This window comes from Pseudooceanicola profundus (genome assembly GCF_054919315.1).
Window position 1 is genome coordinate 1,864,649 of the sequence record NZ_CM142898.1, and the last position, 55,270, is coordinate 1,919,918.

General features: G+C 65.6%; 53 protein-coding genes (2 of these 53 cut by a window edge). 31 read left to right on the forward strand and 22 right to left on the reverse strand.

The window, feature by feature from the left end:
- The 6 genes in view from ACX9MO_RS08520 to ACX9MO_RS08545 are tightly spaced (each overlapping or abutting the next) and all read left to right on the forward strand, a layout consistent with a single transcriptional unit that may run on beyond the window.
- Nucleotides 1-195, forward strand: the end of a protein-coding gene (locus ACX9MO_RS08520) for a Na+/H+ antiporter subunit C (protein ID WP_222490730.1). Its footprint begins 210 nt before the window's first position; the window shows 195 of its 405 coding nt (coding positions 211-405); the start codon falls outside the window, past its left edge; it ends in the stop codon at nucleotides 193-195.
- Nucleotides 192-1,862, forward strand: coding sequence for a monovalent cation/H+ antiporter subunit D (locus ACX9MO_RS08525; protein WP_462214214.1), 1,671 nt, complete (start codon nucleotides 192-194; stop codon nucleotides 1,860-1,862). Before ACX9MO_RS08520 ends, ACX9MO_RS08525 begins: the two co-directional genes overlap by 4 nt.
- Nucleotides 1,862-2,365, forward strand: coding sequence for a Na+/H+ antiporter subunit E (locus tag ACX9MO_RS08530; protein WP_222490728.1), 504 nt, complete (start codon nucleotides 1,862-1,864; stop codon nucleotides 2,363-2,365). The genes ACX9MO_RS08525 and ACX9MO_RS08530 overlap by 1 nt, the downstream gene beginning before the upstream one ends.
- Entirely contained in the window at nucleotides 2,362-2,640 is a 279-nt protein-coding gene (locus tag ACX9MO_RS08535; protein WP_222490727.1) for a K+/H+ antiporter subunit F, read from the forward strand. Before ACX9MO_RS08530 ends, ACX9MO_RS08535 begins: the two co-directional genes overlap by 4 nt.
- Nucleotides 2,637-3,047 (forward strand): Na+/H+ antiporter subunit G, encoded by a 411-nt coding sequence (locus tag ACX9MO_RS08540; protein WP_462214215.1) that lies wholly within the window; start codon nucleotides 2,637-2,639, stop codon nucleotides 3,045-3,047. Before ACX9MO_RS08535 ends, ACX9MO_RS08540 begins: the two co-directional genes overlap by 4 nt.
- Nucleotides 3,044-3,490: a GNAT family N-acetyltransferase gene (locus ACX9MO_RS08545; RefSeq protein WP_462214216.1), complete on the forward strand. Its 447-nt coding sequence runs from the start codon at nucleotides 3,044-3,046 to the stop codon at nucleotides 3,488-3,490. Before ACX9MO_RS08540 ends, ACX9MO_RS08545 begins: the two co-directional genes overlap by 4 nt.
- A gap of 119 nt (nucleotides 3,491-3,609) precedes the next feature.
- Here ACX9MO_RS08545 and ACX9MO_RS08550 read toward each other — a convergent pair whose 3' ends face one another.
- Nucleotides 3,610-4,260 (reverse strand): OmpA family protein, encoded by a 651-nt coding sequence (locus ACX9MO_RS08550; protein WP_222490725.1) that lies wholly within the window; start codon nucleotides 4,258-4,260, stop codon nucleotides 3,610-3,612.
- A gap of 148 nt (nucleotides 4,261-4,408) precedes the next feature.
- Nucleotides 4,409-5,260: a methylated-DNA--[protein]-cysteine S-methyltransferase gene (locus ACX9MO_RS08555; RefSeq protein ID WP_462214217.1), complete on the reverse strand. Its 852-nt coding sequence runs from the start codon at nucleotides 5,258-5,260 to the stop codon at nucleotides 4,409-4,411.
- 239 nt (nucleotides 5,261-5,499) lie between these two features.
- Here ACX9MO_RS08555 and ACX9MO_RS08560 point away from each other — a divergent pair, with 239 nt between their 5' ends.
- The gene (locus ACX9MO_RS08560; protein WP_222490723.1) at nucleotides 5,500-6,441 is read left to right on the forward strand and encodes a class 1 fructose-bisphosphatase; all 942 of its coding nucleotides are present in this window, start codon (nucleotides 5,500-5,502) and stop codon (nucleotides 6,439-6,441) included.
- A 94-nt stretch (nucleotides 6,442-6,535) separates the two neighbouring features.
- Entirely contained in the window at nucleotides 6,536-7,225 is a 690-nt protein-coding gene (rpe, locus tag ACX9MO_RS08565; RefSeq protein ID WP_462214218.1) for a ribulose-phosphate 3-epimerase, read from the forward strand.
- A 43-nt stretch (nucleotides 7,226-7,268) separates the two neighbouring features.
- On the opposite strand, the gene ACX9MO_RS08570 is transcribed toward rpe, so the two are convergent.
- Together ACX9MO_RS08570 and ACX9MO_RS08575 are read right to left on the reverse strand one after the other, a co-directional pair.
- The gene (locus ACX9MO_RS08570) at nucleotides 7,269-8,381 is read right to left on the reverse strand and encodes a histidine kinase dimerization/phosphoacceptor domain -containing protein (protein ID WP_462214219.1); all 1,113 of its coding nucleotides are present in this window, start codon (nucleotides 8,379-8,381) and stop codon (nucleotides 7,269-7,271) included.
- A gap of 184 nt (nucleotides 8,382-8,565) precedes the next feature.
- Nucleotides 8,566-9,114: a helix-turn-helix transcriptional regulator gene (locus tag ACX9MO_RS08575; protein WP_462214220.1), complete on the reverse strand. Its 549-nt coding sequence runs from the start codon at nucleotides 9,112-9,114 to the stop codon at nucleotides 8,566-8,568.
- A gap of 404 nt (nucleotides 9,115-9,518) precedes the next feature.
- On the opposite strand from ACX9MO_RS08575, the gene ACX9MO_RS08580 reads away from it, so the two are divergent.
- From ACX9MO_RS08580 to ACX9MO_RS08645, 14 genes are all read left to right on the forward strand, one after another.
- On the forward strand, nucleotides 9,519-11,003 hold the full coding sequence (locus ACX9MO_RS08580) for an ABC transporter substrate-binding protein (RefSeq protein ID WP_462214221.1): 1,485 nt from the start codon (nucleotides 9,519-9,521) through the stop codon (nucleotides 11,001-11,003).
- Nucleotides 11,004-11,238: 235 nt separating this feature from the next.
- A complete protein-coding gene (locus ACX9MO_RS08585; RefSeq protein WP_462214222.1) occupies nucleotides 11,239-12,186 on the forward strand; it encodes an ABC transporter permease in 948 nt (315 codons plus the stop codon).
- Nucleotides 12,183-13,040: an ABC transporter permease gene (locus tag ACX9MO_RS08590; RefSeq protein WP_462214223.1), complete on the forward strand. Its 858-nt coding sequence runs from the start codon at nucleotides 12,183-12,185 to the stop codon at nucleotides 13,038-13,040. The genes ACX9MO_RS08585 and ACX9MO_RS08590 overlap by 4 nt, the downstream gene beginning before the upstream one ends.
- Nucleotides 13,040-14,626: an ABC transporter ATP-binding protein gene (locus tag ACX9MO_RS08595; RefSeq protein ID WP_462214224.1), complete on the forward strand. Its 1,587-nt coding sequence runs from the start codon at nucleotides 13,040-13,042 to the stop codon at nucleotides 14,624-14,626. Before ACX9MO_RS08590 ends, ACX9MO_RS08595 begins: the two co-directional genes overlap by 1 nt.
- Nucleotides 14,627-14,645: 19 nt before the next feature.
- On the forward strand, nucleotides 14,646-16,091 hold the full coding sequence (locus ACX9MO_RS08600) for an aldehyde dehydrogenase family protein (RefSeq protein WP_462214225.1): 1,446 nt from the start codon (nucleotides 14,646-14,648) through the stop codon (nucleotides 16,089-16,091).
- A gap of 12 nt (nucleotides 16,092-16,103) precedes the next feature.
- Nucleotides 16,104-16,844, forward strand: a complete 741-nt coding sequence (locus tag ACX9MO_RS08605) for an SDR family oxidoreductase (protein WP_462214226.1) — start codon at nucleotides 16,104-16,106, stop codon at nucleotides 16,842-16,844.
- Between the two features lie 206 nt (nucleotides 16,845-17,050).
- Nucleotides 17,051-18,223 carry a substrate-binding domain-containing protein gene (locus ACX9MO_RS08610; RefSeq protein ID WP_462214227.1) on the forward strand — a complete coding sequence of 391 codons (1,173 nt, stop codon included), beginning with the start codon at nucleotides 17,051-17,053 and terminating at the stop codon, nucleotides 18,221-18,223.
- Nucleotides 18,224-18,301: 78 nt separating this feature from the next.
- Complete coding sequence (locus ACX9MO_RS08615) at nucleotides 18,302-19,072, forward strand: ABC transporter ATP-binding protein (protein ID WP_462214228.1); 771 nt, start codon at nucleotides 18,302-18,304, stop codon at nucleotides 19,070-19,072.
- The gene (locus tag ACX9MO_RS08620) at nucleotides 19,069-19,794 is read left to right on the forward strand and encodes an ABC transporter ATP-binding protein (protein ID WP_462214229.1); all 726 of its coding nucleotides are present in this window, start codon (nucleotides 19,069-19,071) and stop codon (nucleotides 19,792-19,794) included. The genes ACX9MO_RS08615 and ACX9MO_RS08620 overlap by 4 nt, the downstream gene beginning before the upstream one ends.
- A 94-nt stretch (nucleotides 19,795-19,888) precedes the next feature.
- Nucleotides 19,889-20,920: a branched-chain amino acid ABC transporter permease gene (locus ACX9MO_RS08625; RefSeq protein WP_462214230.1), complete on the forward strand. Its 1,032-nt coding sequence runs from the start codon at nucleotides 19,889-19,891 to the stop codon at nucleotides 20,918-20,920.
- Nucleotides 20,917-21,975, forward strand: coding sequence for a branched-chain amino acid ABC transporter permease (locus tag ACX9MO_RS08630; RefSeq protein WP_462214231.1), 1,059 nt, complete (start codon nucleotides 20,917-20,919; stop codon nucleotides 21,973-21,975). The genes ACX9MO_RS08625 and ACX9MO_RS08630 overlap by 4 nt, the downstream gene beginning before the upstream one ends.
- Nucleotides 21,976-22,023: 48 nt before the next feature.
- A complete protein-coding gene (locus tag ACX9MO_RS08635; RefSeq protein WP_462214232.1) occupies nucleotides 22,024-23,193 on the forward strand; it encodes an MFS transporter in 1,170 nt (389 codons plus the stop codon).
- A gap of 204 nt (nucleotides 23,194-23,397) precedes the next feature.
- Complete coding sequence (locus tag ACX9MO_RS08640; protein ID WP_222490709.1) at nucleotides 23,398-24,420, forward strand: aspartate-semialdehyde dehydrogenase; 1,023 nt, start codon at nucleotides 23,398-23,400, stop codon at nucleotides 24,418-24,420.
- Nucleotides 24,421-24,735: 315 nt separating this feature from the next.
- Nucleotides 24,736-26,340: a DUF4139 domain-containing protein gene (locus ACX9MO_RS08645; protein ID WP_462214233.1), complete on the forward strand. Its 1,605-nt coding sequence runs from the start codon at nucleotides 24,736-24,738 to the stop codon at nucleotides 26,338-26,340.
- A 162-nt stretch (nucleotides 26,341-26,502) separates the two neighbouring features.
- Here the strand turns inward: ACX9MO_RS08645 and ACX9MO_RS08650 are convergent, their stop codons facing one another.
- Entirely contained in the window at nucleotides 26,503-27,153 is a 651-nt protein-coding gene (locus ACX9MO_RS08650; RefSeq protein ID WP_222490707.1) for a carbonic anhydrase, read from the reverse strand.
- A gap of 181 nt (nucleotides 27,154-27,334) precedes the next feature.
- On the opposite strand from ACX9MO_RS08650, the gene ACX9MO_RS08655 reads away from it, so the two are divergent.
- Entirely contained in the window at nucleotides 27,335-27,718 is a 384-nt protein-coding gene (locus tag ACX9MO_RS08655) for a hypothetical protein (RefSeq protein ID WP_462214234.1), read from the forward strand.
- Nucleotides 27,719-27,895: 177 nt separating this feature from the next.
- Here the strand turns inward: ACX9MO_RS08655 and ACX9MO_RS08660 are convergent, their stop codons facing one another.
- The 4 genes from ACX9MO_RS08660 to ACX9MO_RS08675 form a co-directional block, all read right to left on the reverse strand.
- Complete coding sequence (locus tag ACX9MO_RS08660; RefSeq protein WP_222490705.1) at nucleotides 27,896-28,222, reverse strand: DUF3775 domain-containing protein; 327 nt, start codon at nucleotides 28,220-28,222, stop codon at nucleotides 27,896-27,898.
- Between the two features lie 224 nt (nucleotides 28,223-28,446).
- Nucleotides 28,447-29,190: an SDR family NAD(P)-dependent oxidoreductase gene (locus ACX9MO_RS08665; RefSeq protein ID WP_462214235.1), complete on the reverse strand. Its 744-nt coding sequence runs from the start codon at nucleotides 29,188-29,190 to the stop codon at nucleotides 28,447-28,449.
- 60 nt (nucleotides 29,191-29,250) lie between these two features.
- Nucleotides 29,251-30,006 carry a DUF1365 domain-containing protein gene (locus tag ACX9MO_RS08670; RefSeq protein ID WP_462214236.1) on the reverse strand — a complete coding sequence of 252 codons (756 nt, stop codon included), beginning with the start codon at nucleotides 30,004-30,006 and terminating at the stop codon, nucleotides 29,251-29,253.
- 8 nt (nucleotides 30,007-30,014) lie between these two features.
- Nucleotides 30,015-31,316 (reverse strand): NAD(P)/FAD-dependent oxidoreductase, encoded by a 1,302-nt coding sequence (locus tag ACX9MO_RS08675; RefSeq protein WP_462214237.1) that lies wholly within the window; start codon nucleotides 31,314-31,316, stop codon nucleotides 30,015-30,017.
- Between the two features lie 271 nt (nucleotides 31,317-31,587).
- Between ACX9MO_RS08675 and mutL the strand changes: the two genes are divergently transcribed.
- Both mutL and ACX9MO_RS08685 read left to right on the forward strand, forming a co-directional pair.
- On the forward strand, nucleotides 31,588-33,516 hold the full coding sequence (gene mutL / locus ACX9MO_RS08680) for a DNA mismatch repair endonuclease MutL (protein ID WP_462214238.1): 1,929 nt from the start codon (nucleotides 31,588-31,590) through the stop codon (nucleotides 33,514-33,516).
- A complete protein-coding gene (locus ACX9MO_RS08685) occupies nucleotides 33,513-34,745 on the forward strand; it encodes a DNA recombination protein RmuC (RefSeq protein ID WP_222490700.1) in 1,233 nt (410 codons plus the stop codon). Before mutL ends, ACX9MO_RS08685 begins: the two co-directional genes overlap by 4 nt.
- 137 nt (nucleotides 34,746-34,882) lie before the next feature.
- Here ACX9MO_RS08685 and ACX9MO_RS08690 read toward each other — a convergent pair whose 3' ends face one another.
- The 3 genes from ACX9MO_RS08690 to ACX9MO_RS08700 all read right to left on the reverse strand — a co-directional run bounded on the left by ACX9MO_RS08690 (nucleotide 34,883) and on the right by ACX9MO_RS08700 (nucleotide 37,522).
- On the reverse strand, nucleotides 34,883-35,536 hold the full coding sequence (locus ACX9MO_RS08690; protein ID WP_462214239.1) for a ChrR family anti-sigma-E factor: 654 nt from the start codon (nucleotides 35,534-35,536) through the stop codon (nucleotides 34,883-34,885).
- A 9-nt stretch (nucleotides 35,537-35,545) separates the two neighbouring features.
- A complete protein-coding gene (locus ACX9MO_RS08695; RefSeq protein WP_222490698.1) occupies nucleotides 35,546-36,112 on the reverse strand; it encodes a sigma-70 family RNA polymerase sigma factor in 567 nt (188 codons plus the stop codon).
- A 189-nt stretch (nucleotides 36,113-36,301) separates the two neighbouring features.
- A complete protein-coding gene (locus tag ACX9MO_RS08700; RefSeq protein ID WP_462214240.1) occupies nucleotides 36,302-37,522 on the reverse strand; it encodes a urate hydroxylase PuuD in 1,221 nt (406 codons plus the stop codon).
- Nucleotides 37,523-37,722: 200 nt separating this feature from the next.
- On the opposite strand from ACX9MO_RS08700, the gene ACX9MO_RS08705 reads away from it, so the two are divergent.
- Nucleotides 37,723-38,616, forward strand: a complete 894-nt coding sequence (locus ACX9MO_RS08705) for an MBL fold metallo-hydrolase (protein ID WP_462214241.1) — start codon at nucleotides 37,723-37,725, stop codon at nucleotides 38,614-38,616.
- A gap of 26 nt (nucleotides 38,617-38,642) precedes the next feature.
- Nucleotides 38,643-39,023, forward strand: coding sequence for a rhodanese-like domain-containing protein (locus ACX9MO_RS08710; RefSeq protein ID WP_462214242.1), 381 nt, complete (start codon nucleotides 38,643-38,645; stop codon nucleotides 39,021-39,023).
- 383 nt (nucleotides 39,024-39,406) lie between these two features.
- On the opposite strand, the gene ACX9MO_RS08715 is transcribed toward ACX9MO_RS08710, so the two are convergent.
- Nucleotides 39,407-40,744, reverse strand: a complete 1,338-nt coding sequence (locus tag ACX9MO_RS08715) for an ammonium transporter (RefSeq protein ID WP_462214243.1) — start codon at nucleotides 40,742-40,744, stop codon at nucleotides 39,407-39,409.
- 30 nt (nucleotides 40,745-40,774) lie between these two features.
- Nucleotides 40,775-41,113 (reverse strand): P-II family nitrogen regulator, encoded by a 339-nt coding sequence (locus tag ACX9MO_RS08720; protein WP_222490693.1) that lies wholly within the window; start codon nucleotides 41,111-41,113, stop codon nucleotides 40,775-40,777.
- 263 nt (nucleotides 41,114-41,376) lie between these two features.
- Here ACX9MO_RS08720 and ACX9MO_RS08725 point away from each other — a divergent pair, with 263 nt between their 5' ends.
- The gene (locus ACX9MO_RS08725) at nucleotides 41,377-43,641 is read left to right on the forward strand and encodes a transglycosylase domain-containing protein (RefSeq protein WP_462214244.1); all 2,265 of its coding nucleotides are present in this window, start codon (nucleotides 41,377-41,379) and stop codon (nucleotides 43,639-43,641) included.
- Between the two features lie 247 nt (nucleotides 43,642-43,888).
- The gene (locus ACX9MO_RS08730) at nucleotides 43,889-44,758 is read left to right on the forward strand and encodes a LysR family transcriptional regulator (RefSeq protein ID WP_462214245.1); all 870 of its coding nucleotides are present in this window, start codon (nucleotides 43,889-43,891) and stop codon (nucleotides 44,756-44,758) included.
- Nucleotides 44,759-45,181: 423 nt separating this feature from the next.
- Here the strand turns inward: ACX9MO_RS08730 and ACX9MO_RS08735 are convergent, their stop codons facing one another.
- From ACX9MO_RS08735 to ACX9MO_RS08755, 5 genes are all read right to left on the reverse strand, one after another.
- Complete coding sequence (locus ACX9MO_RS08735; protein ID WP_462214246.1) at nucleotides 45,182-46,993, reverse strand: TniQ family protein; 1,812 nt, start codon at nucleotides 46,991-46,993, stop codon at nucleotides 45,182-45,184.
- The gene (locus tag ACX9MO_RS08740) at nucleotides 46,990-47,943 is read right to left on the reverse strand and encodes an ATP-binding protein (protein ID WP_462214247.1); all 954 of its coding nucleotides are present in this window, start codon (nucleotides 47,941-47,943) and stop codon (nucleotides 46,990-46,992) included. Before ACX9MO_RS08740 ends, ACX9MO_RS08735 begins: the two co-directional genes overlap by 4 nt.
- A complete protein-coding gene (locus ACX9MO_RS08745; protein WP_462214248.1) occupies nucleotides 47,933-50,077 on the reverse strand; it encodes a hypothetical protein in 2,145 nt (714 codons plus the stop codon). The genes ACX9MO_RS08740 and ACX9MO_RS08745 overlap by 11 nt, the downstream gene beginning before the upstream one ends.
- Nucleotides 50,074-50,574: a Tn7 transposase TnsA N-terminal domain-containing protein gene (locus ACX9MO_RS08750; RefSeq protein WP_462214249.1), complete on the reverse strand. Its 501-nt coding sequence runs from the start codon at nucleotides 50,572-50,574 to the stop codon at nucleotides 50,074-50,076. Before ACX9MO_RS08750 ends, ACX9MO_RS08745 begins: the two co-directional genes overlap by 4 nt.
- A gap of 209 nt (nucleotides 50,575-50,783) precedes the next feature.
- Complete coding sequence (locus ACX9MO_RS08755) at nucleotides 50,784-51,110, reverse strand: helix-turn-helix domain-containing protein (RefSeq protein ID WP_462214250.1); 327 nt, start codon at nucleotides 51,108-51,110, stop codon at nucleotides 50,784-50,786.
- A gap of 143 nt (nucleotides 51,111-51,253) precedes the next feature.
- Between ACX9MO_RS08755 and ACX9MO_RS08760 the strand changes: the two genes are divergently transcribed.
- Together ACX9MO_RS08760 and ACX9MO_RS08765 are read left to right on the forward strand one after the other, a co-directional pair.
- Nucleotides 51,254-51,904: a hypothetical protein gene (locus tag ACX9MO_RS08760; protein ID WP_462214251.1), complete on the forward strand. Its 651-nt coding sequence runs from the start codon at nucleotides 51,254-51,256 to the stop codon at nucleotides 51,902-51,904.
- A gap of 47 nt (nucleotides 51,905-51,951) precedes the next feature.
- On the forward strand, nucleotides 51,952-52,146 hold the full coding sequence (locus tag ACX9MO_RS08765) for a hypothetical protein (RefSeq protein ID WP_462214252.1): 195 nt from the start codon (nucleotides 51,952-51,954) through the stop codon (nucleotides 52,144-52,146).
- Between the two features lie 430 nt (nucleotides 52,147-52,576).
- On the opposite strand, the gene ACX9MO_RS08770 is transcribed toward ACX9MO_RS08765, so the two are convergent.
- The 3 genes in view from ACX9MO_RS08770 to ACX9MO_RS08780 are tightly spaced (each overlapping or abutting the next) and all read right to left on the reverse strand, a layout consistent with a single transcriptional unit that may run on beyond the window.
- Nucleotides 52,577-53,524: a plasmid partitioning protein RepB C-terminal domain-containing protein gene (locus ACX9MO_RS08770; RefSeq protein ID WP_222475092.1), complete on the reverse strand. Its 948-nt coding sequence runs from the start codon at nucleotides 53,522-53,524 to the stop codon at nucleotides 52,577-52,579.
- A complete protein-coding gene (locus ACX9MO_RS08775) occupies nucleotides 53,517-54,416 on the reverse strand; it encodes a plasmid partitioning protein RepB C-terminal domain-containing protein (protein WP_222475094.1) in 900 nt (299 codons plus the stop codon). Before ACX9MO_RS08775 ends, ACX9MO_RS08770 begins: the two co-directional genes overlap by 8 nt.
- Nucleotides 54,416-55,270 carry the 3' portion of a recombinase family protein gene (locus ACX9MO_RS08780; RefSeq protein ID WP_462214253.1) on the reverse strand. 639 nt of this gene lie beyond the right edge of the window, so the window shows 855 of its 1,494 coding nt (coding positions 640-1,494); the start codon falls outside the window, past its right edge; its stop codon occupies nucleotides 54,416-54,418. Before ACX9MO_RS08780 ends, ACX9MO_RS08775 begins: the two co-directional genes overlap by 1 nt.

Sequence of the window (55,270 nt, forward strand, 5' to 3'; positions counted from 1 at the left end):
GCGCTGGTCCTGACCGCCATCGTGATCTCCTTCGGGATGACCGCCGTGGTGGTGATGATCGCGCTCGGCTCCTACCTCTCGGCCAATGACGACCACGTCAATCAGCGCGAGGAAGGCCAGCCCGACAGCGGCCGCGTGGATGAACCTGACGCCCCCCGTCCCGGTGACGGCGCAACCCGGGAGGCGCTGCAATGACCCATTGGCTGATCACCCCGATCGTCATTCCCGCCGTTCTGGCCGCGCTGATCGTGCTGGCCGCGCGGTTCCACCTGCGGCTGCAGCGGGTCTTCTCGCTGACCGGCTCGCTGCTGGTGCTGGCGATTGCCGCGGGGCTCTTCTGGCAGGCCTCCGACGGCACGATCCTGCTCTACCAGCTGGGCGACTGGCAGGCCCCCTTCGGCATCGTGCTGGTGGGCGACCGCCTGTCGACGCTGATGATCCTGCTGGCCGCGTTGATCGCGCCGCTGATCCTGCTCTATGCCATCGGCAGCGGCTGGGACACGCGGGGGCGGCACTTCCACGCGCTGTTCCAGTTCCAGATGATGGGGATCATGGGCGCCTTCCTGACCGGCGACGCCTTCAACCTCTTCGTCTTCTTCGAGGTGCTGCTGATCGCCTCCTACGGCCTGATGCTGCATTCCGGCGGCACGGCGCGCTACCGCGCGGGCCTGCAGTACATGCTCTACAACCTGCTCGGCTCGACGCTGTTCCTCTTCGCGCTCGGCACGCTCTATGCCGAGACCGGGACGCTGAACATGGCCGACCTCGCCGTGCGGCTGTCGACGCCGGGGATCGAACATACCGCCGGGCTGCGGGTCGCCTCGGTGCTGCTGCTCATGGTCTTCGCCGTGAAGGCCGCGCTGCTGCCGCTGCACTTCTGGCTGCCGTCGAGCTATGCCGAGGCCCCCGGCCCCGTCGCAGCGCTCTTCGCCGTCATGACGAAGATCGGCGCCTATGGGATCATCCGGTTCTACACCCTCGTCTTCCCGCCCGACCTGACCGTCACCCAGGGCCTCTTCGACACCTGGCTGCTGCCTGCCGCGCTGATGACGCTGGCGCTGGGGATGATCGGCGTGCTGGGCACCCGGCGGCTGGATCGCACCGTGGCCTTCGCGGTGATCGGCTCGATGGGGATGCTGCTGGCCTCGGTCGCGGTCTTCACCCCCGAGGGCATCGCCGCCGCGCTCTACTACGCGGTGCATTCCACCTTCGCGACCGCCGCGCTCTTCCTCATCGTGGACGTGGTCCGCGACCGCCGTGGCGCCCATGCGGCCAAGCTGGAAGCCGCGCCCACCTTCCCCGGTGGCGCGCTGGTGGCGGGGCTGTTCTTCGTCTCGGCCATCGCGATGACCGGCCTGCCGCCGCTCTCGGGCTTCCTCGGCAAGCTGATGATCCTCGAGGCCGCCACCGCAGGCCCGCTGGTCTGGTGGGTCTGGGGCGTGGTCCTGACCTCCTCGCTGCTGGCGGTGGTGGGCTTCTCGCGCGCCGGCTCCACCGTGTTCTGGAAATCGCACCAGGTGGACGAGGCCCATGCCTCCACCGTCGAGGACCCCGAGGACCAGCAGGGTGCGGACGAACCGCATGATCCGCCGGCCCATGAACCGGCGCTGCCCATGGTGGCCATCGGCGGCTTCATCGCGCTTCTAGTGGCGATGACCGTGCTGGCCGGGCCGCTGACCCGCTACCTGAGCGCCACCACGGCGCAGCTCTTCGACCCGGCGCCCTATATCGCGACGGTGCTGGAGACCCCCGGCAAGAAGATCGAGTACCATGGCGACGGCCACGGGCAGGACGATGCCCATGACGACGCCCATGTGACCGCCGAGGACGCCGCGACCAAGACGCAGAAGGAGAGCCACTGATGCCCCGCAAGCTCGCCCGCCGCATCCTGCCCCATCCGCTGCTGACCGTGCTGCTGGTGGTGTCGTGGTGCCTGCTGCAGAACCACGTCAGCCTCGGCACCGTGGTCTTCGGCCTGATCCTCGGCCTGCTGATCCCCGGTTTCATCGCGCCCTACTGGCCCGACCGGCCGCACATGAAGAAACCCCACCTGCTGCCCGGCTACGTGCTGCTGGTGATCTGGGACATCATCGTCGCGAACTGCATCGTGGCCTATATCGTGCTGTTCAAGAGCAACGCCTCGCTGCAGCCGGCCTGGGTTCTCGTCCCGCTGGACGTGAAGACGCCCGAGGCGATCTCGATGCTGGCGGGGACCATCACCCTGACGCCCGGCACCGTCTCGGCCGACCTCTCGGACGAGGGCCACGCGCTGCTGGTCCATGCCCTCGACGCGCCCGATCCAGACGCGGTGCGTGATGACATCAAGAACCGCTACGAACGCCGCCTGAAGGAGATTTTCGAATGATCGACCTCATCGACCTCGCCCTCCTCTTCACCTACGGCTGTCTCGGCGTCTCGCTCCTGCTGACGATGCTGCGCCTGATTGCGGGGCCCACGCTGGGCGACCGGGTGCTGGCGCTCGACACGCTGTCGATCAACGCCGTGGCGCTGATCGTGCTGATCGGCATCGCGGGCCGGACGCAGCTGCTCTTCGAAGCGGCGCTGATCATCGCGATGCTGGGCTTCGTCTCGACCGTGGCCTACTGCCGCTTCGCCCTGCGGGGGGACATCATCGAATGACCATGGACCTGATCATCGAGGCCATCGTGGCCCTCTGCATCGTCATCGGCGGTGTCTTCACGCTGGTCGGCTCCATCGGCCTGATCAAGCTGAACCGCCCGATGCCCCGGCTGCACGCTCCTACCAAGGCCTCGACACTGGGGGTCGGCGCGATCCTGATCGCCTCGATGCTGCTGTCGTTCTGGCGTGGCGAAGGCTCGCTGCACGAGTTGCTGATCACCGGCTTCCTCTTCGTGACGGCACCGATTTCGGCCCTGTTCATCGCCAAGGTGCACCTGCACCGGGGCGAGATGGCGCAGGACCCGCCGCCGCCGCCCAAGGATGATGTCTGGGCCACGCTGGACACGCCTCCCGAGGACCTCGAAGCGGGCAGGCCCGACCAGCCGAGCGCGACACCGGCGGAATGACCGCCCTGCACCTCCGGCCCGCCACGCGGGCCGAGGGGCCCCGCCTGGCCGAACTGAGGGTCGCCGCGATGCGCCCCTCGCTCGAAGCCATCGGCCGCTTCGATCCCGAACGCGCCCGGACCCGTTTCCTAGACAGTTTCGATCCCGGGGCCACGCAGGTCTGCCTCGTCGGGGGCGCCGTTGCGGGCTTCCTCGTTCTGCGGGTCCGGCCGGATCACCTCTATCTCGATCACCTCTACCTCGCCCCGGCGCATCAGGGCTGCGGGCTGGGGCGTGCCGCCGTGGAGCACGCCAAGGACAGGGCGCGCAGCGCCGGCCTCCCGCTGCGCCTGATGGCCCTGCGCGGGAGCCCTGCCAATGACTTCTACCGCGCGCAGGGCTTCCGCCAGACCGGGGAAGAGCCGCTCGACATCCTCTACGAATGGGCGCCCGGCCCGGTGTGAGGGCGCAGCGCCCCTGCGACCTGTCTCGGCAGCATAAGACGGACACGAAAAAGGGCCGGCGCGATGGCCGGCCCCCGTCCTGATTGCTGTCCTGACTACTGTCCTGACTTCCGCGCCGATCAGCTGTTCGGCAGGATCACGATTTCCACGCGACGGTTCTGCGCCCGGCCTTCCGGGGTCAGGTTCGAGGCGCGCGGCTGGTCTTCGCCACGGCCGAAGGCCACGACGCGGCTCGACGACACGCCCGAGGAGACGAGGATATCCGCCACCGAGTTCGCGCGGCGGGCCGAGAGCTGTTGGTTGTAGCTCGCATCGCCGGTGTTGTCGGTATGGCCGATCACCTGCACGGTGGTGTCGGGGTAGTTGTTCAGGCTGCGCGCCACGGTGCGCAGGTCGGTGGTCAGGTCCGCCCGCAGGGTCGAGCTGTCGGTGGCGAAGAGGATGTCCTGCGGCATGGTCACGATCAGGCGGTCACCGGTGTTGGTGATCATCACGTCATCGCCCAGCGAGCCACGCAGCTCCGCTTCCTGCTTGTCCAGCATCGAGCCATAGGCGGCCCCTGCCAGGCCACCGGCCACGGCGCCGATGGCGGCACCCTTGCCCCGGTCATCGGACACCAGGGCGCCCAGGGCCGCCCCGAGCGCGGCACCGGTGCCGGCGCCGGTCCGCGTGTTGCGGTAGCCGTCGTCCTGGTTCATCTCGGAACAGCCGGCGATGAAAAGCACGGATGCGCCGGTGAGCGCGAGAAGGGATTTGTTCACGATCTGCATGGGGACCTCTTTTGGTTAGTCATGCGAAAACTGCTCAGCCACAGCTATAGCAGAGCCATTGAAAGGCTAACGCACGAGCCCGTGAGGATCGGCAGGTTCCCGCCGACGTGATCCGGCCGCGCGCCCCCGGTCGCGGGCTAACCCCTTGTCACGCCTCCCGTCTGGCCGCCTCCCAGGCCAGCATCGCGCGCTTGCGCTCCAGCCCCCAATGATAGCCTGCCAGGGCCCCGCTCTTGCGCAGGGCCCGGTGGCAGGGGATCAGGAAGGAGACCGGGTTGCGCCCCACCGCGCTGCCCACGGCGCGCACAGCGCGCGGCGATCCCACGGCGCGGGCGATCTCGGAATAGGTGGTGACCTGCCCCGATGGCACCTGCAGCAGCGCCTCCCAGACCTTGATCTGGAACGGGGCGCCGATCAGGTGCAGCCGCGCCTCGCCCGCCTGTCCGAAGGCGGCGGTGACCCAGCCCGCCAGCGCGGCGGCATCCTCGACGTAGGTCGCCTCTGGCCAGCGCCCCGCGAGGTCCGCCATGGCGGCATCGTTCGCGCCCGCCGTGTCCTCCACGAAGCCCAGCCCGCAGAGCCCGCGGTCGGTCCCCATGGCCAGCACCTCGCCGAAGGGGCTGTCGAAAAGCCCCCAGCGGATCGTCAGCCCGGCGCCCCGGCGGGCATAATCCCCCGGCGCCATCGCCTCCCACCGCAGGAAGAGGTCATGCAGCCGCCCGGTGCCCGAGAGCCCGGTGGCCAGCGCCGCCTCCAGCGTGGTGAACCGCGCCTCCAGCAGGGCCTTGGCCTGTCCGAGGGCGAGGTACTGCTGATACCGCTTGGGCGAGACCCCGACCCAGGCCGAGAAGAGGCGCTGGAAATGCGCCGCCGACATGCCCATCCGCCCCGCAAGCACCTCGAGCGACAGCGGCGCCTCCGCCGCGTCGATCTCGGCAATGGCACGCTGCATCACGCCGTAGGCATAGCGCCCTTCCATCCCGTCCACCGATCCATCCATGCCGCACCTCGCACTCCTTGCGCCGTCGTCCCCGATCCTACGCCCGCCCCCGGCCTCCAGCGACCCGTTTCCTGCGCATTTTCGTTTCACAAATATCCTCGGGGGGCGGCGCGGGACGCGCCGGGGGGCAGACAGCCCCCCTCCCTCCGCCGAAGCCTGCGGCGCAGGTCGAAAACCCATTGGGGACCCCGCCGAGATATGGAATAACCCCGGTAACCCTTTTCAGCACGGAGCGTATCATGCCCGCCATCGACCCCAAGCATCTGCCGTCCGACCTCGCCCCGGTGATCGAGGCGCTCTGCGCCACGGGCATCGACCTTGCCGCCGTCATCGCGCGCGGCCCGCTCGGCCAGAGCCTCGGCGCGGGCGTCGGCGAGAACTCGGACGGGGACCAGCAGAAGGCGCTGGACGTGCTGGCGGACGAGATGTTCGAGACCGCGCTGAAACCGGCGGGCGTGAAATACTACGCCTCTGAAGAGCAGGAGACGGTGCTGACGCTCGACGAGGGCGGCCGCTACGCCCTGGCCATCGATCCGCTCGACGGCTCCTCCAACATCGACGTGAACGTCTCGATCGGCACGATCTTCTCGATCTTCGAGGCCGCAGGGGGCGCGAACGAGAGCTTCCTGCGCCCGGCGTCGGAGCAGATCGCCGCGGGCTACATCGTCTACGGCCCCCAGACCGGCCTGATGATCACCTTCGGCGCGGGCACGCTGATGTTCGTCCTCGACCCGGCGAAGGGGGAGTTCACCCTCGTCTCCGACAAGATGACGATCCCGGTGGCGACAAAGGAATTCTCGATCAACGCCTCCAACCGCCGTCACTGGTTCGCGCCGGTGAAGGCCTACATCGAGACCTGCGAAGCGGGGGAAACCGGCCCGCGTGGCAAGAACTTCAATATGCGCTGGGTCGGCTCGCTGGTGGCGGAAACCCACCGCATCCTGTCGCGCGGCGGCGCCTTCCTCTACCCCGGCGACGCGCGCCCGAAATACGACATGGGCCGCCTGCGGATGGTCTACGAGGTCGCGCCCATGGCCTTCCTGATCGAACAGGCCGGCGGCAAGGCCACCGATGGGAAGTCGCCGATCCTCTCGCTTCAGGCCGGCGAGCTGCACGAGCGACGCCCGCTGGTCTTCGGCTCGGCCGAGGAAGTCGACGAGATCGCCCGCCTGCACGGCTGACCTGCCGCACGGTTCCGAGATTGGCCCTTCGCTTATGGCGGAGGGCCTCTTATATGAGGCCCAACGCTACCTCATATGGTCACGGAGGGTTCAGATGACCTTTTCCCGCAAGCTCAAGATCGCCCCGTCGATCCTGTCCGCCGACTTCGCCAACTTCGGTCAGGAGATCGAGGCCGTCGAGGCGCAGGGGGCCGACTGGATCCATGTCGACGTGATGGATGGGCATTTCGTTCCCAACCTCACCTTCGGCCCGCCGCTGGTGAAGGCGATCCGGCCGCACATCAAGACCGTCATGGACGTCCACCTGATGATCGCGCCGGTCGATCCCTATATCGACGCGTTCGCCGATGCGGGCGCCGACGTGATCACCGCCCACGTGGAGGCCGGCCCCCACATCCACCGCACGCTGCAGGCGATCCGCGCCGCAGGCTGCAAGGCCGGTGTGGCGCTGAACCCGGGCACGCCCGCCGAGACGGTGGATTACCTCCTCGACATGGTGGACCTGATCTGCGTGATGACGGTGAACCCCGGCTTCGGCGGGCAGAAGTTCATCGAAAGCCAGGTCGAGAAGGTGCGCCGCCTGCGCGCCATGATCGGCGACCGTCCGATCCATATCGAGATCGACGGCGGCATCACGCCCCAGACCGCGCCGCTGATGCGGGCCGCGGGGGCCGATGTGCTGGTCGCGGGCTCGGCCGTCTTCAAGGGCGGCAGCGTCAAGGACCCCGCGCCCTACGGCGAGAACATCCGCGCGATCCGCACCGCCTGCGACACGCTGGTCTGAGCGTTCGCCAAGAGTTTTCGCCAGGAGTTTTCGGAAGGCCGCCTTACTGGGCGGCCTTTTCCATGGGCTCGTCACTGACCGGGAAGACCACGCTGACGCGGGTGCCCGTGGGGCCGGTCTCCAGCACCGGGTCGCCACCGAGTTGCTGGGCCGAGGCGCGCAGCACCTTCAGCCCCAGCCCGTGCCCGTCGTCGGCGCCCTCCGGCATCCCGGCGCCATCGTCGGAGCAGCTCAACTGAGCCATACCGCCGCCGAGCGAGCGGAGCTCGAAACTGACCACGCCGGGGCGGTCGTCGGGGAAGGCGTGCTTGATCGCGTTGGTGCCGAATTCGTTCAGGATCGTCCCGATCGAGGCCGCCTTGCGGGATCCCGCCCATAGCGGGTCGCAACTGGCGCGAATCGTCACCGTCTCGGGGGCGGAGCGGCCCAGCAGGATGCAGACATTCTCGGCAAAGCGGGCCACGTCGATCTGCGCGCCGGATTCGGTCAGGTAGAGTTGTTCGTGCAGCGCGGCCACGGTCTCGATCCGGATACGCGCGGTATCGAGCGCCTCTCGCACGGTCTCTTCCAGCGTGTGACGCGACTGCATCCGCATGATCGCCGTCACCGACTGGAGCGAGTTCTTCACCCGGTGATCGACCTCGCGCCGCAGCACGTCAGCCGTGTTGAGCGCCCGTCGCAGGTTGAGCTGCGCCATCACCTGATCGGCCATCACCCGCATGGTGCGCCGCTGCAGATCGGTCAGGACGCGGGGCTTGCGGTCAAGGATGCAGAGCGTGCCGATCGGCAGGCCCTCGTCGCTCTTCAGCACGGCGCCCGCGTAGAAGCGCATGGAATCGTCCTTGATACACAGGGGGTTATCCGCCGTGCGCAGGTCGGACAGCGTGTCGTTGATCTCGAGGAAATCGCCGTCGAGGATCGCATGGGCGCAGATCGACCGCTCCATGTCGGTCTCGCTGGCGCTCATGCCGACGCGGGCCTTGAACCACTGGCGGTGCTCCTCGACCAGCGAGATCAGGACCACGGGGCACTCACAGATCTCGGCCACGAGAGTGACGACCTCGTCGAAGGCGCCCTCGGGCGGCGTGTCGAGGATCCCGTAGGACTGCAAGACACGCAGGCGTGCGGCTTGTTGTGGATGCGGTTGCGCTTTCATCCCGGGACTTTCGAGTGGAACTGGGCCTTTGGCCATGGTGGGAAACCGGGGCACCAGACCGAAAACCGGCGGGCCGTAAAGAGCACTGATAAGAACACGATGTTCAGGGCTACCAGTTAACACCGGGGGGGACCATAGGTGCAAGGCCATGGGCGCTCTGCTGCTCATCGACTGGCAGAAATGGTTAACCGGGACCCGTCAACCGGGCCAGAAGCTCTGCCGCGTTGCGGACCTTGAACTTGCGCAGCAGGCGGGCCCGGACGTCCTCCACCGTGCGGGGCGACAGGCCGAGGTCACGGGCGATCTGCTTCGAGGTGCTGCCCCGGCTGAGGCCTGAGATCACGTCGCGTTCGCGCGGTGTCAGCTCCGGCCCCGGTCGGGCGTCGCCGAGGGGCGCATAGGTCATGACGATGCGCGACAGGGGATCGTCGGGGGCCAGCGTCCGGGCCCGGAAGCGGCACCAGAAGCGGCTGCCGTCGGTGCGACGCAGGATCCGCTGGTCGGTATAGGACCCGCCGCCGCGGAGCGCCGCGAGGCCCACGTCGCGCAGCCGGGCGAATTCCGCGTCATCCTCGTAGAGCACCCGGAAGCTGCGCCCGAGCAGCGTTGCCCGCTTTACCCCGATCATGCTGGCGAAGGTCAGGTTGCAGGCCCGGATGATCCGATGCTGGGCCAGCACGATGCCCACCGGCGCCATGTCGAAGGCGGCCTCGGCGAAATCTTCGGGGATCATGGCCTCTGCTCCGGGTTGTGTGAACTGTACCGTGAAACTACGGTATTGATACCGTAGCTTGCGCTCAGCATCTTGCGCCAGACCGAAAACGCCGCCCGAGGGTGGCCGGGCGCAAGGATGTGCCCATGATGCGGGGGAGGCGGCATGAGGAGGATGCCGCTTCCCCGGGCAGGGGCGCTGCGAAGACCGCCGCGGCGCAGGCCGGGGAGGGGATCAGGAAAGGTTCAGGGGGACGGCCCTTCGGGGGTGCTGGATCTGTCCGGAGAACCGGGGAAATATGTCGGCATCGACGACAGGATGGAATCCGCGCGGAAAGGAGCATCGCCACTCTGCCCCACGCGCGCGGCGACAACGCCTGACGGCCCGTCTACAAGGGTCGCATGGAGACAACAGGGAGTAACCCGATGATGTTCAAACCTTTCCGCACCGGTCTGGTGAGTGCGCTGGCCCTCGCCGGTGCCGTGAGCGCCGCGCAGGCCGATGGCAGTCTGACCGTAGCGATGCAGCTGGAGCCGCCGCACCTCGATCCCACGAGCGCGGCCGCTGCCGCCATCGACAGCGTGCTCTACTCCAACGTCTACGAGGGGCTGACTCGCTTTGCCTCCGATGGCTCCGTCGTGCCGGGCCTTGCCCGCTCGTGGGACATCTCGGAGGACGGGCTGACCTATACCTTCCACCTCGCCGAGGGGGTGACCTACCACGACGGCTCTGCCTTCGATGCGGAGGACGTGAAGTTCAGCCTCGACCGGGCCCGCGCCGAGGACAGCACCAACCCGCAGAAGGGGCTCTTTGCCGCCATCGACACGGTCGAGGTCACCGATCCGCTGACCGTTGTGGTGACGCTCTCCAAGCCGACCGGCAGCTTCCTCTTCAACATGGCCTGGGGCGATGCGGTGATCGTGGCGCCGGAAAGCGCAGACACGCTGCAGACCACGCCGAACGGCACCGGCGCCTTCAAGTTCGCGGACTGGGTGCAGGGGGACCGGATCGAACTGGTGAAGAACCCGGACTACTGGGGCACCCCGGCCGTTCTGGACGAGGCGACCTTCAAGTTCATCTCGGACCCGACCGCAGCCTTCGCCGCCGTCATGGCCGAGGACGTGGATGTCTTCTATTCCTTCCCCGCGCCCGAGAACCTGCCGCAGTTCGACATGGACCCGCGCTTCAAGGTCCTCGCCGGGTCGACCGAGGGCGAGACGATCCTCGCCATGAACAACAAGCTGCCGCCGCTGGACGATGTCCGCGTCCGCGAGGCCGTCGCCCATGCCATCAACCGGCAGGAGATCATCGACGGTGCCATGTTCGGCTACGGCACCCCGATCGGCAGCTTCTTCCCGCCGCACAACCCCGATTACGTCGACCTGACGGGCCTGTCGGACTATGACCCCGAGAAGTCCAAGGCGCTGCTGGAAGAGGCGGGCGTCACCTTGCCGATCCGGCTCAAGATGACCCTGCCGCCGCCGTCCTATGCCCGGCGCGGGGGCGAGATCATCGCGGCCCAGCTGCGGCAGGTCGGCATCGAGGCCCAGATCGAGAACGTCGAGTGGGCGCAGTGGCTGGAAACCACCTTCCGCGGCAAGGACTACGGGATGACCATCGTCAGCCACGTGGAGCCGATGGATATCGGCAGCCTCGCCAGCCCCGACTACTACACCCAGTACGACAACGCCGACTTCCAAGCCGTGATCGAGGAGCTGTCCGTCACCGCGGACCCGGCGCAGCGCTCCGAGCTCTTCAAGCAGGCGCAGACCATGCTGGCCGAGGACTACGTCGCGGGCTTCCTGTTCCAGATGGCCCTGCTGACGGTCGCAAAGACCGAGGTCGAGGGGCTCTGGGTGAACATGCCGACCCCGGCGGTGGACCTGACTGCCGTGCACTGGGCCAACTGACGCGGTCCCGGGGCCGGTCACGCCTTGGGCATCGGTCCCGGGCCGGCCGTCCCCTTCGGCCCCTCGGGGCCGCAAGCAATTCCCGCAGTCCCTCGGGGCTGCACGTGATCAAAGCGGCCCGCCAAGGCCGCCCCTGAACCCCGACTGATCCGCCGCGCGGGCCCCCGCCCGGCGGATCCTTTTCTCTCTCAAAGGGTCCCTGACCCGCCCCCAGAAGAAGACCTGTCCGACCCGTATGTTGCGCTACACCCTCTCCCGCCTCCTCTCGCTGGGCGTCAGCCTCGCGGTGGCTTCGGTGGTGATCTTTCTTGCCATCGAAGTGCTGCCCGGCGATCCGGCGGCCTATATGCTGGGCCTCAATGCCCAGCCCGACACGCTGGCCGCCCTGCGCGATGAGCTGGGCCTGAACGGCTCGCTCTGGGAGCGCTATGCCGATTGGGTCGGCGGGATGCTGCGGGGGGACTTCGGCACCTCCTACACCTACCGCTCATCCGTCTCCGAGATGATCGGAGAGCGGCTCTGGGTCTCGCTGCCGCTGGCGCTCTACGCCCTGACGCTCTCGACCGTGATCGCCTTCCCGGCGGGCATCTGGGCCGCGGCCCGGCGCGGCAAGGCGGCGGATGTGACCGTCATGGGCGTGACCCAACTGGGTGTGGCGATCCCGAACTTCTGGTTCGCCATGCTGATGGTGCTGGTCTTTGCCATCAACCTGCGCTGGTTCTCGGCCGGGGGCTTCCCGGGCTGGGACAAGGGCTTCTGGCTCTCGCTCAAGGCGCTGACCCTGCCGGCCATCGCGCTGGCCCTGCCGCAGGCCTCGATCCTCGCGCGGGTCATGCGCTCGGCCCTGCTCGACACGCTGAGCGAGGATTTCATCCGCACCGCCCGCGCCAAGGGTCTCACCAAGGGGCAGGCCCTGCGCCGCCATGCGCTGCGCAATGCGCTAATCCCCGTGCTGACGATCATCGGGATGCAGTTCTCCTTCCTGCTGGCGGGGGGGATCATCATCGAGAACGTCTTCTTCCTGCCCGGCCTCGGGCGGATGATCTTCCAGGCGATCTCGGCCCGTGACCTGATCGTGGTGGAAAGCGTCGTCATGCTGCTGGTCTTCGCCGTGGTCCTCGTGAACTTCATGGTCGAGCTGGCCTATGCCCTCGTCGACCCCCGGCTGAGGGCCCGCGCATGAGCACCGCCGTGACAGAACGCAGCCTCGGCGCGCAGATGCTGCGCAACCGCAACCTGCTGATCGGCGGCGCGCTCACTGTCGTCTTTGCCGCCGCAGCGCTGATCTCCTTCCTCTGGGTGCCCTATGCCGTGGACGGCGTGGACATCGCCAACAAGATCAAGCCACCCTCCGCCGCGCATCCCTTCGGCACCGATCACTTCGGGCGGGATATCCTGTCGATGATCATGGTGGGGGCGCGCACCTCCATCGCCGTGGCCATCGTCGCGGTGGGGATCGGGATGCTCTTCGGCGTGCCCCTCGGCCTCTGGGCCGCGGCCCGCAAGGGCACCCTGCTGGACGAGGTGATCATGCGCGGCAATGACCTTGTCTTCGCCTTCCCCTCGCTGCTGATCGCGATCATGATCACGGCCATTTTCGGCCCCTCCGCCGTCAATGCGATCATCGCCATCGGGATCTTCAACATCCCCGTGTTCGCCCGCCTGACACGCTCGGGCGCGCTGGCCCTGTGGCAGCGGGATTTCATCCTTGCGGCGCGGGTCGCGGGCAAGGGATCGGCGCGGATCTCGTTCGAGCATATCCTGCCCAACGTCGCGAACCTGCTGATCGTGCAGGGCACGATCCAGTTCTCGTTGGGCATTCTGGCCGAGGCGGGCCTGTCCTACGTCGGTCTTGGCGCGCAGCCGCCGATCCCGTCCTGGGGCCGGATGCTGGCCGAGAGCCAGACGATGATTTCCTTCGCCCCGCACATGGCGCTCTTTCCGGGTCTCGCGATCCTGCTGACGGTGCTTGGCCTGAACCTCATGGGCGACGGTCTGCGCGATATGTTCGACCCTAAACTGCGGCGGGGACGCTGATGAGCCTGCTGGAGATCTCCAACCTCGACCTCGACATTCACGGTGCGCCCATCCTGCGCGACGTGTGCCTCTCGGTCGCGCCCGGCCAGATCGTCGGCGTGATCGGGGAAAGCGGCTCGGGCAAGTCGATGACCGCCTTCACCGTGCTGCAACTGCTGCCCGAAGGCGCGCAGGCGCGCGGGCAGGTCACGCTCAACGGCCACGACATGCTGAGCCTGAGCGAGGCGCAGCTGTGCCGCCTGCGCGGCAACGAGGTGGGCATGGTGTTCCAGGAGCCTATGACGGCGCTGAACCCCATCCGCACCATTGGCGAGCAGGTGGCCGAGACGATCCTGATCCACGAGAAGGTCTCGAAATCCGAGGCGATGGCCCGGGCGCGCGAGGCCCTGAACCGGGTTGAACTGCCCGAGGACCGCTTCCCGCTCAGCCGATACCCTTACGAGCTGTCAGGCGGCCAGCGGCAGCGCGTGGTGATCGCCATGGCCATCGCCCTGCGGCCCAAGCTGTTGATCGCGGATGAGCCGACGACGGCGCTGGACGTGACCACGCAGGCACAGATCCTTGCCCTGTTGACGCGGCTGGTGCGCGAGGACGGCATGGGGATGCTGATGATCACCCATGACCTCGCCGTGGTGGCGGACATGGCCGATGACATCGTGATCATGCAAAAGGGCCGCGTGGTGGAAACCGGGCCCGCCGCGACGCTGTTCGAGACGATGCAGCATCCCTATTCCAAGGCGCTGCTGGCCGCCTCGACCCATGCGCCCGACCGCGAGGATGGCACGACCGAACAGCCCCTGCTGACCGTGCGCAACGTGGTCCGTGCGTATTCGCTGCCGCGCAAGACGCTCTTCGGCGCGCCGGGGCAGGTGCAGGCGGTCAAGGGCGTGTCCTTCGATCTGAAACGGGGAGAGAGCCTTGGCCTCGTGGGCGAGTCGGGCTGCGGAAAATCGACCCTGACACGGGCCATTCTGGGTCTGGAGCAGGTGCAGGGTGGCGAGATCCTGTTCGACGGCCAGCCGGTGTTTACAGGGCATGCCGCCAACCGCGCGGTGCGCCGCCGGATGCAGGTCGTCTTCCAGGATCCCTACGGCAGCTTCAACCCGCGCCACAAGGTTGCGCGCCTCGTGACCGAACCCTTCCACCTGCTTGACGCGCCCCCCACCGGGGCGGCGCGCGCGGCGGCGATTGCCGAGGCGCTGACCTCGGTCGGGCTGTCGCCGGAGGACCAGCACAAGTACATCCACGAGTTTTCCGGCGGGCAGCGCCAGCGGATCGCCATCGCGCGGGCGCTGATCATCAAGCCTGACCTGATCATTCTCGACGAGGCGGTTTCGGCTCTGGATGTGCAGGTGCGGGCGCAAATCCTCGACCTGCTGGCGGACCTCTCCAAGCGGTTCGGGCTGACCTATCTCTTCATCTCCCACGACCTCAGCGTCGTGCGGGCCATCACCGACCGGGTGCTGGTGATGAAATCCGGTGAATTCGTCGAGCGCGGCCCCACGGCGCAGGTCTTCGACGCGCCGCAACATGACTATACCAAGGCCCTGATCGCCGCGGCCCCCCGGCTGCCGGAAGAGGCCTGATCACTTCAAGGAAGACCCCATGAAAGAGCTCTGGTTCGACCCCGCGAAATGCCTGATCGGCGGTGAGTGGACGGCCCCCGCCGGCGGTGGCACGCTGCCGCTTTACGATCCCTCCACCGGGGCGGAGATCGGCGCGATCGCCCGCGGCACCGCGCAGGACATCGACGCCGCCGTGGCAGCGGCAGAGGCGGCCCATCGCGGCGCATGGGGCCAGACGCCCGCGTTCGAGCGTGGCCGCCTGCTGATGAAACTGGGCCAGATGGTGCTGGAGAAGGCCGACGTGCTGGCCGCCATCGAGGCCGCGGACGTGGGCAAACCCCTGAAACAGGCTCGTGCCGATGCGGTGGCGCTGGCGCGCTACCTCGAATTCTACGGCGGGGCGGCGGACAAGCTGCACGGGCAGACGATCCCTTTCCTTGACGGCTACACCGTCTATACCCTGCGCGAACCGCATGGGGTGACCGGCCATATCGTGCCGTGGAACTACCCGATGCAGATCATCGGGCGCTCCATCGGCGCGGCGCTGGCCACGGGCAACGCCTGCGTGCTGAAACCGGCGGAGGATGCCTGCCTGACGGCCGTGGCCTTTGCCGATCTGGCGTTGCAGGCCGGGCTGCCGGCGGGTGCGCTGAACGTGGTGCCGGGGCTGGGGGCCGAGGCGGGCGCGGCGCTGACCGGCCATCCGGGCATCCACCACATTTCCTTCACCGGCTCGGTCGGCACGGGCATCGCCGTGCAGAAGGCCGCCGCCGACAATGTCATCCCGGTGACGCTGGAACTGGGGGGCAAGTCCCCGCAGGTGGTCTTTGCCGATGCGGACCTCGAGGCGGCGCTGCCCTTCCTTGTGAACGCAGGCATCCAGAACTGCGGCCAGACCTGCTCGGCCTCGTCGCGCATTCTCGTGGAACGGTCGCGCTATGACGAGGTCGTGGCCCGGATGGCCGAACGCTATGACGCGCTGCGGGTGGGCCGGGCGGTGGATGACCTCGACGTGGGGCCGCTGATCTCGGCCAAGCAGCAGGGCATCGTCTCGGGCTTCATGGGCCACGGTGCCGACCTCGAGGTGGCGGGTCAGGCCAAGCTGGGCGACCTGCCGGGCGGCGGCTACTACGTTGCGCCGACGCTCTTTGCGGGCGCGACCGGGGCACACAAGCTGGCGCAGGAGGAGATCTTCGGCCCCGTGCAGGTGGTGATCCCCTTCGAGGGCGAGGAAGAGGCCGTGGCGATTGCCAACGGCACCGACTATGGCCTCGTCGCCTCGGTCTGGACCGACAGCGGGGCGCGGCAGATGCGTCTGGCCAAGGCGATCCGTGCCGGTCAGGTTTTCATCAACAATTACGGCGCGGCGGGGGGCGTGGAACTGCCCTTTGGCGGCACGGGCAAATCGGGCCACGGGCGCGAGAAGGGGTTCGAGGCGCTCTATGCCTTCACCTCGCTCAAGACCGTTGCGGCCTATCACGGCTGAGGAGGAGTGATCATGAGACTTGAGGGCAAGACGGCCATCGTCACCGGGGCGGGCTCGGGCTTCGGGGCGGGTATCGCCAAGCGGTTCGCCGAGGAGGGCGCCAAGGTGCTGGTGGCCGACCTGAATGGCGACGCGGCCGAGGCCGTCGCCAAGGAGATCGGCGGCATCTACTGCGAGGCGGACGTCGCGGACCCGGAGGCCGTGGCGATCATGGTCGGCATGGCCGAGCGCAACTGCGGCCCGGTCGATATCCTCGTGAACAACGCGGGCACGACGCATCTGCCGAAACCGATGGACGAGGTGACGGAGCAGGAGTTCGACCGGGTGTTCAACGTGAACTGCCGGTCGGTCTACCTGCTGGCCAAGGTGCTCGTCCCCAAGATGAAGGCACGCGGCACGGGGTCGATCGTCAACATCGCCTCCACCGGCGGGGTCAGCCCGCGGCCCAACCTGACGTGGTACAATTCCACCAAGGGCTGGATGAACACCGCGACCCGGGCCATGGCGGTGGAACTGGCGCCCTTCGGGATCCGGGTGAACGCGGTGAACCCTGTGGCAGGCGAGACGCCCCTGCTGAAAAGCTTCATGGGGCAGGACACGCCCGAGGTGCGGGCCAAGTTCCTCTCCACCATCCCGATCGGGCGTTTCTCGACGCCGCAGGACATCGCCAACGCGGCGCTCTACCTTGCCTCGGACGAGGCCTCGATGGTGACGGGCGTCTGCATGGAAGTGGACGGCGGGCGCTGCATCTGAGCCCGGTTCAGACGCATACATCCGAGTATAAGATCAACCGCCGGGCGATTGCCCGGCGGTTTGCTTTTCAGGCCGGATAACGTCGGGAAAGATTCGTTCCCGGTCGAAAAATGCCGTGTTGACAGGGCTATCGGTGCCCCTCACCATCGAATGAAGACGGAAGAGCGCCGCGGGAGGGCGGCAGATTCACGTTCGGGAGGACATCCATGAAGACTACCATAGCGGTCGGCGCCCTGATGGCGCTCGGCCTGGCGACGGCCGGCCATTCAGAGATCACCATCGCCCATATCTACGGCAAGACAGGCCCGCTGGAGGCCTATGCCACCCAGTCCCACAACGGGCTAATGATGGGCCTCGAATATGCCACCGAGGGGACCATGGAGATCAACGGCGAGAAGATCGTCGTGATCGAGAAAGACACCCAGATGAAGCCGGAGAACGGCAAGGCCCTGCTGGAAGAGGCCTTCGGCGACGATGACGCCGACATCGCGGTGGGCCCTGTCTCCTCCGGCGTGGCGCTGGCGATGCTGCCGGTGGCCGAGGAATACGAGAAGATCCTGCTGGTGGAGCCCGCAGTGGCGGATTCGATCACCGGCAGCGACTGGAACCGCTACATCTTCCGCACCGGGCGCAACTCCTCGCAGGATGCCGTGGCCAATGCCATCGCGCTGGCGGGCGACGACGTGAAGATCGCGACGCTGGCGCAGGACTATGCCTTCGGCCGCGACGGGATCTCTGCCTTCAAGGAGGCACTGGAGGGCAGCGGCACCGAGATCGTGCACGAGGAATACGTGCCCACGGACACCACCGATTTCACGGCGGCGGCGGAGCGCATCTTCAACGCGATGAAGGACCTCGACGGGGAGAAGAAGCTCTTCGTGATCTGGGCCGGGGCCAACAACCCGATGTCCAAGGTCAACGCGATGGACCCGTCGCGCTTCGGCATCGAGATCGCGACCGGGGGCAACATCCTCGCCGCGCTTTCGGCCTACAAGGAATTCCCCGGCATGGAGGGGGCGACCTACTACTACTACGAGAGCCCCAAGAACCCGGTGAATGACTGGCTGGTGAAGGAACACGAGGCCCGTTTCGGCGCGCCGCCCGACTTCTTCACTGCCGGTGGCATGGCGGCCGGTCTCGCCATCGTGGAGGCGATCCGCAAGGCGGGCTCCACCGAGACCGAGGACCTGATCGCCGCCATGGAAGGCATGGAATGGGAGACGCCCAAGGGCAAGATGATGTTCCGCCCGGAAGACCACCAGGCGCTCCAGTCCATGTATCACTTCAAGATCAAGGTCGAGGACGACGTTGACTGGGCCATCCCTGAGCTTGTGCGCGAGCTCACGATCGACGACCTGCCGATCCCGGTGCGCAACTAGTGGTTTAACGAGTGCTGAGGGCGCCGGTGCTGCTTCCGGCGCCCGTTTTTCATGCCCTCTCCCTGCGGCGGTCCCCTCATGACGCACGAGATCCTCACGACCCATGACCTGACGGTCCGGTTCGGCGGCCACGTTGCCGTGGATCACGTGACCTGTGCCTTTCGCACCGGCGAGCTGACGGCCATCGTCGGGCCGAACGGGGCGGGCAAGACGACCTATTTCAACCTCATCTCGGGTCAGATCCCGGCCTCCGAGGGGCGGGTCATGCTGGCGGGGCGCGACGTGACCCGCGCCTCCGTCTCGGCCCGCTGCCACGCAGGGGTCGGCCGGGCCTTCCAGCTGACCAACCTGTTTCCCGATCTCACGGTGCTGGAGAATGTCCGCCTCGTGATCCAGTCGAAGGCGCGGCGCGGCTTTTCGATCCTCTCGACCGCCGCCTCGCAGGTTGCCCTGACCGAGCGGGCCGAGGCGGTGCTGGACCGGGTTCGGCTGACCGCACAGGCCGGGCAGAAGGTGAGCGCGCTGTCCCACGGCAACCAGCGCAAGCTGGAGGTGGCGCTGCTCATCGCCCTCGATCCGCTGGTCTACATGTTCGATGAGCCCACCGCGGGCATGTCCGTGGACGAGGCCCCCGTGGTGCTGGACCTGATTGCCGAGCTGAAGGCGCAGAAGGACCGGACGATCCTTCTGGTCGAGCACAAGATGGACGTGATCCGCACCCTGGCCGACCGGATCATCGTGCTGCACAACGGGGCACTGGCCGCCGACGGGGCGCCCGCGGAGGTCATGGCCTCGGACGTGGTACAGGAGGCCTACATGGGCCGCGATCTGGCGGAGCTGGGGGCATGAGCGATCCGATCCTGCGTCTGGAAGGCGTGCAGACCGATATTGCCCAGTATCACATCCTGCAGGGGGTCGACCTCGAGGTGCCGCGCGGCAAGGTGACCATGCTCTTGGGGCGCAACGGCGTGGGCAAGACCACGACGCTGCGCACGATCATGGGCCACTGGCGCGCCAAGGCCGGGCGGATCACCTTTGACGGTGCGGACATCACCGCGCGGCCGACCCCGGCCATCGCCCGGTCCGGCATCGGCTTCGTGCCCGAGAACATGGGCATCTTCGGCGACCTGACGGTGGAGGAGAACATGGTCCTCGCTGCCGTCTCGGGCCGGATCGACCCGGCGCGGCGCGACTGGATCTTCGAGGCCTTCCCGCCGCTGCGCACCTTCTGGAAAGGGCCCGCGGGCACGCTGTCGGGCGGTCAGAAACAGATGCTCTCCATCGCGCGGGCGATGATCGAGGAGCGCAGGCTCTACCTGATCGACGAGCCCACCAAGGGGCTGGCCCCGGCCATCGTGACCACCATGGCCCGCGCCCTGCGGGAGCTGAAGGAGGCCGGTGCCTCGATCCTGCTGGTGGAGCAGAACTTTGCCGTGGCGCGCGCGCTGGGAGATCTGGTGGCGGTGATGGACGACGGACGGGTGATCTGGAGCGGCGAAATGGCGGAACTGGCCGGGGATGCCGGGTTGCAGGAACGGCTGATGGGGCTGTCGATGGAGAGCGGGCATTGAAGATTTCGGGCCTCCGGCGGGGATACTTGGGAACAGTGGATGAGAGGGCCGGCGCGCCGCTGCGCGGTTGGCGGTTCGGGATAGGGGGCGCGGCATGAGCCTTGCGCCCGATCACGCGCCGACCATGGCGCGCAAGAGCCTGGCCGAGCGGCTGGAACCCTGGGCCCCGGTGCTGCTGGTGCCGGTGATGGTCCTGCTGGGCTACCTGGCGATCCCGGCGACCTCGTCGTGGCTGACGTTGACGGTGAGCGGGCTGGCCATGGGGATGATGATCTTCATCATGGCCTCGGGGATGACGCTGGTCTTCGGGCTGATGGACGTGATCAACTTCGGCCACGGGGCCTTTGTCTCCATCGGGGCCTTCGTGGGCGTTTCGGTCCTGATCTGGCTGGGCGGCATGGCAGGGGCCCCCTCGCTGGTGCTGAACCTGCTGGCCATGGGAGCCGCGGCCATCGCGGCGATGGTGGTGACCGGCGGTGTCGGCTGGGCCTTCGAGAAGGTCATCGTGAAGCCGGTCTATGGCGCGCACCTGAAGCAGATCCTCGTCACCATGGGCGGGCTGATCGTGATCGAGCAGCTGATCGTCGTGATCTGGGGACCGGAAGAGATCTTCATCCGCCGCCCCGAGACGCTGCAGGGCGGGCTGACCTTTGCCGGGGCCGCGATCGAGAAATACCGGCTGCTGGCGGTGGGCGTGGGGCTGGTACTGTTCCTCGCCATGCGCTTCGTGCTGCGCCGGACCAAGATCGGGCTGATCGTGCGCGCGGGCGTCGAGAACGGCGAGATGGTCGAGGCACTGGGCTACCGGCTGCGGCTCGTCTTCGTGGGCGTCTTCATCGCGGGCTCGGCCCTGGCCGGTCTGGGCGGTGTCATGTGGGGCATGTACCAGGAGTTGATCACCGCCCACATGGGACAGGAGGTGATGATCCTGATCTTCATCGTGGTGATCATCGGCGGGCTTGGCTCAGTCGAGGGCTGCTTCATCGGGGCGCTTCTGGTCGGGCTCTTGCAGAACTACATCGCCTTTCTCGAGCCCAAGGTGGCGCTGATCTCCAACATCGGGCTGATGGTGGCGATCCTCATGTGGCGCCCGATGGGCATGATCCCGGTGGTGAAGGCAAAATGATCGCGACGCTTCTTTCGGGCGATGCGCCCCGGTCCCGCGTGCTCTCGCTCCTGCTGCTGGCGGTGCTGGTCTGTCTCGCGCTTGCGCCCTTCCTCTTTCCCGGCACGCGGTCGCTGGATACCGCGGCGCGGATCTGTGTCTTCATCCTGCTGGTGGCCTCCTACGACCTTCTGCTGGGGTACGGCGGGATCGTCAGCTTTGCCCATACGATGTTCTTCGGCATGGGGGCCTATGGTGTCGCGCTCTCCTGCGAGTATCTCGGGCGGAGCTGGGGGGCGCTGGCCTTCGGCATCGGCGCAGGCAGTGTGGCGGCCATCGCGGCGGCCTTCCTGATCGGGCTCTTCTCGCTGCGCGTCCGGGCGATCTTCTTTGCCATGATCACGCTGGCCGTCGCCTCCGCCGTGGCGGTGCTGGTGAGCCAGTTGTCGCAGATCACCGGGGGCGAGGACGGGCTGAACTACCAGATCCCGCGCGCCCTGACGCCCGCGTTCAAGTTCATGGACGAGCCGGTCTTCGGCGTGCGGATGAACGGCAAGCTGCTGAATTACTACGTGGTCTTCGCAGGGTCGCTGGTGGGCGTGCTCTTCCTGCTGCGCGTGGTGAACTCTCCCTTCGGCCGGGTGTTGCAGGCGATCCGGGAGAACGATTTCCGCGCCGAGGCGATCGGCTATCGCGTGGTGCAGTACCGCGTCGCCGCCACCTGCCTGAGCGCCGCCATCGCGGCCTTTGCCGGGGCGCTCTACGCGATCTGGCTGCGCTATGTCGGGCCTTCCACCGTGCTCTCGATGGAGATCATGCTGGATATCCTGCTGATGGTCGTCATCGGGGGCATGGGCACGATCTATGGCGCCGTGCTGGGGGCCACGCTCTTCGTCGTGGCGCAGAATTACCTGCAGGAACTGATGGGTCTGGCCGAGGGCGCCTTCGAGGGGCTTCCGATCCTGCCCGCGCTGCTCTCGCCCGACCGCTGGCTGCTCTGGCTCGGGCTGCTCTTCATCCTCTCGGTCTATTTCTTTCCGACCGGAATCGTGGGAAGGCTGCGCGACGGGAGATAGAGGAGGAACGCGCCCGCCGGGGGACCGGAGGGGCGCGGGAGGAAGATCATGCGTATCGGATTAGCCCTGCTGTGCTTCGCCTATGTGCTGAGCCAGTTCTACCGCACGTTCCTTGCGGTGCTGACGGGCCCGCTGGCCGAGGATATCGGCGCGGGGCCCGAGGACCTGGCCCTGGCCTCGGGGCTCTGGTTCCTGGTCTTCGCGGCGATGCAGGTGCCGGTGGGTTCCGCGCTGGACCGGGTCGGGCCGCGGCGCACGGCCTCGGCGCTGCTGCTGGTGGGCGGCGGGGGCGGGGCGCTGGTCTTTGCCGTGGCGCAGGCGCCCTGGCATGTCTCGCTCGCCATGGCATTGCTGGGGGTCGGCTGTGCGCCGGTGCTGATGGCGGCCTACTACATCTTCGCCCGGGTCTATCCGCCGGCGCTCTTCGCCTCGCTCGCCGCGGCGGTGCTGGGGATCGGGACGCTGGGCAACCTCTTTGCTGCCATGCCGGTGACCGCCGCGGCCGAGACGATCGGCTGGCGCGCGACCATGTGGGTGCTGGCCGCGGTCAGCGCCCTGACGGCGCTTGGCATCGGGGTGCTGGTGAAGGATCCGCCGCCCGCGCAGCAGGGCACGGGGGGCTCCTTCCTCGACCTGTTCCGGATCCCCGCGCTCTGGCTGGTGTTTCCCATCGCCATCGCGAACTACGCCCCCGCCGCCGGGGTCAGGGGCCTCTGGATCGGGCCCTACCTGCGCGAGACCTACGGGGCGGATCCCGCGACCGTGGGCTGGGCCGCCACGGCCATGGGGTTGGCGATGATCGCGGGCAGCTTCGCCTACGGGCCGGCGGACCGCTGGTTCGGCACCCGGAAGTGGGTGATCTTCACCGGCAACGCGGGCGCGCTGCTGGCGCTCGTGGCGCTGATCCTGCTGCCGCCGATGGGCACATGGACCACCACGGCGTTCTTTGCCCTGCTGGGCTTCTGCGCCGCCTCCTACCCGCTGGTCATGGCCCATGGCCGCGCCTTCGTGCCCGATCATCTCGCCGGTCGCGGCGTGGCGCTGCTGAACCTGCTGGCCATCGGCACTGTCGGGCTGACGCAGGTCGCCAGCGGCCGGCTCTACAGCCCCGGGATCACCCCGCCCGAGGCCGCCTTCCAGCCGGTGCTGCTGCTTTACGCGGGGCTTCTGGCCCTGGCGCTGGCGATCTACCTGCTGGCGCGCGACCGGACGGACTGAGGGGCCGATCCGAGGGGCGGCCCGGGCCCCCCGATTTGACTTTGCACCCCACCGGTCCATTTTCTTGCCTCGAACATCCCGGGAGGTGCGGGGGGCTGGCCCCCCGCGCTTCTCTCAACATGCGTGGGTCCCGCGATGCGCCCTTCCTTCACTGGCGCCTTCGCGGTATAGACCCGCGTCCCAATGCGAAAGGAGTCTATCCAGATGGGCTACAAAGTCGTCGTCGCAGGTGCCACGGGTAACGTGGGCCGCGAAATGCTGAACATCCTCGCCGAGCGGGAATTCCCCGTCGACGAAATCGCCGTACTTGCCTCGCGCAGGTCGCTTGGCACCGAAGTCAGCTTTGGCGAGAAGACACTGAAGACCCAGGACCTGGATACCTTCGACTTCACCGGCTGGGATATCGCGCTCTTCGCCGTGGGCTCGGGCCCGACGAAGGAATATGCGCCGAAGGCCGCCGCCGCGGGCTGCGTGGTGATCGACAACTCGTCGCTCTACCGCTACGACCCCGACGTGCCGCTGGTGGTTCCGGAAGTGAACCCCGAGGCCGTGGACGGCTACGCCAAGAAGAACATCATCGCGAACCCGAACTGCTCGACCGCGCAGATGGTCGTGGCGCTGAAGCCGCTGCACGACCGGGCCAAGATCAAGCGCGTCGTGGTCTCGACCTACCAGTCGGTCTCCGGCTCGGGCAAGGAAGGCATCGACGAGCTCTGGGATCAGACCAAGTCGATCTACAACCCGACCTCGGAATATGAGCCCAAGAAGTTCACCAAGCAGATCGCCTTCAACGTGATTCCGCATATCGACGTCTTCATGGAAGACGGCTCGACCAAGGAAGAGTGGAAGATGGTCGCCGAGACCAAGAAGATCGTGGACCCGTCTATCAAGGTCACCGCGACCTGCGTGCGCGTGCCGGTCTTCGTCGGCCACTCGGAATCGATCAACATCGAGACCGAGGAGTTCCTCGACGAGGACGAGGCCCGCGATATCCTGCGCGAGGCCCCCGGCATCATGGTGATCGACAAGCGCGAGGACGGTGGCTACGTCACCCCGATCGAATGCGTCGGCGACTACGCTACCTTCATCAGCCGCATCCGTCAGGACAGCACCATCGACAATGGTCTGAACTTCTGGTGCGTCTCGGACAACCTGCGCAAGGGCGCGGCCCTGAACGCGGTCCAGATCGCCGAGACGCTGGGCAAGCGGGTGCTCAAGAAGGGCTGATCCGCGGGATCGGTTCTCTGCAAGATTTGAGGAAAGGGCGGCGCATTGCGCCGCCCTTTTCGTGTGCCGCGGGCGGGGAGGGGGGCTGTCTGCCCCCCGGGCGCTGACGCGCCTCCCCCCGAGGATATTTCGGAACAGTGGATGGGGTGGGTGGTTTCTCGCCGGGTGACGCTGGGGCCGCAGGGGGGCAGTTGACCGGGGCGCGGGGGACTCCCACAAAAAGGTCATTTGCTTGTGATGCGGTGGCGGCGGAAGGCTGACCGTTACCCTGATGGAGAGGTCGTCATGCGTTCGTTTCTGATTTTGCCCCTGGTTTTGCCCCTGCCCCTGGTGTTTCCCCTTGCCGCGCTGGCGGAGGATTTTTCCGTCTCCGGCGCCATCGGTGGTGTGACCGTCTATCCGGACGGGGCCAGCATTACGCGGGCCATCCCCTATTCCGTGCCCGCGGGCAGCCATCGCCTGATCGTGGCCGAGATCCCCGAGATCGCGGCGGGCCTGCAGGCGCGGCTGACCGGTGCGGGCGAGGTGACCCTCGGCGCGCTCAGCTATCGCAGCGACCTTGTGCCGCCGCGCACCACCGAGGACAGCGCGGCGCTGGCCGCCGCCAAGGCCGAGGTAGAGCGGCTGGAGACCGTGGTCCGGGGCCGCGAGGACGCGGTGGAGACGATCCGGCTGGAGGCGCGTGCGGCGCAGGCGCGGATCGCCTTCCTGACCGGTCTGGGACAAGCCGACGGCATCGGCGCCTCGGGGATCGAGGCGCTGCGGGCGCTGTCGCAGATGGTCGGCGAAGAGGTCCTGAGCGCCGCGCAGGCGGCACAGGCGGCCGAGCAGCGCGCTGCGGCGGCCGAGCGGGACATGACGGAGGACCGCGAGGCGCTGGAGGATGCCCGGCAGGCGCTGGCGGCGCTGGAGACGGAGCGCGAGGACCGGACCTACCTGACCGTGGCGCTGGAGGCGGGTGCGCCGTCGGAGGGCGTGCTTGAGCTGACCTATACGACACCGCAGGCGGGCTGGCAGCCGGCCTATGGCTTTCACCTGACCACCGGGGAGACCCCCGCGCTGGAGGTGGAGCGGGCGGCCTACGTGCGGCAGGACACGGGCGAGAACTGGGACGGCGTGCAACTGGTCCTCTCGACCAGCCGGCCCTCCGGGCAGTCGGCACCGGGCTACCTGACGCCGGAGCGTCTCTGGGCGCAGGATCCGGAGCAGGTGGCGCGGGCTGCCTCGGCGGGCAGCATGAAGATGCTGGACGCAGCGCCGGCGCCGGTGCTGGCCGAGATGGCCGCCGCGGGCAGCTACGACGGTCTGACGATGCAGTACAGCTATCCGCAGCCGGTGGATATCGCCAGCGGGGCCGACAACCTGCGGCTGGCGCTGGATCGGCTCGACATGACGCCCGAGGTTTATGCCGGGGCGGTGCCGCGGCTGGATGCGACGGCCTACCTGATGGCGCGGGTCACCAATACCTCGGGCGAGATCCTCGCCCCCACGGACCGGGCCGATTTCTATGTCGACGGGGCCTTCGTCGGGCAGAACTGGCTCGACCTCGTGCCGGCGGGCGACGAGGTGGAACTGGGCTTTGGCCCGATCGACGGCCTGCGGCTTGAGCGCGTCATCGAGGGGCGCAGCGAGGGCGGGCGCGGCTTCGTCTCGCGGGCGAATGGCCGGGACGAGGCCGTGACGATCACCCTGCGCAACCTCACGCCACGGGACTGGACGGTCGAGCTGACCGACCGGGTGCCCTACTCGGAGCAGGACGACGTGAAGGTCACCTGGGAGGCGCAGCCTGCGCCTGCACGGCAGGACATGGACGGACGGCGCGGCCTGCTGGGCTGGGACATCGACCTGCCCGCCGGCGAGAGCGCCGAAGTCACGTTGCAGAGCAACGTCAGCTGGCCGAAGGAGAAGGTCCTGCGCTGAGGCGGGCGCGGGGTGCCGCGTGACACGTGACGCCCGACATGGATCCGGCATGGACCCAGCGTGGAGCCGTCCGGGAACCCGGGCAGGTCCGCGCAGGCCCGGGTGATCAAACAGGGTAGGGATCGGGCGCGGCTGCGCCCGACCGCAATGCGCTGACCGGGTTCAGACGGTCTTGAACGACTTGTCCGCGGGCACGTATTGCTCCACCCCGCCTTCGCCGATGTCGTTCCACAGGCCGTGGAGCGTCAGGTCGCCGGAGTTCACCGCCGCCTCGACGAAGGGGAAGGTCATCAGGTTCTCGAGGCTGACGAGCACCGCTTCCTTCTCCAGTGCGCGACGCTGCTGGTCATAGTCGGGCAGGTCCTTGACCCGTTCGTAGCCGGGGCGCAGCAGGTCCATCCAGCGGCCGACGAAGCTGGATTTCTCCTCCAGTTCCGGCGCGTGGCCCGAGCACATGTCGAGGCAGCCCTGCACGCCGCCGCAGTTCGAATGGCCCATGATGACGATATGCGCCACCTTCAGCGCCGTCACCGCGTATTCCACCGCGGCCGAGGTGCCGTGCTGGTTGCCATCGGGCTCATACGGCGGGACGAGGTTGGCAATGTTGCGGTGGATGAAGAACTCGCCCTGGTCGGCGCCGAAGATCGAGGTCACGTGGACTCGGCTGTCGCAACAGGAGATGACCATCGCGCGGGGGCGCTGTCCCTCGTCCGCCAGTCGTTTGTACCAGGACTTGTTCTCGGAGAATGTCGTGGCTTTCCAGCCGTGGACCCGCTGGACGAGGTAGGACGGCAGGGGCTTGGCGTGTTGCATGGGATATCCTTCTTCTGGGGGCCTTCACGAGGCTCTGGCGCAGAGCTTATAGGATGCGTTGTGGCGGAGTGAAAATAATTTGCCATGAAATAAAGAGAAAGCCCGGCTTTGCTGCAATGATTTGGGAAGACCTGACCCGCATTCTGCGCCTGCCGTGGGGGCGAAATGGTGGATGGACGTGATGGTGGGAAAAGTTCTGTGCCTGTCACAGAGGGAGCAGGTGGGCGTCGATCCGCTGCGGCTGGACCAGCTCTATGGCCAACTGGGCGAGTCCGGCGCGGAGGAGGTGATCTGCCGCGCCATGGAGGAGCTGGCCCTGCGCCTGACGCGGGCCGAACGGCTGTTCCGGCAGGGTGACTTGGCCGAGCTGCGCAAGGGCGCAAGGGGGTTGGCGGCCATCGCGGACCAGATCGGCATGACCGGCCTGTCGCTGGTGGCCGCTGACGTGAAGACCTGCATCGACGCGGGCGATCCGGTCGCGCTCTCCGCCGTCATCGCCCGGCTGATGCGGATGGGAGAGGGCTCCCTGACCGAGGTCTGGGACATGCAGGACCTGTCGCTCTAGGCCGCGTGCGACTGATGGTCTGCGCAGGGCCTGAGAGGGGGCTGCGACATCGTGACCCTGCCTTGCATCGCCCGGGGCGCATGCGATGTGAGCGGCGCCAGCCGTCGTCGTCGGGCCACGGCCGTGGGCGGGCGACAGGGCAAGCCATGCAGGGACCTGTCGCAATCCGCTCGTGTCTCAGCCGCCGCGGATCAGGTCGTCTTCCTCCTCGGAGGCGTCGAGGCCCAGCTCGGCCAGACCGTTTTCGAGATGGTCCGACAGGTGCGGCGTGCCGAGCAGGTAATCCACCGTGGGCGTCGTTGCCTCGTTCTTCGCAGTCTCGATCGCCTCGTCGAGGTCGGCCGCGGTGAAGCTGTCGCGGCCGATCCACATGACCGCCACGAGGCTGGCCGCCTCATCCTCGTTCAGGTCTTCGAGGAAGCCGCGCAACTCGCGCTCGGCCCGTTTCAGCTCGCGGGCCATGAGGATCACCTGGGCGATCTTTCTGACGGAAATCTCTAGCATGACACACCTCCTGTACCGGCGCCCCCGGCGGACCTCGCAGGGGGCCGGACCGGGCGCCGTCCGGGCAAGGGCGCACCGGACCTGGGCATCATGATAGCAGATCGTGCCGCCGACTTTGATATTTCGCAAATCCCTCCGCGAAATACAGCTTTGCGGCGTGTTTCTTGCGGGCTTTGTTACGGGCCCTTAGTGCTGATCGATGCTGTCGACCCGTCGGGTGGCCTTCAGGAGTTCCGGGCGAAGACCGGGAAGTAGAGCCAGCTGGGCAGGAAGCGCCCGAAGCGGAACAGCAGAGAGAAACCGAAGGGGAAGGAGCGCGAGAAGGTGTCGCCGCACATGTGCTCGAAGACCTCGTGGGCGGCCTTCTCCGGCTCCATGATCGCGGACATGGCAAAGTCGTTCTTGGCGGTCAGCCGGCTCTTGATGAAGCCCGGGTTCACCAGCTGCACCTTCACGCCGGAATTGCGCAGATCCGCATGCAGGCTCTCCGCCAGCCCCATGAGACCGGCCTTGGTGGCCACGTAGGGCGCGGCACCGGGCAGGCCGCCAAAGGCGGTGAGCGAACTGGTGATGACGATGTGGCCTTGGTCGCGGGCCACGAAGCTCGGCAGCACGGCACCCACGGCGCGCATGGCACCGGTGAAGTTGACGTCGGCCATCGCCTCGGCCTGTTCGGAGTTCCATTCCTTCGCGCCGAAGGGCCAGTAGACCCCGGCGAGGTAGACCATGCCGTCGATCTCGCCGATGTGGTGCGCGGCGGCTTCCAGCGCGGCGCGGTCGGTCACGTCCACGGGAAAGATCGAGGCGCGGCCGGGCAGGCTGTCGGCCACGGCCTGCAGCGCGGTCTCGTCCCGGGCCGAGAGGATCACTTCCGCCCCCACGTTGCTCAACTGCCGCGCAAGCGCCGCGCCAAGGCCGTCGCTGGCCCCGATGAGCCAGTAGCGTTTGCCGGTCCAGTTCTCGAACATGGGGTGTCTCCTCAGCTGCTGTGTCCCCCCCTGAAACGCCGGGGGGCCGGGCCCGGTTCCCTAGCGAGAGACCTCGGCGGCGGGCGGTTCGGGTCGTCGGCGGTATCTTGCGCCCTTCAGTTTCAGCTTCAGCGCCTGCCAGAAGATCAGCGCCAGAACCCGGCGCGACCCGACGGGCCGGCGCAGGCAGGCGGTGAGGATCCCGCGGCTGGTCAGGGGTTTGCGCGGCCCGGTCAGCGTGGCGATCAGCCCGCCGTTGCCGGCGGTGAAGTCGATGCGGATGCCGATCCGGTCGGGGCGGATGTCGAAGCGGAAGTCATAGCCGCCCTCGATCGGCTGGAAGGGCGAGACGTGGAAGATCTTGCGCGCCTTCAGGCTTTCGGCGGCGGTGATCGGCTCCAGATCGTCGCGGTGCACGAGGTAGGAATGCCGGTCGCCGAAGGTGTTGGAGACCTCGGCCACCACCACCCGCAGGCGCTCCTGCGCATCATGGCAGAGCCAGAAGGACACCGGGTTGAAGACATGGCCCAGCAGGCGCGGCTGCGCCAGCAGCAGCACCCTGTCGTCCCCCGGCAGCCCGTGCGCGGACAGCACCTCGCGCAGCCATGCCACGCCGCGCCCCTGCTTGGGCGCGCCCCCGTGGTCGCTGTCCCGCAGCCCGGCCAGGTTGGCGCGGTTGCGCGAGAAGAGCCGCGGGCGGTCGTACTCCGCGTCCGGGTCCAGCAGCACATAGTCGATGGAGTAGCGGAAGGCATTCTCCACCGCGCCCTTGCGGCCGTGCCATGTATGGCCGGGGATATGTTCGGGCCGGGTCATCGTGGCGCTCACTCCGCGGCGACGGCACTCTGGGCCGCCCGCGCGGCGATCCCATCCGCCACCGCATGGGCCGAGGCGAGCCCGTCCTCGTGGAAGCCGTTGCGCAGCCATGCACCGCAGAACCACGTCCGGTTCGTGCCGTTGAGCTGGCGCAGCGCCTCCTGTGCCTGCAGCGCTTCGAGGTCATAGACCGGGTGGCGCATCGTGGTCTCGTCGTAGATCAGCTCCTCCCGGATCGGGCGGGTGGAGTTGAGGGTGACGAAATGCGGATCGTCCATCGGGATCGGCTGGAGCGAATTCATCCAGTAGGTCAGGTCGATCTCGTCGCCGGGCTTGCCCGCGACCTCGGTGTAGTTCCACGACGACCACGCCCCGCGCCGTTTCGGCATGATCGAGGCATCGGCGTGCAGGACGACGCGGTTGGGCTGGTAGCGGATCGCCCCCAGCAGGCGGCGTTCGTCGGCTCCGGCATCGGCCAGCAGGCGCAGCGTGTCGTCGGAATGGGTCGCCATGACCACCTCGTCGAAGACCTCCCATGCGCCGTTTTCCTGTCGGATCTCGACGCCCAGAACGGTGCGGGTGACGGCGCGGACAGGGGCGCCCGTGCGGATTTCCACGCCGCGATGGCGCAGCGCCTCCTCCAGTCGCCGCACGTATTCGACAGAGCCGCCCTTCACCGTGTACCACTGGTGCTGACCGGTGTGGTGCAGCAGGGCGTGGTTCTCGAAGAACTGGATCATGGCGCGGGCCGGGAAGTCGAGGATCTTCTCCTTCGGCGTGGACCAGATCGCGCCGGAGAGCGGCAGCAGGTAATAGTCCCGGAACCACGTGCCCATGCGCATCTTGCGCAGGAAGTCGCGGATCGAGAGGTGATCCTCCTGCGCCATCTCCAGCGCGGTCGCGTTGAACCGCATGACATCGCGCAGCATGGTCAGGAAGCGCGGATCGAACATGTTCTTCTTCTGGGTGAAGACGGCGGGGAGGTCCTTCAGCCCGTATTCCAGCCGCCCGCCCTTCAGGGAGGCACCGAAGCTCATGGAGCTTTCACAGATCGGCACGTCGAGGTCCTCGAAGAGGTCCACCAGATACGGGTAGTTCGCCTTGTTGAAGACGATGAAGCCGGTGTCCACGGGCTGATCGCCGCGCTTGCCCGCCATCAGCGTGCGGGCGTGCCCGCCAAGGCGCGGCGCGGCTTCGATCAGCGTGACATGGTGATGACGCGAGAGCAGATGCGCCGCCCCCATTCCGGAGATACCGGCGCCGATGACGGCAATGCGGCGCGCGGGGCCGGTCGGGGTCTGGGTGTCCATGTCATCCTCATTCAGGTCTTTGATATGTGTACGATGACGGGCCAAAGGTGGATCGAAAGTTTCCCCGCGATGACCGGCCTTTCTGCGCGGGGGCGTATGGGGCCGACAGCGCGGCCCGCGGGCAAGAATTTTACGAAAAATTCTTGTGAAAATTCTTCCTTAAGAATTTTCGGCGCCCCGGGGAGGGGCCCGGGGTCTTCCAAACTACCGGGGCCGCGCAGGAGCAAAAGCCGCGTGGCAGAATCGAAACCGCCATGCTAGATTTGGGGCCATGCTGCGACCTGATCCCAAGATAAGCGAAAATCGCCCCGTCATCCGCCAGCTGGATGAGGCTGCAATCAACCGGATTGCCGCCGGCGAGGTGGTGGAACGACCTGCCTCTGCCGTGAAGGAACTGGTGGAGAACGCGATCGACGCGGGGGCGCGGCGCATCCATGTCACCATCGCGGATGGCGGCAAGACCCTTATCCGTGTCGAGGATGACGGCTGTGGCATTGCGCCCGCCGATCTGCCGCTGGCTCTGGCGCGACATGCGACCTCGAAGATCGACGGCTCGGACTTGCTGGCGATCCATTCCTTCGGCTTCCGGGGCGAGGCGCTGCCCTCGCTCGGCGCCGTCGGGCGGCTGCGCATCACCTCCCGCGCAAGGGGCGAGGACGCGGCAGAGATCACCGTCACCGGCGGCCGCATGGGCGAGGTCCGGCCCGCCGCGCTGAACGGCGGCACCGTGGTCGAGTTGCGCGATCTCTTCTTCGCCACCCCGGCCCGGCTCAAGTTCCTGCGCACCGACCGGGCGGAGTCGCAGGCCGTGACCGATGTGGTCAAGCGCCTCGCCATGGCCGAGCCCTTCGTGGGCTTCACCCTGACCGATACGTCGAACGACAACACCCGCACCGTCTTCCGGGCGGATGCGGAGAACGGCGATCTCTTCGACGCCTTGCACCAGCGGCTGGCCAATATCCTCGGCCGCGAGTTTGCCGAGAATGCGCTGAAGATCGACGCCACCCGCGAGGGGCTGCACATGACCGGCTATGCCGCCCTGCCGACCTATTCGCGCGGCGCGGCGGTGGCGCAGTATCTCTTCGTCAACGGCCGCCCGGTGCGGGACAAGCTCCTGACCGGCGCCCTGCGCGCCGCCTATTTCGACGTGCTCTCGCGCGACCGGCACCCGGCGGCGGCGCTCTTCCTCGAGTGCGATCCGCAACTGGTGGACGTGAACGTGCACCCGGCGAAATCCGAGGTGCGGTTCCGCGATCCGGGTCTTGCGCGCGGCCTCGTCGTCTCCGGCCTGCGCCATGCGCTCGCGGAGGCCGGGCACCGCGCCTCCTCCACCGTGGGCGGGGCGACGCTGGGAGCCTTCCGGCCCGAGCCCACGACAGACCACACGGGCAGTGCGCGGATCTACCAGATGGATCGCCCCTCGCTCGGCGCGCGCGGCGCCAGCTACAGCGGGCAGGCCCCGGCCGACTGGACCCCCGCGCCCCCCTATCCGGGCCACGCCCCGGTGGAGCGCCCGCAGGCCATGGCAGAGGCTTCCGCGCTCTTCGAGACCGGCGCCTCGGCCCGGGTCGAGCCCGTCATCGAGGATGTGCCGCAGACGGATCACCGTCCGCTCACCGCCTATCCCCTCGGCGCGGCGCGGGCGCAGGTGCACGAGAACTACATCATCGCCCAGACCGAGACCGGCATGATCATCGTGGACCAGCACGCCGCCCACGAACGCCTTGTCTACGAGAAGCTCAAGGCCCAGATGGCCGAAAACGGCGTCGCCGCGCAGGCGCTCCTGATCCCCGAGATCGTCGAGCTCTCCTCGGGCGACTGCGCCCGGCTGATGGAGGTGGCCGAGGACCTCGCGCGCTTCGGCCTGACGGTGGAGCCCTTCGGCGGCGATGCCATCGCCGTGCGCGAGACGCCGGCGATCCTCGGGCGGGTCGACTGCAAGGCGATGATCCTCGACATCCTCGACGAGCTGGAGGACCAGGGCGACAGCCAGACCCTTCAGGCGCGGATCGAGGCGATCCTCTCGCGGGTGGCCTGCCATGGCTCGATCCGCTCCGGCCGCCGGATGCAGGCCGAGGAGATGAACGCCCTCCTGCGCGAGATGGAGGCGACGCCCCTGTCGGGCCAGTGCAACCACGGGCGCCCGACCTATGTCGAGCTGAAGCTCTCCGATATCGAACGGCTCTTCGGGCGGTCATGATCCAGATCGCAGGGCAGAGCTATTCCCTCGGCGATCCGCTGGTGATTGCCGTGCTTGTCGGTGGCGTCGCGCTGCTGGCGATCCTCGGGCTGTTGCTGGCCACCGTGCGGGCGGCGGGCCGGTCGGCGCAGGCGGCGGAGCCGCTGATCTGGCAGATGGACCAGCTGGGCCGCGCGGTCGACGGGCTGGGCCGGGGGCAGGAGCAGCTGGCAGGCACCGTCCACGCCGTCTCCAACGCGCAGGCGCAGGGTCAGGCGCAGACCCTTCAGGCGATGGAAAGCCGCCTCGCCGCGGTGACCCAGCAGGTGAACGACCGGCTGCACCAGAACGCGATGCACACCGCCCGCGCCCTGTCCGAGATGCAGCAGAAGATGCACACGCAGCTTCAGGGTGGGTCGGAGAAGACGACGAAGTCGCTGGCCGAGTTGCAGATGCGATTGCAGGCGATCGACAAGGCGCAGGAGAACATCACCAAGCTGTCGGGCGACGTGCTGTCGCTGCAGGACATCCTGTCGAACAAGCAGACCCGCGGCGCCTTCGGGGAAATCCAGCTGAACGACATCGTGTCGAAGGCGCTGCCGTCGGACAGCTACAGCTTCCAGGTGACGCTGTCGAACGGGCGGCGGGCGGATTGCCTGATCCATCTGCCGAACCCGCCGGGGCCGATCGTCATCGACAGCAAGTTCCCGCTGGAGGCCTACGAGGCGCTGCGCCGGGCCGAGACACCGGAGCAGGCCCGCGCCGCGCAGCAGCAGTTCCGCATGGCGGTGCGCACCCATATCCGCGCGATCTCCGAGCGTTATATCCTCGAAGGCGAGACCGCCGAGGGCGCGCTCATGTTCCTGCCCTCCGAGGCGGTCTATGCCGAGCTGCACGCCAATTTCCCCGAGGTGGTGCGCGAGGGGTTCAATGCCCGGGTCTGGACCGTCTCGCCCACGACCTGCATGGCGACGCTGAACACGATGCGCGCGATCCTCAAGGATGCGCGGATGCGGGAACAGGCCGGGGCGATCCGCGCCACGCTGAAGCTGCTGCACCGGGACGTGGAACTGGTGGTGGAGCGGGTCGGCAAGCTGCAGACCCATTTCGGGCAGGCCCGGGCCGACCTCGAAGGCATCGGCACCGCGGCGGAGCGGGCTGGCAAACGGGCGGCGAAGCTCGACAATTTCGACTTCGAGGAACTGGCCCCGGATGACGGGCAGGTCGTGCCGCTGAAACGCCCGGAATGAGCGCGGGCAGCATCGCCCGGTGGCCGACCCGGATATGCAAGAACGCCCGCATCGGCTGATGCGGGCGTCTTGGTATCAGGGGGCAGTGGCGCTTCGTGATCCACCTCCGGCACGGCAACCGTGCCGGGGTGACCCCGTCAGATCTTGAAGAACGGCTGCGCCAGCCGCGGCCGCCACGAATTGAACCGCAGCGGTGCATCGGTGGCGGCAAGGCAGATGCAATCCTCGCCGATGTCCGCGACGGGCGTGTGGTTCAGCTCCTCGTCGGCCACCTCCACGTCGCCGGGGCCGAACCGGTCGTCCTCGTCGGTGAAGGCACCCCGCAGCACCAGCGTCAGCTCCATCCCCCGGTGGCCGTGATCGGGCATCGCCGCGCCGGCGGGAATGTAGAGCAGCCGGGCCGAGGCGCTTTTCGACGTCGGCAGGATCGCCTGTTTCACGCCCATGCCGACGGGTCGCCAGCGGATGTCGTCCACGTCGCCCCCGATGTAATCGCGCACAGGCGCGGGCAGGCTGCCAGCCCTAGAGCGCGGCATCCGCGGCTCAGGGGCCGTGTCGAGCCGTGCGAGCACGGCGTCGAGCGCGCCTGCCTCCATGGCCGAGACACCCGCGACCTCCGCGCCCTGCGCTTCCAGCACGGCGCCGCCCAGCGACTCCAGTGCCTCGAGCCGGGCGCGGCAGTCGTCGCACATCGACACATGTGTCGCGACGACAAGCGAAAACGCCTCGGGCAGGGTGCCCGCGGCATATCCCATCAGCAGGCTCTCGGTCAGGTGATGCTTGATCCCCATCTGGCTACCTCATGACCCCATGGCGTGGCGCAAGCGGTCCAGCGCCAGCCGGATACGCGACTTGATCGTGCCGAGCGGCAGCCCCGTCGCCTCCGCGATCTCGCGGTGGGACAGGTCGCCGAAATAGGCCTGTTCGATCAGTCGCCTCTGTTTCTCGGGCAGCGCCGCCATGGCCCGGCCCAGCTTCTCACTTTCCTGTTGCAGCCCCAGCACGTCGTCAGGCTCGGGATCGGCCTCCGGACCCCATCCGAGGTCCTCCGGCTCCGGCCTGCGCTCCTTGCGGGCGATGTCGATGCGGCGATTCCGGGCGATCGTGAAGATCCAGGTGGCGACGGAGGCCCGCGACGGATCGTACATCGCCGCCTTGCGCCAGACCGTGACAAGCACGTCCTGCGCGCAATCCTCGGCGACCGCAGGTTCGGCGCCCCCCTTGATCAGGAAGGCCTTCACCCGCGGGGCGAAATGGGCAAAGAGCGCGGCAAAGGCCGCCCGGTCCCCATGATCGCGGATCGCCCGCATTTCAGTGACCCAGTCCCGATGGGGCTTGGTCACGCCTGTCTTCGCACCGGTCGTCATGCGCCCATGAAGACCCGCCCGAAGGGCAGGTTGCAAGGGCTCATTCTCTGATCGCGCATCGAGCAACATATCCAGTGTACGGGACGCGGCGCGAAGCGGATCACTCCCGCTTTCATCTTTCCCAAAATACTCATCTGCACCCCCGCACAGCCCGCGCCCCGGCCGAAGGTTGAGCCCCCAAGGCGCGGCTCAGTCGTTGGCGGCCTTGTACCACGCCATGATCAGCTGGCGCTCCTCCGGCTCGATGAAGGAGAGGTTGGCGGGCGGCATCGCGTGGCCAAGCCCGGCCTGAAGGTAGATCGCATGGGCGTTCCGCGCGATCTGGTTCGGGGTCTCAAGCCGCACGCCCTTGGGCGGCCAGAGCAGCCCGTCCCAGGCCGGCTCTGCGGCATGGCACATGGAGCAGCGGCCCATGACGATATCGGTGACCGCGTCGAAATGTTCGGCCTGCGCATAGCGCAGCGCGGCGCCGCTGGCCTCCTCCGGCTCCTCCGCGCGGAACAGCGGCGCGGTGGAGAGCCACATGATGATCACGAAGAGCACCGCCGTCGCCAGCCAGGTCCAGCGCGGATTGCCCTTCCGCGCGTGGATCGTGTTGAAATAATGCCGGATCGTCACGCCCATGAGGAAGACGAGGCTGGCGATGATCCAGTTGTACTGGCTCGCGAAGGCCAGCGGGTAGTGGTTCGACAGCATCATGAAGAGCACGGGCAGCGTTAGGTAGTTGTTATGGGTCGACCGCTGCTTGGCGATCTTGCCGTACTTCGGATCGGGCTTGCGGCCCGCCTTCAGGTCCTTGACCACGATCTTCTGGTTCGGAATGATGATGAAGAAGACGTTGGCCGACATGATCGTCGCGGTGAAGGCGCCGAGGTGGATCAGCGCCGCCCGCCCCGAGAAGACCGAGGTGTAGAAGTAGCTGAGCCCCACGAGGATCACGTAGAGGAAGACCATCAGCCGGGTGTTGTCGTCGCCGAACTTCGACTTGCAGATCCAGTCATAAGCCAGCCAGCCGCCGGCCAGCGAGACGAGCGAGATCGCGATCGCCTGCCACGGGGCCAGGTCCGCGACACCCGGGTCGATCAGGTAGAACTCCGCGCCCAGGTAGTAGACCAGGAACAGCATCGCGAAGCCCGAGAGCCACGTGGCGTAGCTTTCCCATTTAAACCAGATCAGGTCGCCGGGCATCTGCGCCGGGGCCACGAGGTATTTCTGGATGTGGTAGAAGCCGCCACCGTGGACCTGCCATTCCTCGCCATCCGCGCCGGAGGCAAGGTTGCGGTCCCGGTGCAGCCCGAGGTCGAGGGCGATGAAGTAGAAGGACGACCCGATCCAGGCGATCGCCGTGATCACGTGGACCCAGCGAACCGCGAATTCCAACCAGGCCCCGATGGCCGCCAAATCGTACATGCAACTGTCCCCGCTTCCGGTCTTTTCCTCAGGCTAACCACGGGCGGCCCGTTCCGGCAATCCGCCTGTTATGCGCCTCACGCCGCGGCAGCGTTTCGTAGCGCCCACGGGCGGGGATTCGGGGTGGATTTGGGCAAAGGGGGCCTTGGCATGTGATTACATAGGTCTATCTGAATATGAGCTTCGAAAGGAGGATACGGATGTTCACAAGGCAAAGCCCCTCGCGCGGGCCGGGATCGCCCCGGGTGGTCGGGTTCTACGACAAGCCGAGCGGTTCGGCGCAATACGTCGCGATCGACGACGGCACGAAGACCTGCGTGCTGATCGACGTGGTGCAGGATTTCGACACGCGGTCTGCCGGCACCGGCTTCACCGCGGCGCAGGAGATCCTCGACTTCGTGCGGGCCGAGGGGCTGGAGGTCGCCTATGTGCTGGACACCCACCCCCACGCGGATCACCTCATGGCCTCGGCCTGGCTGAAGGCGCAGACCGGCGCGCCGAACGGAATCGGCGCCAAGGTGGCCGAGATCGCCGAGCTCTGGCGCGGCATCTACCACCTTCCGGAGGCCTTCGACGTGGCGTGCGACTTCGATCACCTGCTGGAGGATGGCGCGACGCTGACCTTCGGCGGGCTGGAGATCCGGGTGATGCTGTCGCCCGGGCATACGCTGGGGTCGGTCACCTACGTGATCGGGGATGCGGCTTTTGTCCATGACACGCTGATGCAGGCCGATGTGGGCTCGTCCCGCGCGGATTTCCCCGGGGGCTCTGCCGCGATGCTCTGGGACTCGATTCAGGCGATTCTCTCCCTGCCGGAGGAGACGCGGCTGTTCATCGGCCACGATTATCCCCCCGTCGGTAACCGCGAGGACCCGGCGTGGGAAGCGACGGTGGCGGAGCACAGGGCGCAGAACCCCCATATCGCCGGCAAGAGCCGCGAGGACTTCATCGCCCTGCGGGAGGAGCGCGACGCGACGCTGCCGCTGCCCGACCGGATGCTCTACGCGCTGCAGGTGAACCTGCGCGCCGGCCGGCTGCCGCCGCCCGAGGCGGACGGACGCAGCTACTTCAAGATACCGGCCAACCGGTTCTGAGACCGACATTCAAGAACGGAGACGACATGAAGACGGAAGAGATCAACGGCGCGACGGTCGAAACCTGGGACGTGGCCGAGGTGGCCGCGGCCCTGAAAGCCAACGAGATCGTGCTGATCGACGTGCGCACGCCGCAGGAATACATGTTCGAGCATATCGAGGGCGCGCTGCTGATGCCGATGGCCTTCTTCGACGCGACGAAGTTGCCGGGGCAGGGCGAGAAACGGATCGTGCTGCACTGCGGCTCGGGCGTGCGGTCCGGCAAGATGGCGCAGGCGGCGCTCGCGGCGGGCTTCGACCGGATCGCCCATATGGGCGGCGGCTTCGGGGCGTGGAAGGAGGCAGGTCAGCCCTACATGGGGACTGACATGGCGACAGGGGCGCCGAAACGCGTCCCGGCAAGCTGAGGGTCTGACGAGCCGGGCAGGGGCGCGGCTGCCGCGCCCTTGCCAATCCCTTGCCAATCGCGCGACCTCGATAGCGCGCGCCCAAGAATTTTCGAAAATTCTTGGTAAAATTCTTCGAAGAATTTTACCCCCGTCTTGTCTGGCGTCTTGTCTGGCGTAATGGCAGCCGGTCCGCGGGGCATCCCGGAAAATTCGAATTTTCCGGTCCGGAATTTTTGAAAATTCCGGGGGAGTGACTGTCCGTCTGCGCGGCTCCCGCGCCGGAGCGCGGGGGGCAGGCGCGGGCGTGAGTATTTCCGGAAAGATGAAGCGGGCGGGCACGAAAAAGCCCGGGCGCGAACGCCCGGGCAGGTCTTACTCTAGGCTGTAGCGGAAGGAGAAGCTCAGCCTTTCGAGAACTCGGGGTAGGCTTCCATGCCCAGTTCCGCCATGTCGAGGCCGGTGACTTCGTCTTCTTCCGAGACGCGCAGGCCCATGATCATGTTCAGGATGAACCAGACCACGCCCGAGGCGACGACGGTGAAGATGCCCACCACGACGATCGAGTAGAGCTGGGTGCCCAGCGAGGCGTCGGGGTTGGTGAAGACCACCGCGATGGTGCCCCAGATGCCGCAGACGAGGTGGACCGGGATCGCGCCGACGACATCGTCGATCTTCATCTTGTCGAGCAGCGGAACGGTCAGGACCACGATGATGCCGCCGATCATGCCGATGATGGTGGCCGAACCCAGGGTCGGGGTCAGCGGTTCGGCGGTGATCGAGACCAGGCCGGCCAGGGCGCCGTTCAGCACCATGGTGAGGTCGGGCTTCTTGTACATCAGCTGGGTCAGGACCAGGGCGGCGATGGCGCCACCGGCAGCTGCGGTGTTGGTGTTGGCGAAGATGCGCGACACGTCGGCGACGTCACCCACGGTGCCCATGGCCAGCTGCGAGCCGCCGTTGAAGCCGAACCAGCCGAGCCACAGGATGAACGTCCCCAGCGTGGTGAGGGTCAGGTTCGAACCGGGCATCGGAACGGTGCGGCCGTCCTTGAACTTGCCGATACGCGGGCCGAGGATCAGGGCACCGGTCAGAGCGGCCCAGCCACCCACGGAGTGCACGACGGTCGAGCCGGCGAAGTCGAGGAAGCCTGCTTCGTCGAGGAAGCCGCCGCCCCATTTCCACGAGGCCTGCAGCGGGTAGATGACCGCGGTCAGGACGATCGTGAAGATCAGGAAGGGCCACAGCTTGATGCGCTCGGCCAGCGTACCGGAGACGATCGACGCGGTGGTGGCGCAGAACATCAGCTGGAAGAAGAAGTCCGAGCCGGTGGAGGCATAGGAGTAATCGTCCGCGGCATCGGCGGTCACGCCGACAGCTTCGAGGACGCCGGGGCCCCAGACGCCGGACAGCACGCCGTCAATGGACCAGGTGCCGAGCGGGTACATCAGGTTGTAGCCGATCAGGTAGTAGAAGATCGCGGCCAGGGAGAAGAGCGCGACGTTCTTCATCAGCTGCATGGTGACGTTCTTGGAGCGCACGAGGCCGGCTTCGAGCATGGCGAAGCCCGCAGCCATCCAGAACACGAGGAAGCCGCCGACGAGGAACAGCAGCGAGTTGAGGATGAAGACGGTATCGGTCGAGGCGTTCACCCCGGCCACCGGGCCCTCTTCCTGGGCGAGGCCGAGGCTCGGCGCTGCGATCAGCGCGGCCGCCAGGCCAAGTTTGGTCCACGATTTCATTTGCATTTCCTTATTCCCCTGTCCCGCGGTTCAGAGCGCGTCTGCGTTGGTTTCGCCGGTCCGGACGCGGACCGCCTGTTGGATATCCAGCACGAAGATCTTGCCGTCGCCGATTTTCCCGGTCTTGGCCGTGTTGGTGATGGTCTCGACGACCTGATCCGCCATTGCCGCGCTGACCGCGATCTCGAGCTTGATCTTGGGAACGAAGTTCACCGCGTATTCCGCACCACGGTAGATTTCCGTGTGGCCGGACTGCGAGCCGAACCCCTTGATTTCCGTAACCATCATGCCGCGGACGCCGATCTCGGTCAGCGCCTCGCGGACCTCCTCCAGCTTGAACGGCTTGATTGTCGCAATGATCAGTTTCACTGTGATCCCCTTCCTTCTCGCGGGCGCTCTCCCGCGCCTGATTGCAGGGGTCACTAAGCCGGGTGCCAGCGGATTCAGGAAGTTTGAGGTGGGTGTTTGGCAGGCATTTTCGCGGCCCTGTGCGTGATTTCTGTGCAGATTTGATATTGTGATCAAAAAATGTGCAAATCAAAAACACTTCATTTTCTGCGGTGCGGCTCTACATTTCCTGTCCGGGCCTGTAGTGTATGGCGCAAACCCAATAAGAGGCCGGGCAGTCAGGCATGAGTGAATCAGGAAAACGCAAGCCACTTGTGGCGGATCGGCGCTATGGTGCCTCCGGTGCAGGGCGTGGATCGAAGCCGCCGAAGGGGCCCGCGCCCCGCAAGGGTGGCGGCGGTTCCGGAGGCGGCTCTGGCGGATCGGGCGGGGGCAGGAAGCCCACGCCGCGCAAGCCCGCGCCCAAGCGCAAGTCGCCCGCCCGCAAACGCAATCCCATCGTCGCGGCGGTGACCGGCCTCTTCGGCTGGGTGCTCCGCATCATCTGGGCGCTGACCTGGCGCCTGACGGCGGTGGTCGTTCTGATCATCGGCGGTTCGGCGCTTTATATCTCCCTCACGCTGCCGCCGGTGGACGAGATGCTGGACGGGCGCGCCCGCGGGTCCGTCACCATGCTGGACGACGAGGGGCAGGTCTTTGCCTGGCGCGGCGATCAGTTCGGCGGCGTCGTGACGGCGGAAGAGGTTTCGCCGCACCTGCGAAATGCCATTGTCGCGACCGAGGACAAGCGGTTCTACAAGCACTGGGGCGTTTCGCCCCGCGGCATCGCGAGCGCGATCAAGATCAACCTCAGCGAGGGCCGCGGCCCGCTGCAGGGCCACGGTGGCTCGACCATCACGCAGCAGACGGCCAAGCTGCTCTGCCTCGGCCAGCCCTATGACCCCGAGATCTGGGCCAACGAGACCGCCTACGAGGCGGACTGCCGCGAGACGACCCTGTGGCGCAAGGCCAAGGAGGCCGTCTACTCGCTCGGCATGGAGATGCGCTACTCCAAGGAAGAGATCCTCACGATCTACATGAACCGGGTCTACCTCGGTGAAGGCGCACAGGGCTTCGAGGCCGCGAGCCAGCGGTACTTCGGCAAGTCCGCTGCCAACGTGACCCCGGCAGAGGCCGCGATGCTGGCGGGCCTGCTGGTGGCGCCCACGCGCTATGCCCCGACCAACAACCTCGAACGCTCGCGCAACCGCGCGGCGGTGATCGTGCGGCTGATGGAGGATCAGGGCTATCTCTCGGCCTCTGCCGCGGACAATGCCGTGGCGCATCCGGCGGAGCTGAGCAAGGCCGCCGAACGGCAGGCCGGCGGCTACTTCGCGGACTGGGTGATGTCCTCGGGGCCCGAGTTCCTGACCCGCAAGACGACCGAGGACGTGGTGATCCAGACCACCCTCGATCAGCGGATCCAGAAGGCCGCCGAAGACGCCATGAAGTACATCTTCGACGAGAAGGTGAAGGAAGGCTCCAAGGCGCAGGCCGCGATTGTCGTGATGAGCGCCGATGGCGCCGTGCGGGCCATGGTCGGCGGGCGCGACACCAAGGTGAAGGGCGTCTTCAACCGGGCGACGCAGGCGCTGCGCCAGACCGGTTCGTCGTTCAAGCCCTTCGTCTATGCCACCGCGCTTGAGATGGGGTTCAACTACAACGACACGGTTCAGGATGAGCCCCTGACGATCAACATCCCCGGCTCCGGCCCGTGGAGCCCGGACAACTACGATCACAAGTTCCGCGGCACCGTCACGCTGGAAGAGGCGCTGAAGAAGTCGCTGAACATTCCGGCGGTGCGGGTGGCCGAGGCCGTGGGCCTCGACAAGGTGCGCCGGGTGGCCTCTGACTTCGGCATCCAGAGCGATCTGGCCGCCGGTCCGGCGCTCGCCCTTGGCGCATCGGAATCGACCCTAATCGAGATGACCGGTGCCTATGCGGGCATCCTGAACGGCGGCTCCGCGGTGACGCCCTATGGCCTCAAGGAGTTGCGCCGCCAGTCGGATGACACGCCGCTGATGGTCACCGAGGGCGGCATCGGCGAGCGGGTGATCCGCGAACCCGCCGCGCGCGAGCTGATCTACATGATGAACCAGGTGGTGAAGAGCGGCACCGGCGGTCGCGCGGCGCTGGACGACCGCGAGGTCGCAGGCAAGACCGGGACCACCAGCTCGACCCGCGACGCGTGGTTCATCGGCTTCTCCGCCGACTACGTGGCCGGGGTCTGGATGGGCTACGACGACAACACGCCGCTCTCCGGCGTGACCGGCTCGGGCCTGCCGGCCGAGATCTGGCACGAGACCATGGCCCGCGTGCACGAGGGCCTGCCGGTCCACGAGCTGCCGATGCTGCGCCCGCAGCCCGAACAGGCCCGCGACATCGAGGGTCGTCCGAGCGCCTCCACCGGCGGCGGTTCGTCGGGTGGCGGTGGTGGCGGGGGCAATCCGCTGGGCCAGGTCGAGAACGCCATCGAGCGTGTGCTGAAGGGCATCCTGGGCCTGCGCTAAGGGGCCTGCGAGCCGAGACTTGAAAGGGGCGTCCTCGGGGCGCCCCTTTTTCATGTGCCGGCCTCAGCCGTCCAGCCAGCCATCCACGCTCTTGACCGGCGGGCGCTCCGGGCGATCGGCCGGCGTGATCGGGCGGCGCCGTCTTGACCCGTCGCCCAATCGACCGATTTATTCAGATGAGACGGGTCTGGAGGGGTATCTTCATGCAGGGAATTCATCATTGAAGCGGGATGAACTGGGGGACCTCATGGCCTTTCTGGCGGTCTGCGAGGAGCGCAGCTTCACCCGTGCAGCGGCCCGTCTGGGCACCTCGCAGAGCTCTCTCAGCCACACGGTGAAGCGGCTGGAGGCGCGGCTCGACCTGCGGCTGCTGACGCGGACCACGCGCAACGTCTCGCCCACGCTGGCGGGGGAGCAGCTGGCCGAGACCCTGCGCCCGGCCTTCGATGATATCGAGGCGCGGCTCTCCAGCCTGAACGAGATGCGCGCGCGGCCCGCGGGCCTCGTCCGGATCACCACCTCGCGCCATGCGGCGACCGAGATCCTCTGGCCCCGGCTGAGCCCGGTGCTGGCCGAACATCCGGACGTGCAGCTGGAGGTCAACGTCGAGCAGCGCCTGGTGGACATCGTCGAGGAGCGCTTCGACGCCGGTGTCCGGCTGGGCGAGAGCGTCGAGAAGGACATGATCGCGGTGCGGATCGGCCCCGACCTGCGGATGCTGACCGTGGGCGCGCCGGCCTATTTCGCCGCCCATGGCCGCCCCGAGACGCCCCACGACCTGACCGCGCACAATTGCATCAACCTGCGCCTGCCGACCCTTGGCGGGCTCTACCCGTGGGAATACGAGCAGGACGGCAAGCCGCTGAACGTCCGGGTCGACGGCCAGCTGACAAGCAACGACGTGGATGTGATCGTGCAGGCCTGCGTCGACGGGCGCGGGCTCTGCTGCATGCCGGATTACCACCTGAACGGGCTGATTGCGGCTGGCCGGCTGGAGGTGGTGCTGGAGGAGTGGTCTCCGCCCTTCCCGGGCTATCACCTGTACTACCCCTCGCGCCGTCAGGCGACGCCCGCCTTCGCGCTGATCCTCGACGCGCTCAGGTATCGCAACCGGTGACAGTACCGCTGCAGCCGGTCCCTCTGTGGGGCCGTCTGCATGGCCGGTGGGATCACCGCGCGGGGGTGGGCGGATCGCAGCGGGGCAGGATGTACAGGGGCGAGGACAGGCGCGGCGCGGGGGCGAAGAGGACAAGACCCAAGGCTCGGGTCGGTGTCTGTATCTTGCGATGTCCAAAGGGGTGGGAAGCGTCACAAAGTTCTGCCTCTGCGTGCCAAAATTTCCTTTTGAATTCAGTGCCCCGAAATCTCGATGCTGAACTGAAGCTGCCTTTTTCGTCAAATAAGGTTGCCTCTGGGACGACATAAAAAAAGCCGATGCAGTGGTCGGCTTTCTCAAGGGTTATCGTGTCAGAAGGTCTTGGGGATGGAATGCACAGGTTTCGGCCCCATCAGGCAGCAAATTCCACCATCATTCCTGACCTCATCTATCCTTCACATCGCGGCGGCGGAAGATGATCCGGTTTTCGCCGTTGAAGATGAGTGGTTCAACGCCATTCTTGTAGAGCTCGCGGCAGAGGTTGGCGGGATCGCGTCGCAACTCGCGGGCAAGATCGGTAGCAGAGATGTAGTGCTCGCCGAACATTGTGACGGAGGCCTCATCGACCACCCGCCAGCGTTCTGAGGACTTTTGGCTCTTTGGAGCAGCGGTCAAGTAGCCCGCGTTCATTAGGTTGCGGATTGTTGCGGTGTCGACACCGAGCTTACCGGCAGCCTCGGACATGCTGATCGCACCAGCTGAGTTCTGGCCTATGGCCGTTTTTACCCGCTCTACAGATATCAGGAAATCGTTGAACCTTGCGTCCGCACCCGCCACGCAACGTAGCGGAATATCATGTTCGAAAATCAGGTGCAGGAGTTCGAGGGTCGAACATTGGCACGCGGGCGTGGCCGCAATGAGAGAAACCTCATCATTGGTCGGTTCCAAATCAGGGCGTGTCTGGCGGTATAAGCGACCGATAAAGGCGTCGAGATCTTCCCTTCGGAAATACGGCGCGTTTCGGGCCATTTCTCCGGCCTTCTTGACGAGCCCTACCACGACGAAAATGCGCAGCAGGTGGATGTCCACCCCGAGATAGTCTGCAGCGTCGAACCCGCGGAGCAGCCCATTTGTTTCATCGGCGAGTTCCTGCAGCGTCTCCCGTGAGGGATAGCGACGATAGGTGATGGCACCGGATTTTCCCGTTCTCGAGATGTCGCCACGCTCCAAGAGCTTATGGCGCAGCATCCGTTCGTCGATCCCGTAGGCCTTTGCGCCTTTTCGAAGGGAATACACCTGTTGCCTGTCGCACCGTATCCGCAGGATGGTGCTACCGACGAGCACGGGATAGGTCCGCAGAATATAGTCGAAAACAATCCGGCGGATGTGATTGAAGGCAGCATCATCCTCACGCTGGGACAGCCAGGTCAGGAAAGAACCGGCAATCGCACCGTAGGTGTGACAGCCAGGGCCTGCCTCCATGCGAAGCTCTTCAAGCGCTGCGACCATTTGATCAGGCCCGTTGCGCAGGATGTCGTATCCTGCTGCACCGGCCTCAAGCCATTGTCGTTCGGTCGTTTCCGCTCGGGTGGCCTTGGGGCCTTGCGTCAGCAAAAGGCCAAAATTCTCGCAAAGCTGTGCTGCGACATGGAACTCCAGCGTGTCGAGCCAACAGCCTGCGGGCGTGCCATCTAATCGGCCAAGGAGGTAGCGTTCCAGAGATCGCGCCTCTTCGGCAACGATCTGGATGTCGTCTATGTCCATGTTGTCGACCATCCGCGCGAAATCATAGCTGTGCTTGTGATGCGAGGGAGGCGGGACCTCGATCAACATGCAAGAATGCCGGGCGCAGGTCCGGATTGAAGTGAGCTGCCATGCCCCGAGATGAAACGGGCCATGGGCACCCTGCTCTGAAAGAGCTTCAGCGGCACATCTCGGGCATCCTCTGATCGTGCTTCGGCTGTAGGCCGTGAACCTCGGCGCCTCTGCCCCTAGCTGATAATTCGTCTTCGACGGGGCGTGGGGTGTCCAAGTGCGGAGTTTGGTGGGAGCACACCCTGCGAGTGCGGCTACCCGCTCAATCTCCACCGGGTCGCCGACCTTCAGGGCGCGATAGGAAATGCTCATGTCGGCGCAGAAAGACTGAAGGCTGGCAGTCCCGTTCTTCCGCGCGATGCGGGACGCAAGCGACGTCGCGCTTTCACCGGGTACCGGGGTGACGGTGAGGGGAAGCGGCTTGAGGGGTGACAACATCATGTGCGGTTCTCCCGAGAAAACACCTGGCGGGCGTCGATGCGCATGAAGTCCGGCACGACAAACGGGTTGAACTCGGCATCGCAGGAGGTCCGCCGATGGTAGGCCCTGATGAAATTGCGCTGGTTCAGCGTCTTCTGGCCTTGCAAGTAGGCATCCTCGATGGCGTCGAGGATCAGGACAATGGCGATGCCGAACTGGTTTGCCGCAGCATGGACCACGCGTTCGCCGTGGGATAATTCCAGAATGTCATCCTCTGGTTCGAGCTGCGCCAGTTCGCAGTAGTTCTCGAGCAGGTCGAGAATATCATCACCATATGCAGCAGCGGATAGGCTCTCGAACCGAACGGTCCGCATGCGCCGAGCGAGCTGATGGTCGTGGTTGAGGATGTCTTCCAGCTCGTTGGTGCCCGACAGAATGATCCCAACGGGCCATTCCGGGTCCGTCATCAGAGTCTTCAGCATGGATGTCACTGAATCCAGCTCGTGCTTTGTGCCCCGCGACGCCAGGTCCTGCGCCTCGTCGAGATGCACGAACAGGACACGCCGCTCCTTGAGGTGATGTTGGACCAAGTCCCAGATGTACCAAGCATGGCGATCGGCACCGATAGGGTAGCCTAGCGCCCGAAGGAGCATCTGTCCGACGAATTTCAGAGTTGCGGGTGATGGCACCCGCAAGCTGATGATGGTTGAATCTCCGTAACCTCGATCGGCCAGTCTCTGGCTTTGCTGGGAACGAAGATGGTTGATTGCCGCGCTTTTTCCGGCCCCGGAATGCCCGGACAGGGCAAGCCCTTGTGCCTCGTTGATACGGCCGGTTTGCATATCTACGAGCCTTTTCTCGGCGAGGATGGAGAACCCTTCTGCCAGTGGAACGAAGCGCTCGTGATCGACGAAGTACCCCTTCAGTTCAGCGATCCGCTGGGCTGCTTGGATGATCAGATCATTTTCCATCGTTGAACCCCCAGCGTCTGCGGTTCTTGCGTCTCGTTCGACGCTCGGATACCGGCCCGTCATCGTCGCTGCCCGGCTTCCGAGATGTGCCCTTTGGCGGAGTAATGGCGATCGCGTCTCTGAGCAGGTCGTTGCTCGGCGGCATGTATCCCAACCGCTGCTCATCAGAGCGGAGCGGATAGTGCAGCGCCGCATCAGCGCGGGCGACTTCCACGTCGGTCACATGGAAAGGTGTCAGGGCGCGCAGCGCGAATGCGCGGCGGTTCGCGTCTGATATCCGCGCGATAGCCCGCTGGACCTTGGGCGCGTCCAACTTCGCAGCACGCGCATGTGCGTGACGAACGGCCCGAACGCCTTCACGCAGCTCGTCGAAGCTCACGCCCTCGAAGCCGGGTTGATTGGCGAGCGCCGGATACCAAGTTGCTCCGACCTTGACGGCGATCCACCCGATGTCTTGCAGATCGACCCTGATTTCCACCTCCCGTATGGGGGAGTGTAGATAGGCCTCCCGCAGCGCCTCGCAGCTATAGCTAAGCCCCGAGAACAGCACGCCCTCGTCATTGAGCTTCCGGGGCATCGGCCTACCGAATGCCTTCCTGAGGGTTAGGCCATCCGGAACTGGAGGCGTCCCGTGTTCTGCCACCAGCCGCTTCCAAGCTGCATTCGGGGTCTCCCCTTTCAACGAGCCGTGTGGCTGGTTGTGATAGATATCAACGATATAGGTCAGCAGGACCTTGATCAGGTCGTCATCACACAGACAGGCGAGCATTTCTGAAGGGTAGTCGCCGCGATCAACAGTGTCGAAGAAGGTCCGGCCTGCCAGCAGCGGCATGAGCTGATGCCCGAGAGTGCGGAAGAAGGACTCGATGTGCCCCCGCATCCAAGGGATGCCAGCGGGCGGCAAGTGCGACGTGACCCCAAGAGACGCTACCGTTGCTTGGAAGGCATCCGAGACGAAGGCAGGCCCCATGTCGGTCACGAGGGTTCCGAACCCGCCATGATGATGCCATGTGCTCTCGCATTCGGCCGCCTGGGCCAGCGGGGTCTTATCCTCGAAAATCTGCCGCAGCGCGCGGATCGCATCATCCGAATTCGGATTGTCGGCCAGTCGCATCGACACGACACATTTCGTGGCGCAGTCGATCGCAAGATACATCCAACGCCGCCCTGTCTCGAATTTCTTCTGCCGATCCGGTGGCAGGTGTTCCCAGATGCCTGTCAGCGTCAGTAACGACATGACGTCGAGCTTGTTTTCGTCCATCTCGACCCGCTCCATGGGGCGTACGACATCGGGACCATTGCTGCTCATGGAAAAATGTCTAGCGGCAGCTGCAGCACCATTCCGCTTGGCGTAGAGGTAGAACGGATCAGCCATGTCTAGGCGACGTCGAATACTTGCGGCCGATGGAACGACCATAATAGGTACCCCGGCGTCGGCACGTTTTCGGTTCTCCTCATCGAAAAGCGCCAGGGTTTGCTTAATAGCTTGGACCTTGGTCGGGCGCTGCGTGTCAGCGTAGATTTCGATGACCTGATTCATCAGAGCTTCAGCTCGCGGGCACCAAATCCGCGTCCGGTTCCCGGAACGATAAGTCTCGGGGATCAGGGCAAGTGGTGAGCAACTCGCAGATTGATAAGCACGCACCCATTGAAACGCAGTTCGGCTACCCGGAAGGTTGCGTACGGTGACGTCTTTGCCTGGTCGAGCCTTCTTGGCTGCTGCGGCGCCTTCGCCGACAAGCCGCTGCGTTTCTGCGGCTAGTCGTGGGCGCGCGCTGTCATAGCTGTCTTGGGTGCGCTTGATTTGATCTTTTGCCTCTAAGCTCAGGAAAGCATCGCAGACCGCTTTCCGCCAAATCACCAGTCTGCCGATCTGTTCCGGCAGCTCACTGATCACTTCGACTGGCTTGTTTAGCCGCATCTCCTGCGTAGCTCGGTCGAAGTAGCCAGCAAAATACGTTGTATCCGGTCGTCGCATCATTTCGGCGAGCTCTTGGTGGGAAAAAGCCTCCGTTATTCCCGGCTGACCAACACGCTCGAAGGTGCCTCCGATGTCATTGATCTCAACGGGACGCATGGCGACCCCTGCCGTGGTGATCATGTCAGAGGTTGAGAAGCGAAAACGCAAGGTCATGCCGCCACCTCCGTCAGAGAAAAGCGCGACCAAGCGAGCGTCCGGGCCGCTTCAGCGGCAGCCTCTCGGTCAATGTGCTGGTCCGTGACGAGCAACACGCGATCCGCGAACGATTTGGTTACCGCCGCCGAGACCGCTTCGAGCTGGGATGCAAAGTTCAGCTTCAGCACACGCTGCATGGGTTTGATGGCTACAGCAATGCGCTCCCCGTCCGTTTTCGTGACCAAGAAATCGAAGACATGTCGCGCGTGGCGGCCGTCAGTGCCAACATAGGATATGGCCGGGGGCTGATCTCGGATGTGGTGCACGTCGTCGCGCACCAACATCAGGCAGAGAAAGGCGTATTCGAGCGCGCTCTCGAAGTAGATGATACGAGGGCGCTCGAAACCGGGCAGTAGCGCAACCATGGAGCCGCGAAGGCTTTCTTTGGCGCGGCGCGCAGGAAATCGGGTCGCGTGGCTCGGCTCCGGCCCGCGGTAGAACAAGGTGTTGTACATGATGTTTGGAGCGCACCTCACCTGGGCGCTGACCCATGTGGATCGGAGCAGGCGCGGGGCGACATCCCCCTATGTTTGAGATGAGTTTGACTGCCCTGCCGAGAGACGCCTCGGCAGGTTGACTTTTCGTGAGACTCAGGGGATGAATAAGGGGTCGCAACCAACGACACTTATTCAAAAGGCCTTCCTGTTAGCGCAGGAGGGTCTTTTTATTTCCCGATGTCAGGTTTGTTTGCCGCGCTGGCCTCCTCTGCTGCGTAACGATCGGGGAAAAGCTCCTGAGGAGTTGTACCAAGCTGGCTGGCGATGGCGGACTGCACACGATGCGAACGGCGATAGCCTTGGCTAACTACCGTCACGCTACTCTGCTTAATGCCGAGCGTGCGGGCGATTTCCGCCATGCTCGACCCGGCTTGCCGAAGCCTGCACTTCATCTGCTCGTGATTGTGCAAATCTACCTTCATGGCCTGATGCAAGTCCTTAGACTCCGTTCTTACCCACACCGACAGTGATTCGGAGATTGATTCGTCGCGCAAGTCTTCTTCAGCTGGAGGGGTGCGTTGTCAGATTTTGTCGGGTTGCTTTGCCGATCAAACCGAGAATACCGGCAAGCTTCTGACCTGATGACTTTGCACTTCCGGGTTAACGCGCCAAGGTTGTCATTGAAGGAGCGGCTCCAGTGACAACGCAACGAGATGAAGAAGAACAACGACTTCGGGAGGCTCGAGAACAACTCGAGGCTGCCAAGAGTGTCATTGCTGAACTGGAAGGCCCACGCCTTCGGCTGCGCGTATCCCGCAGAAAACTCGCGCGCCAAAAAGCTACACAGTCAGAAGCGGCGGGTGCACAAGCCCGGGCGGTAGATGTCAGCGATGTCGGGACAGAGCCACAGGACCCTGTGTGCAAGGTGCTGCGGGTCGGAGAAACGCCTCGGGTGCCGGAGCCATCTGAGGTCAAGCGGATATACGAGGAAATGCCGTCACTGGACCAAGTGGCGCAGGCTTTGGGACGAGACCGCCGTGCGGCAGCCAAAGCTTTGGCTGCCGCGGGGATCGACATCAAAGAAGATATTGCGAAACAATGGGACTCGGGCAGTTCTCTGCGTGAGCTGCACAAGCGGCATGGTCCAGGATGCGATACGATTTCGAGATGGATCAAGAGCACTGGCCGCAAAGTCCAACCGCGAAACGCCAACCGTCAGTGCGATGAAGCGCTGATCGTCGAGACGTATTTAAAGACACGATCCGCAAACCGATGCGCCCTGGTGGCAGGTGTTTCATGGGAAAAAGCGCGGAACATCCTGCGGAAGCGGGGAATGTGGGAGAAGTAACCGCTTCGTACCAAGAGCTGAAGGAACCTACCATCAACGAGGACAGCATGGTCAAGCCGACGCATCCGGATCAGCATGAGTTGCACGATTGGCCGATGTACGGTCCGAAGAACCCGGAAATCGCAAACATGGTGGAGCGGCTTGCTTACGATCATGGGATGCGCGTTCGTGACATTGAGGAGGTCATAAAGTTGGCGTTACAGGACAGGCTCCGAGAAGCCGAGCGCGGAAGTGGCGCCTAATGACTTTAAGCTGCCCGAATGAGGATCGTTCGACGGACGGAGTACATCAGCTCTCCGGCGAGAAACTGATGCGAGCGTAGCAATGGGCGGATGAACACCGTTCCCTTTTCGTCTAGCTGTTTTTGGCTGACGCACACCTGCCGATGTGCCGAGAGTTCATTCGGATCGGTTGGCAGGCGGTGTTGTAGAGGTTCGTCGCCGTGCGCGCCTATTTCAATAACAAGCGCGGGCAAAATACACTCGCCGCGGTGTCTTGGTCCATGGCAAGACGTAGGACCAGAAGAGGGGGCAAGTTGACCATGGGCCGATATAGCCGCTCGCGTGTCCTGTTTAGACGAACACGTTCATTGGGCGTCCACCTCCATGACCCAAACGCTTATCCTCCGACGTTCCCCAAGTTGCCACGCTTATCGGGGCCGAGCCTATGTCATCATGCTTCGGCACTCGGCGTGTCAGTGACGAGACCCAGCGTGTCGATTTCGGCGATTTTCTGGAACTCAGCCAAATATTCTTGTCGGTGGTTCAACAACCAGCGCGCGACGCGGGCGTTGGCGAGAAGCTTGGTGATGTAGCCGCGCGCGACCGTCAGGTGTAGATTATCGATGCCATACGTATCTTCGACCGATTTGACCTGGGTCTGTAACGCGGCTAATTCCCGTTCCATGCGTGCGATCTGCTGGCCGGAGGGGGTGGGGACCGCTGCACCTCTTCCCTTTTTGGCCGCCACAAGTTGACTTTCGGGTGTTGCAGCGCGGATCGCTCTAGCAAACATGACCGAATAGTTATTCTGCCCGATCATCAGATCGGCGGCCTCTATTTGCCGAACAGGGGTCATCTGCCGCAGCGTATCGAAAACCTTCATTGAGCAGGGTGTGTCCTTGAGCATTTCGGCGGCCTCTGGGCTGATACCTTCGAGTAGTCGGAAGCGCCTCAGAACGGACTCGACGTGAAGATTGAGGGCATCGGCGATCGCGGTTGATGAGACCCCGCGCTCCATGGCGCGGGCGATCATCCGATGTTCTTGGATCGGAGGTATCCGGTTAACGCGCTTGTTGTAGGTGTAGGTATCGTCGTCCGTGGCAAGCAGGCATTCGACCTCCACGATGCCCAACTCCTTGAGGGCTTCCAGACGAAGATGGCCATCGATCAGAAAATACATCCCGCTGTTCGCAGTATCGGCCACCACAGCAGGCGCCTCAATTAGTCCGACCGCCTTGATAGAACTCAAAACTTGCGAAAATGCCCGGCTTTCGCGAGCTCCATCAGGCAAGGTCTTGAGCGGTATGATCACCGTGAGTGGGAGCGTGATGAAACTTCGGTCAAAGGCGAGACGGACAAGTCCGTCGTCGTCGCCATGATCTTTGAGCTGATCAGCCATCATTTTCCCCTGAGATTCGCGTGGACAAGGCGCGAGGCATCGTCGCGAGACCTTCTGCCCTGAGCAGATTAAGGAAGCTCTCATCTGTCAGCAGATCCTTGAGTGCCTCGACGATGAACAGGAGCCGCACCTGAGTAAAATCCGACTTCTTGACCAAGAGCCGCTGCTTTTCCGCCTCACGCTGATAGACCTGCATGAGGTCATTTGCCGTCATCCGGCGGCTATGCCCTTTGCGTCCTAGGCGCCCTGCCGGCAAACCTTTGCCCTGGGTGCGCATTCGCATGTCGAGCATCCGCCGTACGGCCGCCAGCTTCTTGCCCCTGAGCTTGCCGGTCTCATAGGCATCGAGAAGTAGATTCTGTGCCTCCTGCGTTTCTGCTTTGGATATTTCCATCGCGAGCGTGATCGGGATCAGCCCGGTCTCGACAGCGGCGACCAGACGCTCTTCACCACGTTCAAGCAGCGACGCTATCATATTCACCCATGAGGCGCCGACACCGATCTTCTCGCCGATGGCACCGTCACTGTAGCCTCGCGCACGCAACGCCCCGATCTCCCGCATGATGTCGATGGGCCGGGGCGTTCGACGGGCAATATTTTCTACGAGACTCATCACCAGGCATTCAGTTTCGTTCGCATCGATCACCACTGCGGGGATCTCGACCTGACCAAGCATCTGGAACGCTTCCAGCCGGCCCTCGCCGCAAACCAGATCATACCGGGTGCCACTTGGCCCATCCCGGCGGCTGACGGTGATGGGGCGTTTCAGCCCGATGGCCTCGATATTGTTTACGATCTCGCGGTGCTGCCGTTTGTTCCGCGCACGAGGATTGAGCACGGTGATGCGTGAGATCGGGATCATTTCCACATGACTTGGATGGGTGCCGGGCATCAGGCAGCCTCCGGAAGGGGAACAGGTGTCGAGATGTCGTAGAGAAAATTCAGGTCATCGAAGCGATAGGCGTCGAGGCTCAAGTCGTTATCTTCTCTCAGCCTTAGCTTGTCGGAGAGCCTGTCAATATGCGGGAACAGGTAGTAGTCGAACGGGGCATGATTGTTGCTGTCCATACGAACGACGATGGTGATGTCGGGCGCGAGCGATGTATCAAAGCGGAGTTCCCAACGCATAAGTCCGGTCGGTGACTGAATGCAGCGCGAGATGACGATTGAAAGGCTGAACTCGCCATTGACGATCACGCGATCCGTTTCGAGATCCTGCCTAACGTCGCTACCTGCTGCCTGCAGACCATCGATCACCTCGCGGACGATGCCCGGGTGAAGCTTGCGTAGCTCGCGGTTGATCTCGACATAGCGATAGTCCCGTTCCGGCGTGAACCCCACGAGACTGTAGGCCCGGAGCAGGCTGCCGAAACGCGAACGATAGGCCGCACTCGATGGCATTCCCTCGGATTCGTCGATAACGATACCGGAGAGGGCGCCATGCCTCTGATATAGCGCCTGCAATGCCTGAAGCATATCCTCGTCGCTCAGACGAAAGGAGCGAGCATTGATGATCGCCCGCGCAGCCTCGAAAAGCTCGCGGTCGATAGCTGCCTCGAACGCGCCTTCGGCCCGAATCCACATATCAGGCGCGTTGCTAACTCGCTTCTTTTTCAGCTTGTAGGAACGGCGGTTCCAGACGTTGTCACCGGCGTATTTCTCGTTGATCAGAATCTGGTGAACCGTACCCCTGGTCCATGGCCGTTCAAGGTCTGTAGCAAGACCTCGTGCGTTTAGGTCAGCCGC

Excerpts from the sequence above, each read along its gene's own strand:
- ACX9MO_RS08525 (WP_462214214.1), top strand. The coding sequence starts at position 192 with ATGACCCATTGGCTGATCACCCCGATCGTCATTCCCGCCGTTCTGGCC.
- ACX9MO_RS08530 (WP_222490728.1), top strand. The coding sequence starts at position 1,862 with ATGCCCCGCAAGCTCGCCCGCCGCATCCTGCCCCATCCGCTGCTGACC.
- ACX9MO_RS08535 (WP_222490727.1), top strand. The coding sequence starts at position 2,362 with ATGATCGACCTCATCGACCTCGCCCTCCTCTTCACCTACGGCTGTCTC.
- ACX9MO_RS08540 (WP_462214215.1), top strand. The coding sequence starts at position 2,637 with ATGACCATGGACCTGATCATCGAGGCCATCGTGGCCCTCTGCATCGTC.
- ACX9MO_RS08545 (WP_462214216.1), top strand. The coding sequence starts at position 3,044 with ATGACCGCCCTGCACCTCCGGCCCGCCACGCGGGCCGAGGGGCCCCGC.
- ACX9MO_RS08550 (WP_222490725.1), bottom strand. The coding sequence starts at position 4,260 with ATGCAGATCGTGAACAAATCCCTTCTCGCGCTCACCGGCGCATCCGTG.
- ACX9MO_RS08555 (WP_462214217.1), bottom strand. The coding sequence starts at position 5,260 with ATGGATGGATCGGTGGACGGGATGGAAGGGCGCTATGCCTACGGCGTG.
- ACX9MO_RS08560 (WP_222490723.1), top strand. The coding sequence starts at position 5,500 with ATGCCCGCCATCGACCCCAAGCATCTGCCGTCCGACCTCGCCCCGGTG.
- rpe (WP_462214218.1), top strand. The coding sequence starts at position 6,536 with ATGACCTTTTCCCGCAAGCTCAAGATCGCCCCGTCGATCCTGTCCGCC.
- ACX9MO_RS08570 (WP_462214219.1), bottom strand. The coding sequence starts at position 8,381 with ATGAAAGCGCAACCGCATCCACAACAAGCCGCACGCCTGCGTGTCTTG.
- ACX9MO_RS08575 (WP_462214220.1), bottom strand. The coding sequence starts at position 9,114 with ATGATCCCCGAAGATTTCGCCGAGGCCGCCTTCGACATGGCGCCGGTG.
- ACX9MO_RS08580 (WP_462214221.1), top strand. The coding sequence starts at position 9,519 with ATGATGTTCAAACCTTTCCGCACCGGTCTGGTGAGTGCGCTGGCCCTC.
- ACX9MO_RS08585 (WP_462214222.1), top strand. The coding sequence starts at position 11,239 with ATGTTGCGCTACACCCTCTCCCGCCTCCTCTCGCTGGGCGTCAGCCTC.
- ACX9MO_RS08590 (WP_462214223.1), top strand. The coding sequence starts at position 12,183 with ATGAGCACCGCCGTGACAGAACGCAGCCTCGGCGCGCAGATGCTGCGC.
- ACX9MO_RS08595 (WP_462214224.1), top strand. The coding sequence starts at position 13,040 with ATGAGCCTGCTGGAGATCTCCAACCTCGACCTCGACATTCACGGTGCG.
- ACX9MO_RS08600 (WP_462214225.1), top strand. The coding sequence starts at position 14,646 with ATGAAAGAGCTCTGGTTCGACCCCGCGAAATGCCTGATCGGCGGTGAG.
- ACX9MO_RS08605 (WP_462214226.1), top strand. The coding sequence starts at position 16,104 with ATGAGACTTGAGGGCAAGACGGCCATCGTCACCGGGGCGGGCTCGGGC.
- ACX9MO_RS08610 (WP_462214227.1), top strand. The coding sequence starts at position 17,051 with ATGAAGACTACCATAGCGGTCGGCGCCCTGATGGCGCTCGGCCTGGCG.
- ACX9MO_RS08615 (WP_462214228.1), top strand. The coding sequence starts at position 18,302 with ATGACGCACGAGATCCTCACGACCCATGACCTGACGGTCCGGTTCGGC.
- ACX9MO_RS08620 (WP_462214229.1), top strand. The coding sequence starts at position 19,069 with ATGAGCGATCCGATCCTGCGTCTGGAAGGCGTGCAGACCGATATTGCC.
- ACX9MO_RS08625 (WP_462214230.1), top strand. The coding sequence starts at position 19,889 with ATGAGCCTTGCGCCCGATCACGCGCCGACCATGGCGCGCAAGAGCCTG.
- ACX9MO_RS08630 (WP_462214231.1), top strand. The coding sequence starts at position 20,917 with ATGATCGCGACGCTTCTTTCGGGCGATGCGCCCCGGTCCCGCGTGCTC.
- ACX9MO_RS08635 (WP_462214232.1), top strand. The coding sequence starts at position 22,024 with ATGCGTATCGGATTAGCCCTGCTGTGCTTCGCCTATGTGCTGAGCCAG.
- ACX9MO_RS08640 (WP_222490709.1), top strand. The coding sequence starts at position 23,398 with ATGGGCTACAAAGTCGTCGTCGCAGGTGCCACGGGTAACGTGGGCCGC.
- ACX9MO_RS08650 (WP_222490707.1), bottom strand. The coding sequence starts at position 27,153 with ATGCAACACGCCAAGCCCCTGCCGTCCTACCTCGTCCAGCGGGTCCAC.
- ACX9MO_RS08655 (WP_462214234.1), top strand. The coding sequence starts at position 27,335 with ATGGTGGGAAAAGTTCTGTGCCTGTCACAGAGGGAGCAGGTGGGCGTC.
- ACX9MO_RS08660 (WP_222490705.1), bottom strand. The coding sequence starts at position 28,222 with ATGCTAGAGATTTCCGTCAGAAAGATCGCCCAGGTGATCCTCATGGCC.
- ACX9MO_RS08665 (WP_462214235.1), bottom strand. The coding sequence starts at position 29,190 with ATGTTCGAGAACTGGACCGGCAAACGCTACTGGCTCATCGGGGCCAGC.
- ACX9MO_RS08670 (WP_462214236.1), bottom strand. The coding sequence starts at position 30,006 with ATGACCCGGCCCGAACATATCCCCGGCCATACATGGCACGGCCGCAAG.
- ACX9MO_RS08675 (WP_462214237.1), bottom strand. The coding sequence starts at position 31,316 with ATGGACACCCAGACCCCGACCGGCCCCGCGCGCCGCATTGCCGTCATC.
- mutL (WP_462214238.1), top strand. The coding sequence starts at position 31,588 with ATGCTGCGACCTGATCCCAAGATAAGCGAAAATCGCCCCGTCATCCGC.
- ACX9MO_RS08685 (WP_222490700.1), top strand. The coding sequence starts at position 33,513 with ATGATCCAGATCGCAGGGCAGAGCTATTCCCTCGGCGATCCGCTGGTG.
- ACX9MO_RS08690 (WP_462214239.1), bottom strand. The coding sequence starts at position 35,536 with ATGGGGATCAAGCATCACCTGACCGAGAGCCTGCTGATGGGATATGCC.
- ACX9MO_RS08695 (WP_222490698.1), bottom strand. The coding sequence starts at position 36,112 with ATGACGACCGGTGCGAAGACAGGCGTGACCAAGCCCCATCGGGACTGG.
- ACX9MO_RS08700 (WP_462214240.1), bottom strand. The coding sequence starts at position 37,522 with ATGTACGATTTGGCGGCCATCGGGGCCTGGTTGGAATTCGCGGTTCGC.
- ACX9MO_RS08705 (WP_462214241.1), top strand. The coding sequence starts at position 37,723 with ATGTTCACAAGGCAAAGCCCCTCGCGCGGGCCGGGATCGCCCCGGGTG.
- ACX9MO_RS08710 (WP_462214242.1), top strand. The coding sequence starts at position 38,643 with ATGAAGACGGAAGAGATCAACGGCGCGACGGTCGAAACCTGGGACGTG.
- ACX9MO_RS08715 (WP_462214243.1), bottom strand. The coding sequence starts at position 40,744 with ATGAAATCGTGGACCAAACTTGGCCTGGCGGCCGCGCTGATCGCAGCG.
- ACX9MO_RS08725 (WP_462214244.1), top strand. The coding sequence starts at position 41,377 with ATGAGTGAATCAGGAAAACGCAAGCCACTTGTGGCGGATCGGCGCTAT.
- ACX9MO_RS08730 (WP_462214245.1), top strand. The coding sequence starts at position 43,889 with ATGGCCTTTCTGGCGGTCTGCGAGGAGCGCAGCTTCACCCGTGCAGCG.
- ACX9MO_RS08735 (WP_462214246.1), bottom strand. The coding sequence starts at position 46,993 with ATGATGTTGTCACCCCTCAAGCCGCTTCCCCTCACCGTCACCCCGGTA.
- ACX9MO_RS08740 (WP_462214247.1), bottom strand. The coding sequence starts at position 47,943 with ATGGAAAATGATCTGATCATCCAAGCAGCCCAGCGGATCGCTGAACTG.
- ACX9MO_RS08745 (WP_462214248.1), bottom strand. The coding sequence starts at position 50,077 with ATGACCTTGCGTTTTCGCTTCTCAACCTCTGACATGATCACCACGGCA.
- ACX9MO_RS08750 (WP_462214249.1), bottom strand. The coding sequence starts at position 50,574 with ATGTACAACACCTTGTTCTACCGCGGGCCGGAGCCGAGCCACGCGACC.
- ACX9MO_RS08765 (WP_462214252.1), top strand. The coding sequence starts at position 51,952 with ATGGTCAAGCCGACGCATCCGGATCAGCATGAGTTGCACGATTGGCCG.
- ACX9MO_RS08770 (WP_222475092.1), bottom strand. The coding sequence starts at position 53,524 with ATGGCTGATCAGCTCAAAGATCATGGCGACGACGACGGACTTGTCCGT.
- ACX9MO_RS08775 (WP_222475094.1), bottom strand. The coding sequence starts at position 54,416 with ATGCCCGGCACCCATCCAAGTCATGTGGAAATGATCCCGATCTCACGC.